This is a genomic window from Pseudomonas sp. MSSRFD41, from assembly GCF_014230245.1.
In the GTDB taxonomy this organism is placed as follows: domain Bacteria; phylum Pseudomonadota; class Gammaproteobacteria; order Pseudomonadales; family Pseudomonadaceae; genus Aquipseudomonas; species Aquipseudomonas piscis.
The window spans coordinates 1-54,865 of the sequence record NZ_JACKZK010000027.1 but is presented as its reverse complement, the minus strand read 5'-3'; the positions used below and the strand labels follow the sequence as shown (position 1 = coordinate 54,865).

Here is a 54,865-nt window from a genome sequence, read left to right as displayed (position 1 = left end):
CATCGAACTCTTGCTCGACCCACACGCACTTGACCTTCATCTGCTCGCACAGGGCATTGCCGATGTCGTAGTCGAAACCGACGATGCTGCCATCCGGAGCCTTGGAGGCGAATGGAGGGTAAGCCGCTTCGATACCAATTTTCAGGGGCTTTTCGTCGGCGACGGTTGGCAGGGACAGCACGGACAGTGCCAGGGCGCCAAGAAGCACGAGTTTCTTCATTCTTAGAACTCCATCGGTAAAGGGCGAAAACGGCAGAGTGAGCAACAGCCCAATATGCGAATGGGTGAACCCTCAATAGCGGCGCTGCGTCCTGGAAAGCCCGGAAAGGGACTCACATACAGGTAACGACGAGCGAGTGACCGGCATTCTAACGACAGGCCGGAAGCCGATATTTCCTCAATGCGACAACAAATTACAGAAGCACCGAGAACGCCGGGGCGGCATATTGACAGCTCTTCAGGATTATGCAAGAGCAAAAGACAGTGAACCGATCTACGTTGCAAATTGCGGGCCTATTATTCGCAAAGCCTTCTATTCCGGCAAGCGCAGCGTAATACCTTATTTTTAATATGGGTATAAAAGGCCCTGAAACGGGGCCAGACGTTTCCCATCGCCCCGAAATTGGGCGCAGGGTTACACCTTCGTCCAATCCGGTAACATTCAGATACGTCTACCGGGCAAACCGATATTTATTCGTCCCCGAGCCGACCGGGCAACTGCGCGGAAAGCGCCAGCACAGAGGCTTCGCCCTCCTCCAGAGGGTTTATCCGGGCCATGAAAAAGCCCCGCCCGGCATCGCCGGACGGGGCTCATCGAACCAGAAGGCGTCTCAGGCGACGTTCATGGTCTTGTGGGTGTCGATCAGGTGCTGCACCACGCTCGGGTCGGCCAGGGTGGAGATATCACCCAGGCCCTCGTACTCCGCCGTCGCAATCTTGCGCAGGATCCGCCGCATGATCTTGCCGGAGCGGGTCTTGGGCAGGCCTGGCGCCCACTGGATGACATCCGGCGAGGCGATCGGGCCGATCTCCTTGCGCACCCAGTTCTTCAGCTCGGCGCGCAGGGCTTCGCTCGGCTCCTCACCGCCATTGAGGGTCACATAGACATAAATGCCCTGGCCCTTGATGTCGTGAGGCACGCCCACCACCGCCGCTTCGGCGACTTTCGGATGAGCGACCATCGCGCTCTCGATCTCCGCGGTGCCCATGCGGTGCCCGGAGACGTTGAGCACATCGTCCACGCGCCCGGTGATCCAGTAGTAGCCGTCCTCGTCGCGACGCGCACCGTCACCAGTGAAATACATGCCACGGAAGGTCTTGAAGTAGGTATCGACGAACCGGTCATGGTCGCGGTACAGGGTCCGCGCCTGGCCCGGCCAGGAATCGAGGATCACCAGGTTGCCCTCGGCGGCGCCTTCGATGATGTTCCCCAGGTTGTCCACCAGGGCCGGCACCACGCCGAAGAATGGCCGCGCCGCGGAACCCGGCTTCAGCGCATGGGCGCCGGGCAGCGGGCTCATCAGGGTCGCACCGGTCTCGGTCTGCCACCAGGTGTCGACGATCGGGCAACGGGACTGGCCGACATTCTTGTAGTACCAGTCCCAGGCTTCCGGGTTGATCGGCTCGCCCACCGAACCCAGCAGGCGCAGGCTGCTGCCATCGGCGCCTTCGCAAGCCGCGGTGCCCGAGGCCATCATGGCGCGGATCGCGGTCGGAGCGGTGTAGAGGATGTTGACCTTGTGCTTGTCGACGATCTTCGCCACCCGGGTCACGTCCGGATAGTTGGGTACGCCTTCGAACAACACGGTGGTAGCGCCGTTGGCCAGCGGCCCGTAGACGATATAGGTGTGGCCAGTGACCCAGCCCACGTCAGCGGTGCACCAGTAGACTTCGCCCGGACGGTAGTCGAAGACCCGCTCATGGGTCAGCGATGCATACAGCAGGTAACCACCGGTGGTGTGCTGCACACCCTTGGGCTTGCCGGTGGAGCCTGAGGTATAGAGGATGAACAAGGCCTCTTCGGCCCCCATTTCCTTCGGCGCGCAAACACTGCCGGCAACCTTCATCAGGTCCTCGTACCAGATGTCGCGATGCTGGTTCCACTTGATGTCGCCACCGGTGCGCTTGCACACGATGACCTTCTGGATGCTGTTGGTTTCCGGGTTGGTCAGGGCGTCGTCGACATTGGCCTTGAGCGGGATCTTCTTGCCGGCACGGATGCCTTCGTCGGCGGTGATCACCACTTTCGAACGGCAGTCGATGATGCGACCGGCCAGGGCCTCCGGCGAGAAGCCGCCGAATACCACCGAGTGGATCGCGCCGATACGGGTACAGGCCAGCATGGCCACCACCGCCTCGGGGATCATCGGCATATAGATAGTCACCACGTCGCCACGGTGCACATCCTGGCCACGCAGGGCGTTGGCGAACTTGCAGACTTCTTCATGCAGTTCGCGGTAAGTGATATTGCGGCTCTCGGAAGGGTCGTCGCCCTCCCAGATGATCGCTACCTGATCGCCACGCTCGGCAAGGTGGCGGTCAAGGCAGTTGTAGGAGACGTTCAGGGTGCCATCGGCGAACCACTTGATATCGACATGATGATCGTCGAAGGAGGTCTGCTTCACCGTGGTAAAAGGCTTGATCCAGTCGAGACGCTTACCCTGCTCGCGCCAGAAACCGTCCGGGTTCACGACCGACTGCTGGTACATGGCCTTGTAGGTCGCCTCGTCAGTCAGCGTCTTGGCCAGAACCTCGGGACGAACGGGATACACAGAAGCCGCACTCATCTTTCTTACCTCGGTGACATAGTTGTTTTTGTATGACCCCGTTGTAGCCGGGGGACGCCTATAGAACCATTCGACGATGGTAGTAACAACCCCCTGCGAAGTACCCTGGGGTCTAGCGAAACCCTTCAAGAACAGGCCTTACAAGCACATCGAGGCGCTCTAAAAATATTCATGGAGCCCTTGGAAAGGGCTGTTTCGGCGATTGTTACAAAAACTGTCAAAAGTGTTTATCAAAAGTACGCCTATATGGCGCCCCGCCCCCCGCCTAAAATCTGCCTCGCCCAACAGGCAAACTGATTAACCAAGTTGCAGCCCCCACGAAGGCAGTTAATCAAACTTCTACTCAAGTTCCACACGCAGCCCCAAAAAGGCTGCGTGACCCCACACGACCTTAGAAAGGTAAAACGCAAATGAAAGCTTTATTAGTTCTGGCCCTCAGCAGTCTGTGCGCTACAGCGATGGCTGACGAGATCCCGACTGATGCCGCAAGCCAGCAAGTAGCAGTAGAGGAATACACTTACTCCACGGACCTGGATATCGCCAAAGTTATTTCCATGAGCGAAGTTCCAGAAGTATGTGAAGTTGTACCGGCACGCATGGAATATGAAGACTCCAAAGGTCTGCGACATATTCTCCAATACCGCGTAATGGGCAACGGTTGCTCCAACGGCTGATAGCCGCCCCGCCGCCCAGGCCTCGATGACCGCCGGCCGCAAGAAATCCCTCTTGCGGCAAAGATGTCCACCACGCCCTGGGGCTCCACCACAGGGATCGTTCCACGACGTGCGACCCCGGCAATCGCATACCTCTTTTTCCGGAAGGTACATCACCGTCCGCCACAACGATGACACCTGCTCGAAAGTCGCTACCAATGACGCGAATTGATGGCGACTTGCCCTTACCCGGGAGATCCGCAAGGCACTTCGACAGGACCAAGCACCACGTTTTGAGTTGTGTCAAAAACCTGGAAATTGCCTTTGAAAACACAACATCTAGTAAATCTGGTTGTTTTTTGACCGACTCACGGTTTTTTTTGCCCGCCTGAAAAAAAAACTTCTCCAGCCAAAGCCCTGTAAACCCGCGCTCTGCCTCAAATCCCTCGCCTTCCTCGGCTCACCTGCGCCCATCGGTCGCCCCACGCCCCTGAAAATATCCTTATAATGCGTCCTCAAAACGGGCCTGCAACATTCCCTTACCGGATGAAAACGACCTGCTGGAGCTCGCGCCGGAGCCGACACCCTCAGCCCTGCCCGACAGCAGCCTCAAGCACCCGCAGACGAATTTCTGTTTATTGCCTGCGTCACTGCTGCAACAAACGATTTCTTTGATTTAACGCGGCCGGTAGCGCCGTGTGAAAAGCCAACCCTTTTGTTTTCACACGGGCATCTGGCCCTCAAGCAGGAGACGACACGTCATGCTGAGCTGGGACGAATTCGATAAAGAAGAAAGCGAAGCCACGGCCAAGGGCACCAATGCCGGCCAGGCTTCCGACGCCACCATGGACCGCCTCGACAGCGCCGGTGGCGCCGCCGCCCTCGAAGCCCGCGCCGTGACGTCCGCCGACTCGGCCGCCGTGGTTCGCGCCAAGGCCGCCCTGGACGAGCTGGACATCGCCGAGGGCCTGGCCGAACTGGAAGGCTCCGCCGCCCGCGTCGCCGTTGACGAAAAGCGCATGATCAACTGCCGCGCCGACCTCAACCAGCTGGTGCCGTTCAAATACGACTGGGCCTGGCAGAAGTACCTGGACGGCTGCGCCAACCACTGGATGCCGCAAGAGGTCAACATGACCGCCGACATCGCCCTGTGGAAGAGCGCCGAAGGCCTGACCGACGATGAGCGCCGCATCGTGATGCGCAACCTGGGCTTCTTCTCCACCGCCGACTCCCTGGTCGCCAACAACCTGGCCCTGGCCGTGTACCGCCTGATCACCAACCCCGAGTGCCGCCAGTACATCCTGCGCCAGGCCTTCGAGGAAGCGATCCACACCCACGCCTACCAGTACTGCATCGAGTCGCTGGGCATGGATGAAGGCGAGATCTTCAACATGTACCACGAGATCCCTTCGGTCGCGAAGAAAGCCGCCTGGGGCCTGCGCTATACCCGCTCGATCTCCGATCCGGAATTCGATACCGGCACCGTAGAGACCGACAAGGAACTGCTGCGCAACCTGATCGCCTACTATTGCGTGCTGGAAGGCATCTTCTTCTACTGCGGCTTCACCCAGATCCTGTCCATGGGCCGGCGCAACAAAATGACCGGCGTCGCCGAGCAGTTCCAGTACATCCTGCGCGACGAATCCATGCACCTGAACTTCGGTATCGACGTGATCAACCAGATCAAGATCGAGAACCCGCACCTGTGGGATGCCGAGATGAAGGAAGAAGCTACCCAGATGATCCTGCAGGGCACCCAGCTGGAGATCGAATACGCTCGCGACACCATGCCGCGCGGCGTACTGGGGATGAACGCGGCAATGATGGAGGACTACCTCAAGTTCATCGCCAACCGTCGCCTGTCGCAGATCGGCCTGAAGGAAGAATACCCGGGCACCACCAACCCGTTCCCGTGGATGAGCGAGATCATGGACCTGAAGAAAGAGAAGAACTTCTTCGAGACCCGTGTGATCGAGTACCAGACCGGTGGCGCGCTGAGCTGGGACTGAGTTCCACGTTCACCCAACCGGCCCCACGAAAAGCCCTGACCTGGTCAGGGCTTTTTTATGGCCGCTTCTATATGGAGAGTTCCCACGCAAGGTGATTCGATGGATCCGGTAAGGCACGCCGAGCGCCTCGAGCATGATCAGGATCTTGTGCCCGTTGGCCGTCGGCGCGAAATAGAGTGAGTACATGGCAATGGCTCGCAACAGCCAGGCGCAGGCCAGAGCGCGGTCGGGCCAGGCCGCGCCCAGGGCTCAGGCGATCGGATAGCGCTTGAACAGTTCGGTCTGTTCCAGGCGCGCGGCATGGGCCTTGAGTGCCGGGAAGCCATCGGCCTTGACCACGTCGGGCAGCATCAGCTGCATGAACGACCAGGCCACGGCACTGGTGACGGCGGCCTGGTCCGGCCGTTCGCCTGATGCCGGATGGGCCGCCAGTTGCTTGTCCAGTTCGCCACAGGCCGCCAGCAATTGCCGGGTCACCCGCTCGACCCAGGGCTGGTGGAGTTTTTCCGCCGGGCGAAGATTGTGTTCATAGACGATCTGCACGGCTTTCTCGCAGGCCGCCAAGGCCAGCCCCAGGGTACGCAGGGCCTGGGCCAGCGCCTGGGGGTGCGCTGGCAGCAGCTTGCTGGCGGGAGCGCTCAGGGTCTCGAAATAATCGATGATCAGTGTCGAATCCAGCAGTACGGAACCGTCGTCGAGCACCAGGGTCGGCGCCTTGACCACCGGGTTGACCCGGGAAAACGCCTCGAAGGTGCTGAACACCGACAGCGGGTCATGTTCGAACTTGATCCCCAGCAGGTCCAGGGAAATGGCCACCCGGCGAACATAGGGGGAATCCAGCATGCCAATGAGTTTCATCCATCACTCTCCTTAGTTGATATCGATTTCCAGCGCCGCCGTGCGACGCTTGAACAACTGGGCCAGGCGCCAGGAGCGCGACTGCGGGGAACACTGCTCGGCTGGCGCCAGTTGCAAGACGCCTTCACCGTCGATCAGGGCCAGCCCGGCGGACAATTTCACCCGTTCACCGGGGCCGACCGCGAAGTCGACGCCGTCGGTGCAGATCCAGTGCTGGCCACTGACCGCCCGGGTGTAGCTGTCGTGGGCAAAACGTACCGAGAGCAGTTGCGCCCTGGCCAATGAAACTTGCAGGCCCTGGTGCTCAGCGCCATCGGGGCTGCCTGTGATCGTTTGCCGCTCCCTGTGTGCTGAGTCCATGGCATCCATCCTCTTGCCGGTCGAGACTTTACTAAGCCTTACACTAGTGACAACCTCGACAGTTATATATCGATATTTTTTAGCATAACCAGTAAGAATAACTTACATGTCGAGCATTCCTCCGATCACCTGCCTGCGCAGCTTCGAGGCGGTTGCCAGGCTCGGTAGCGTCACCGCCGCCGCCAAGGAACTGCATGTCACCCATTCGGCCATCAGCCAGCAGATCAAGGTGCTGGAGGAGATCATAGGCGTCACCTTGTTCGTGCGTGAGGGACGTGGCCTGCGGGTCAGCGAGGACGGCCGGCTATATGCCCTGCAGATCCGCGAATCGCTGAGTGGAATCGCCGAAGCCACGCGGCTGATCAAGACCCAGCCCAAATCCACGGAGCTGGTGGTGGCCGTCCTCCCTTCGTTCGGTTTCAGCTGGCTGTTGCCGCGCTTGCCGCGCTTCCAGCAATCGCAGCCGCACATCAGCATCCGCCTGCAGGCGAGCCTGGCGGTGTCGAACCTGACCCGGGAGTCGGTCGATGTCGGTATTCGCATGGGCAAGGGCGACTGGGACGGGCTGGAGCAGCACCTGCTGTTTCATGACGAGACGCTGGTGGTCGCCGCTCCGCACTTCAACGGCGGCGTGCTGCCACAGACCCCAGAGGAAATCATCAGCAGCACCATCATCTTCAACATGGAGTCCTGGCAGCCCTGGTGCCAGGCCGCCGGGCTGGACCTCGACGTGCCGCGCATCGGCCTGTGCAGCAACGACTCCAACCTGGTGCTGCAAGCCGTGCGCCTGGGCCAGGGCATCGCCCTGGAACGCCGCAGCCTGGTGGACGATGCGATCAAGCGTGGAGAACTGGTGCAGTTGTCCCCGATCACCGCCCCCTACCCTTATCCCTACTGGCTGGTGCTGCCCAACCGGGAACGCTCGGAGATCAAGCAACGGGTGTTTTCCAGCTGGCTGGCCAACGAAGTCGACGAATACCTGAACCAGCTGGCACACGACAAACAACCAACGGAGTGAGCGATGGACCTGCACCCGCATGGCAAGCGCGTGATCATCACGGGCGGCAGCAGGGGCATAGGCTGGCCTGCGGGCCTTCGCCGCGGAGGGTGCCCAAGCGGCGATCGTTTCCCGCGATCCGGCCAACCTCGAGGCGACCCGGGTCGAGTTCGCCCAGCGCGGCTGGCCGCTGCTCACGCATGCCAGGGACATGGCATCGGGCTTCGGTTGCGAGCAGGCCATGGCGAGCCTTGAAGAGCAGTTCGGCGCGCCGTTCCTGGCCAGCCCCCGGGCCAGCGACGCGACCGGCGCGGTCATCGACATGGATGGCGGGCTGCACCCTTCCCTTTAGCCACCGCTGGTTTGCCAGCGGTACGCAAAGAACAGGTGCAGGTCCTTGCCACTACCGCTATAAAGTCCCCTTTCCCGTCCAAGGACCCAGGCTCCATGAAATTCGCCACCGCCTACTGCATCGGCCTCGACGACAAGCTGTCGATTTATGACGTGCGGGACCTGAATTTCGACGAAACCATGGACTTCGACTCAGCAAGGGAAAGCTTCCAGTGCCCCAACGACGAATGCCGCCTGGCGTTCGAATCCAGCAACCAGCTGGGCACCTTCAACGCCAAGAACCTCAACTACATCCGTACCCCACACTTCAAGAACCTGCCCGGCACCCGCCATATAGCAGGTTGTCCCTACGGCGCCGGCAAGACGGCCGCCGATGGGGAAGGCGCGGCGAGCGCGCAGGACCGCGAGGAACACTTCCCCTCGGAACTGCTGCTGGTGCGGCGCGAGTACCTGCGCAAGCCTGCCACCTCGGCCATCGCGACGGCCCCTTCAGTGGCCACCCCGCCAACCGCTTCCGGCAAGACCGCCCAGCCCCACGCCGAGCATGACAACGTTCCGGACAAGACCAGCGTCTTCGCCCATCCGGTGGAGTGCTTCGTGTCGAACATCGACGACAAGGACCTGCTCAAGCGCATGCCGTTGAAGATCGGCGAACACACCGCGTCCTACGCCGCGTTCTTCAAGAAGATCGAGTACCTGCAAGACAACAAGGGCTTGATCTACTGGGGCAAGATCAAGCAGATCAAGGACTACACCCAGAGTTTTCGCATCGATTTCGCCCAGAAGGTCTGGTTCAAGGAAGACGGCCAGACCAGCAAGAAGCCCTATTCGGTCAACGTCTACCTGAGCAAGAAGCTGGTGGACAACTACCGCAAGCGCAAGGCCTTCCTCGAGGAGATCAAGCTCGCCATCGACAGCCAGCGTGAGTTGTATTGCTTCTTCTATGGTGTAACGCCCACCTTCAAGCAGGTACCGAGCAAGAAAAACCCCGAAGCGAGCTTCGGGGTTTTCAGCGCCGATATCCAGAACCTGGACCACTTGGTGATCCGCGAGGCTCCGGGGCTGGAAGCCCAGTGACCGGCCGGGCAGCGGCCATCAGCGCTTGGGCAGGTCCAGGGCCACGGCGCCAGGGTGCTTGCTCACCACCGAGTAGGGCAGCACGGCCCATTCCGGTCCATCGCAGGCCCGTTCCGCCCGGGGGAAATAGGCGCTGATGAACAGCCCCTTGGGGGTGAAATACCAACTGTTGTCGCCCCATACGCTGGCATCGCTGTAGTTGCAGCCATCGCCCTCGGTGGCCGGCTCGCGCATTTCACGCGGGTGCAGGGCCGTGAACTGCTTGACCAGCCAAGGCCCCAGCTGCTGGGTGTTGTAGTCGTACAAGGCACTGTATTGAGATGGCTTGGGCGGCTGGCCTTTGCCGACCCACAACACATCCGTCAGGGACAGGTCCCGGCCGCTGTCCACATCGATGTTCAAGGGCGAGTCGCCAAAATCCGGATGGGCACCGCCGCAGGTATAGCTGGTGGCGATGCTGACGCTGAGCACGGCCGAGTTGAAGAACCGCGGCTTGACGGTCTGCACGAACTCGCCGCCCTTGCCGGCCTCCAGCAAGCACTCGTGGTAAGCCGTCACCTCGCGCCACAGGCGCTCCATCAGCAATTGGTTGAGCCGCTCCTGGCGCTCGCCCGGATAACCGGCAACCACCTTGAACATCGCCAGTTTCGACGATGGTTCGCTCCACCACTGCAGGGTGTAGCCCATGAACTCCTGCTGCTTGCCTTGCTTGAGCGTCAGGCCCAGCAGGCGCAGGTACGCGTACAAGTCTTCCCGGTACAACTGCGTAAGGTAGGGCAGCGCGTCCGGCTTGGGTGCGTCGGCGCGGGCCGGTGCCAAGCGGACCTCCAGGGTCTTGCCCTTGGCTCCCTGCCACTGGCCCTGCCAGCCATCGGCGGAACCCTGCAACTGGAAAGCGGCCCGGGGCGGCGAATCCTTGGCATAGTCTTCACGACCTTCGCGCAGCTGCAATGACTGCCCGTCCAGCGCGCCCTCCAGGGCCAGGTCATGGTGGTACTTCTGGTAGAAATAACGCCCCGTGACCTTCTGTGGGTCGCTGATATCGATCTCCATCACGATCGGCATGTTGCCCAGGTTACCGACCAGGGTTTGGCGGGTAGACGAAGCCTGCGCGGTCGATCCCAGGATCGACAACAACAGGACAAGGAAAAGTCGGCGCATCAGTCCGTTGAACATGGAGGTTCCCTTGTAGTGGACACCGGGAGCCTTCCGCGGAAGCACCCGGCCAGGTTAGGCGGAAGTCGATTATGAACCGCGTCCCCAACACAATCGAGCCATCGAGCGTGACGTGCCCGTCACTTCAGGCACATGCTCAGCAGCACCAGGACCAGCAGCCCGATGTACACCCGTGCGTGTATGCGGTCCGGGATCCGGCCGATCCATGGCGTGGCCAGGCGAATGCCCAGCAGCGACCCCAGGGTCAGTACAAAAAATGCCAGCAGATCGACATAACCGACGAACCAGGGGCCCAGGTCGAAGCGGCTCAAGCCCGCCAACAGCATGTAGGTGGCGGTTCCCGCCAGGGCCACCGGCACGCTCAAGGGATTGGCCATGGAGGTGGCCTGGGTCATGCTCAAGCCGCAACGACGCAACAGCGGAACCGTCATCACGCTGCCACCGACCCCGAGAAAGGTGGCGATCACGCCGATTCCCATACCGCCAAACATGGTTTGCGCGGCCCCCAGGTTGCGCGCTTGCAGGCCCTGGGCCGGGTCGAGAAAGCCGCGCCGCAACAGGCAATCGGCGATGGTGATAGCCAGATAGGCGATGAAGGCATAGCGGATCACCTCGCCATCGACCCACATCGCCGCTGCCGCGCCGAGCGTCGCCCCCAGGCCGATATACCCGCCCAGCGGCCACAGGTAATGCCGGACCAGATTGCCTGCGCGCTGGTGCCGGCGACTTGCGACCAGGGCGTTGACGATCATCACGCAGGTGGAGGTGGCCACGGCAATATGCATCGCCGATTGCCCGGCCGCCGAGTCCGCCCCATGGCTGGCCAGCAGCATCCAGTACAGCAGCGGCACCACCACGAAGCCCCCGCCGAAGCCGAACAGCACGGCGCTGATGCCCGTCATGCAACCAAAAAGTGCCAGCAATAGATAGAACATCGAACAGCATCCGTCAGCCAGGGAAAGCCCGGACGATAGAACGCCAGCACTTGGCCGGCTTCAGCAAGTCAGCCAATAATGTTGGCGTTTACGCCAGGCACGGGACTCGTCGGCATGCGCAATATCCCCATCGACCAACTGGACCAGACGCCACGCCCGGTACTGGCCATCGGCACCGATTACGCCGACGGCCAGCGCCTGCCCCGCCACCGCCATCGACGAGCGCAGCTCTTGTACGGCGCCACCGGCGTCATGCAGGTGACTACCGAGCAAGGTAACTGGGTGGTTCCGCCCCAGCGTGCGGTGTGGATCCCGCCCCAGGTGGAACATGCTGTGCTGATGCTCGGGGTCAGTACCCGCAGCCTGTACATCGAGCCTGATGCCGCCCCGTTGGACAGTCGTGGTTGCCAGGTCATCGGCGTGTCGCCGCTGTTGCGCCAGTTGCTGTTGGAGGCGGTGCACATCCCCCTTGAATACGACCAGCAAGGGCGCGACGGCTTGCTGATCGAGTTGCTGCTGCGCGAACTGCAACGCTGCCCGCCATTGCCCCTGCACATTCCGCTGCCCACTGCAGGTCCGCTGCTGGAATTGTGCCAGGCCTTCCTCATGCACCCCGATATCCACCAGTCGCCCCAGGCCTGGGCCCAGCAGTTGCATGTCAGCCTGCGTACCTTCAATCGCGGGTTTCGCCAGCAGACGGGCATGAGTTTCATTCAATGGCGCCAGCAGGCCTGCGTGGTCCAGGCCCTGGCTCGCCTGGCAGCGGCGCAGAGCGTGACGCGAATCGCCCTGGACTTCGGCTACGACAGCCCCGGGGCATTCTCCACCATGTTCCGCCGGGTGCTGGGGCACTCCCCCACCACCTACCTGAATCACCTGGAATCCAAGCCGGGAAAGACCTTGTGACCAAAGGTCCGCGCAGCACCCGCAATCGGGTTTGATCCGCAAGCCGAATAACTGTACAAATATACAGTACAATTCACTGCATCGACCTTCCGGAGAAAACCCATGGCCTCTCTAGCGATGAAAATCACCCTGGAACGTATCGCTCTCTATCAGTTCACCCCAACGCACTGCACCCAAGCCCGCGACATGCTGGATTGGGACATGGAACGGCTGTCCCGCGAATCCACGGTGTCGGTACAGGCGATCCAGCGTTTCGAAGCCGGTTTCGACGTCCGTGACGTGACGCGCCTGGCCCTGGCATTCTGCCTGGAAAGTCAGGGGCTGGTGTTTTTCCCGGGCTTCGCCCCTGGCCGGGGCATGAACATCAAGGGGGCGACTCCCAACCCAATGGAGCGCCCGGACTACGCCATGATCGAATGACCCCGCGCCAGGGGCTGAAAACATCCGCCCGCGGAGGAAACAGCTCACCGCCGGAATCCGAGGTCAAGCAGACTGGAGGCCCACCTCTTCCTGCGCCCCTTCCACCTCCAGCCACCAGGCCATTCCCCGGTCGGGCTGGCCGAGGTTGAAGAGTTGTCCCATCTGTGGGGTAGCGATATTGATGCTGCGTTCCCAGGCCAAGGCCAGGATCCGGTCGAAGGGCTCATGCCAGGCATGCATGGCCAGGTCGAAGGTGCCGTTGTGGATCGGTAGCAGCCACCGGCCCTGCAGGTCGATATGGGCCTGCAGGGTCTGCTCTGGCTGCATGTGCACATGCGGCCATTCAACGTTGTAGGCGCCGGTCTCCATCAGTGTCAGGTCGAACGGGCCATATTGTTGGCCAATGCGCTTGAAGCCATCGAAGTAGCCGGTATCGCCGCTGAAGAAGATCCGGGTCAGTCCATCGATCATCACCCAGGAGGCCCACAAGGTGCGGTTGCCATCGAACAGGCCCCGCCCGGAGAAGTGCTGCGATGGTGTGGCGATAAAGCAGATGCCTTCGATTTCACATCCCTGCCACCAGTCCAGTTGCCGTACCTTGGCTGCGGGCACGCCCCACTTGATCAGGGTATCGCCCACGCCCAGGGGGGTGAGGAAGTGCCGGGTCTTGCTGGCCAGCGCCAGTACCGTCTGGTGGTCCAGGTGATCGTAATGGTCGTGGGAGAGGATGACCGCCTCGATCTCCGGCAATGCCGCGAGGCTGATGGGCGGCTGATGGAAACGCTTGGGTCCGGCCCATTGCACTGGCGAAGCCCGTTCGGCGAACACGGGGTCGGTGATCCAGAACTTGCCACGCAGCTTCAGCAACACCGTGGAATGTCCAAGCCTGAAGACACTCTGGTCCGGCGCAGCCAGCAGTTGTTCGCGGGTCAGGGGCTGCACCGGGATGACGCCGGACGGGCGGGTATTGCGCGGCTTGTGGAACAGCATGTTCCAGAAGATCTGCAAGGTCTTGCCGAAGCCTGCGCGACGCACCGGGGCGTGGTTGCGAAAGGCTCCCTGTTCCTGGCGCGAGGTTTCCTGGCGAGGAACAGGGGTGACGCTGGAAGAGACAATGGTCATGACTTGAATGACTCCACGGAACGCCGCGAAGGGCCGGCGTTGCGCTGCAGGATGATCTTTCGGCCTTGCACCCAGGCACCGACCGCGGATCATCGTTTCGAAGGAAAATACACTACACAGTGTAGTTTCTACATTGCAACAGGATTAAGACAAAGTAGACTGCCGGATGCTTTTCCCGACCACCCGGAACGAACCCGATCCATGACAGCTCCGACGCGCCGCACCGACCTCAAGCGCAACGCCATCGTCCAGGCGGCGATCAGCGAGTTCCGCGCCTGTGGTTTCGACATCACCAGCATGGACAAGATCGCTGCCACGGCGGGAGTTTCCAAACGCACGGTGTACAACCATTTCCCCAGCAAGGAAGAGCTGTTCGCCGAAATCCTCAACCAACTCTGGGCCAGCATCAGCGCACAAGCGGAGATCACCTACCGCCGCGACCAGCCCCTGCGTGAACAACTGGCCAGCCTGCTGCGGGCCAAGCTGCAATTGCTCGCCGACGATAATTTCCTCGATCTCGCACGGGTGGCCATCGCCGCGGCCATCCACTCGCCGGAACGCGCGCAGGACATGGTGGCGCGCATGGGGGAGCGGGAAGAATCCCTGAGCCGCTGGATCCGCGCAGCCCAGGCTGATGGCCGGATCAAGCCGATGGATGCAGAGTTCGCGGCCCAACAGCTGCACGGCCTGCTCAAGAGCTTCGCCCTGTGGCCCCAGGTCAGCCTCGGCCACCCGCCCCTGACCCCGGACATGCAATCGCAGGTCGTCGAATCGGCCCTCGACATGTTCCTCGGCCACTACCAGGCCTGAATACCCCCGTCCTGTCTCCCTGGCCCGCTACAACCTGCATCCAGCACGCAGAAATGGCTTGGAAGGACACTGATTATTGTCCCTGGAATGACTGACAATATTCGCCGGACTGATCCGACAAGCGGCCAAGCCGCGGGAGCACCGGCACGGTGCTCCACCACAGAACCTGGTGCAGGAATACATGGAAAATCAACGCGGCAAAGGGCTGTCATTTGCCCGGCGCATCTATCGACCAAGGATCATAGGTCTAGGCATCGGCGGCATCAGTGTCTTCGCCGCAATCCAGCCCCTGGCACCAGCGGACTGGGTCTGGGCCCTGCTGCTGTTCCATGGCCTGCTCTGGCCCCACCTGGCTTGCCAGCTTTCCACCCGGTCGGCCTTTCCCTACCAGGCGGAGCGCCGCAACATGCTGTACGACTCGCTGCTCGGCGGTTTCTGGGCGGCCACCATGCAATTCAACCCGCTGCCGACGGTGACCATCCTGTCGATGATGGCCATGAACAACGTGGCTGCTGGAGGACTGCGCCTGTTCATTCGCGGCAGCCTGGCCCAGTGCGGCGGAATACTGCTGTCCTGGGCCCTGTTCGGCGCCAGCTTCACGGCCCGGATCAGCGACCTGCAGGTCTACGCCTGCCTGCCCATGCTGACCCTCTATCCATTGGCGGTAGGCACCGTCTGCTACCGCCTGGCGATCAAGCTGTCCGATCACAAGCGGGCCCTGAGCGCCCTGAGCCGTACCGATAGCCTGACCGGCCTGCTCAACCACGGCTCCTGGAAGGACCTGCTGCACATCAAGTTCCACAAGTGCCAGCAACGACAGATCGAGGCCAGCATCGCCTTGATCGACATCGACCATTTCAAGACGATCAACGACACCTATGGCCACATCGTCGGCGATGCAGTGCTGCGCCACCTGAGCAACCAACTGCGGTGCAACCTGCGCCATGACGACCTCGCGGGGCGCTATGGCGGCGACGAGTTCTGCGTGATCCTGCCGCGCATGGGCCTCCCGCAGGCGGTGGAGGTCATGGATCGCCTGCGCCGGGTCTTCAATCAGTACCGGCATCCGCACATCGAAGACTTGAAGGTCAGCCTGAGCATCGGCCTGGCGGCGTTCGACGCCGGCTTCAAGGATCCGTCGGCCTGGCTGCATGCCGCGGACCAGGCGCTGTACCAAGCCAAGAACAACGGCCGCAACCGGACCGCCAGCAACGATGACGGGGATCGCCTATCCCAGGCGCAAATGGCATAAGAGCTTGAAAAACCTATACAAAAAGGAAGTAAAAAATATTTTTGTACAGGTTTATTTGGATTTTTCAGCGCCAATGCCATCATAATGCCGCCACTTCGCGACAGCGCCCGCCTTTCCTGTGCAGCGCTGCGGCTACAACCGTTAGCCAGGCCAAGCCAACTAAATCGACTCACAGCCAATACGTATCTACCTGATGCGACCACCGGCGCTCACCCGATGCGCCGCCCCGCATCAGCACTGTGAGTTTTTCTGTCAGCCATGGAACGCTGGCATTGAGCAGATAATGTCGGATGTCAGGGAGCATTCGGCGTACCGGCGCACTCATAGGGACCGACGCAACGTTTTTCCCACAGAGCACCAGCCCACATGCTATTCAACCGCCACAACAAGACCATCGATTCCCTGAACCGGACCATCGCCGAACAAACCCGCATGCTGGACGCCATCGACCGTTCCATGGCGGTGATCGAGTTCGACCTCAACGGCAGCGTGCTGCGGGCCAACGACAATTTCCTCAAGACCTTGGGTTATCGCCAAGACCAGGTCCTGGGCCAATCCCACAGGCTGTTCTGTACGGCCGAATATGCCCGCAGCAGCGACTACCAGAAGCTATGGAGCCGACTGCGCGATGGCCATTTCGAATCCGGCACCTTCGAGCGCCTGGACAGCGATGGCCGCAGCCTGTGGCTGGAAGCCAGCTACAACCCTATCCGCGATGAAGCCGGCAAGGTCTACAAGGTGGTCAAGTACGCCCTGGATGTCACCGCCAGGATCCAGGAGCAAGTCGAGGCCCGGAACAAGCTGGACGCTATCGACCGGGCCATGGCGGTGATCGAATTCAACCTCGACGGCACCATCCTCGACGCCAACGCCAATTTTCTCGGGCGCCTGGGCTACAGCCTCGGCGAGATCAAGGGCAAGCATCACCGGATGTTCTGCAAGCCGGAACTGGCCAACAGCAGCAGCTACCAGGACTTCTGGAACCGCCTGAACCAGGGCCAGTTCATCAATGGCCGCTTCGAACGCACCGACAAACACGGCCGCACCCTGTGGCTTGAGGCCAACTACAACCCGGTGTACGACGCCGCCGGGCGCCTGTGCAAGGTGGTCAAGTACGCCGCCGACGTCACCGAGCAGGTGGAAAAACACGAGCGCGATGCACAGAGCGCGGCCCAGGCTTACCACATCTCGGTGCAGACCCGTAAAGTCGCCGAGCAAGGCACCGGGGTGATCCAGCAGGCCGCCAGCGAAATGCGCCAGATCGCCAGCAACATCGAGGATTCTTCCTCGCAGATCGCCCGGCTCGGCGAGCGCTCGGAGCAGATCACCGCCATCGTCAACACCATCCGCGGCATCGCCGACCAGACCAACCTGCTGGCGCTCAACGCCGCCATCGAGGCCGCCCGGGCCGGCGAGCAAGGGCGCGGCTTCGCCGTAGTCGCCGATGAAGTTCGCCAACTGGCGGCCCGCACCAGCGGCTCGACGGCGGAAATCTCCAACATGATCGACATGATCCAGAACGAAACCCAGCAAGCCATCAAGAGCATGGATGGGACCCGGGAGCGGGCGACCAAGGGTGTGCAACTGGCCGACCAGGCGGGCTCCGCGATCCTGCAGATTCGCGACGGCGCCAGCGAAGCAGTGGACGCCGTGAGCGTGTTCGCCGGGGAACGCGGCGCGCTCTGAGAGAAACCGTTCCCGGCGTCGATAATGACGCCGGGAACGCCCCGCAAAGCTATAGTGGCCCGACGTTCCAACGCCTGGCGGAGGCCACCATGAGTTCCAGCGACACCCCGGAAAATACCAGCTCGAGCACCGATCACCTGCGCTTTCATCGCGCCCATGCCCACTTGGCGCCGACCTTCGGCACCGACAGTTTCGCCCTGAAGGCCGAGGCCTTCGCGCGCTTCTTCGGCACCCCGGCCTTCCTCGGCGCGCAGACCCTGGTGGTGGTGATCTGGGTGGCCCTGAACCTCAGCGGACTGACCCACTTCGATGTCTACCCCTTCATCCTCCTGAACCTGGCCTTCAGCCTGCAATCGGCCTATGCCGCGCCGCTGATCCTCCTGGCGCAGACGCGCCAGGCCGCCCGGGACAAAGCCCAGTCCGACGCCGACGCGCAACACCGCGAAGCCCTGGCCATCGCCAATAGCGAGCGCCAGGCCCAAGCCGCCCAGACCACCGCGCAACTGCTGGAATTGCTGGAGCAGAACACCCGCCTGACGGAGATGACCAAGCAGTTGACCGAGCGCATCGAGAACCTGACCAGCGAAATGCACGAGCACTTCGTGCGCAAGGCACAGCCCGGCGCCTGAGCGCCTCAGTTCCAGCGCAGGTGGCGCGCCAGCTCGTCGAACAGCGTCACCACCGAACGCAGGGCCCGACAGTCCGGCCGGGTCAGCAACCACAGGGCCGTTTCATGGCCCAGGGGTTCGCTCAAGGGCACCAGCGTCCCGTCGGCGACGAGAAAGTCCGGCAGCGCCGCGACCCCAAGCCCTGCACGCACCAGTTCCACCACCGACTGCATGCTGTTGCAGCGATAGGCCGGTTGCACCCCAGGCCACTGCTGGCGCCGCCAGGCCACCGTCGGATGGTCGGGCAGGAAGTCGTCCGGGGCGATCCACGCCAACTGCGAAAGCTCGCTGCAATCCACCCGCTGGCAGTACGCGGCACTGGCATACAAGCGATACGCCACCGCCCCCAGGCAGCGCCCCACCAGATGCTCGGGCGGCGTCGCGGTCAGCCGCACGGCGATATCCGCATCGCGCCGGCTGAGGTTGGCAAAGTCGTTGGAAGTGCACAGCTCGATGACCAGAGCCGGATAGTCCGGCATGAACTGCGCCAGGGCTGGCAGCAACAAGCTGTGCAACACCGAGTCGGTGCAGGTCAGGCGCACCGTGCCGCTGATGACCTCGCCACCCCTGGCCACACCGATCCGCGCCGCCTCCAGCGCCTGTTCCGCCTGCTCGGCTTGCAGGGCCAGGGCCTGGGCCAGGCCGGTGGGCAGATAGCCGGCGCGGCTCTTGTCGAACAGTTGCTGGCCAAGCCCGGCCTCGAGCCGGCGCACGGCGCGAAACACCGTCGAGACATCGACCTTGAGCAGGGCGGCCGCGCGGGCCAGGGAGCCGCCACGGACCAGGGCCAGGATCAGCGCCAGGTCGGGATAGTCCAGTTGATAGTGCGCTGTTGCATTGATCATTTGTCAAAACGCCAATATTGATTGCGCCAGCGCCAATCTATAGTGGCCACCAACCGACCACAAGCCAGCATGAGCAGAGGAGCGCCCCATGCCCGCACACCCAGCGACACCACCGATCCGCATCGCCCTGGTGGGTGATCACGATCCCCGGATCACCGCACACCAGGCCCTGCCTTTGGCCCTGGAACGAGCCGCCATCGAGACAGGCGTGCAACTGCAATACCAGTGGCTGGCTACCGAGCAGTTGCACGATGCCGGGCAACTGGAAGGTTTCGATGGCATCTGGTGCGTACCCGGCAGCCCCTATCGCAACATGGCCGGGGCGCTGCTGGCGATCCGCGTGGCCCGGGAGAAACAGCGGCCCTTTCTCGGTACTTGCGGCGGCTTCCAGCACGCGGTGCTGGAATACGCTCGCAACGTACTGGGCTGGACCGACGCCGAGCACGGGGAAACCGCTCCCGAGGCCGAGCGGGCGGTCCTGAGCCTGCTGAGCTGCGCCCTGGTGGAAACCCGCGATCTTATCCAGTTGCGCCCCGATAGCCGGATCGCCAGGGCCTATGGCAGCCAGAGCATCGAGGAAGGCTACCGCTGCCGCTATGGGGTCAATCCGGACTTCGCCGGCCCCCTGCTTGCCGGCGCCCTGCGTGCCAGCGGCCACGACCAGGCCGCCGAGCTGCGCGCCGTGGAGCTGGACGGCCATCCGTTCTTCGTCGCGACCTTGTTCCAACCCGAACGCGCGGCCCTCGCCGGCCACACCCCGCCCCTGGCGCGGGCCCTGCTCCAGGCCTGCCGGGAGGTTCAGCGATGATCGGCCAGACACCCGCACCGCCCTACTACGCAGTGATCTTCAGCTCCCAGCGCAATGCAGCCGATCCGGACTATGACCAGGCGGCCACACGCATGCTCGAATTGGCCCGCCAGCAGCCGGGATTTCTCGGGGTCGAATCGGCACGGGGCGCCGATGGCTTCGGAATCACCGTGTCCTACTGGACCTGCGAGGAGGCGATCCTGGCCTGGAAGCGACACGCCGAGCACAGCGCAGCCCGCGAGCGCGGTCGCAACCAGTGGTATCGCAGCTTCAGTACGCGGGTGAGCAGGGTCGAGCGAGCCTACGGCGGCGCTGAATGAACGGTCTCCCGGGGCGCCTGTCCAGGCGCTCCGGGCAGTCGCGGCGGGTCAGCCCCGGTCGCTGGAGAGCAAGCTGCGCACGGCCTGGATTTCCGGCAGGTCGCTGCGGCGCATGTACACCCGCAGGGGCTCGCTGATGTTGATCCGGTCGTCGATGTTCTGGTCCAGCAACAGCTGGATCTGCTCGCGACGCAGGCTCATGGCCTCGCCGTCGGCCCGGGTCCAGACGAACTCGCTGGCCGGGACTATGGCGTCGTCGGCCACGTCCATGCCGAAGGAGTCTTCGCTGAAACGCACGATGTAGCGGCCAGTCTTGTGATTGAAACCGACAAAACCCTTGAGCTGGTCGGCGGCCTGGCAAATGAGTTCGGAGGTGATGCTCATGGTAAACCTCGCTATGGGTCCCGCAGGACGGGGGATCGATGGTCTACACGCGAGGCAAGGAACAGCAGTGTTTTCTGGCTTCCCTCTGCTGGGGAAACTGCGGCGTCCAAGAGTACTGCAAAGCGCCGGAAAAAACCCGGGACCTGCGCAACTGCTCGCTCGATGTCGCTCTGGCGATAGCACAAGCGTCATCGAGTTGTTAAAAGATAGCGACTCGTCCCCGCCCCCACGAAAGGATTTCGAGCATGCCCACCCCCTTCCACTCCAGAACGCTGATGCTGGGCCTGATGCTCGCCTGCGGCCTGGCCCAGGCCGCGGAACCGGCCGATCCCGAGGCCCTGGCCGCGCGCCTGGGTATTGCACGGCCAGCGGTCATCGCCCACCGCGGGGCTTCTTTCGATGCCCCCGAATCCACCGCCGCCGCCTACATAGTGGCTCGCGACCTGGGGGCCGATTACCTGGAGATGGATCTGCAGCGCAGCAAGGATGGCGTGCTGTTCGCCCTGCATGACAACAACCTGCAACGCACCACCGACGTCGCGCAGAAATTCCCCGAGCGCAAGGACCGCCCGGCCAACGCCTTCACCATGGCCGAGCTGAAGACCCTGGACGCCGGCAGCTGGTTCAACCAGGCCCATCCTGATCGCGCCCGGCCGGGCTTCGCCGGCCTGCAGATCCTCACCCTGGATGAAATCATCGATATCGCCCAGGGCAGTTCGGTGCACAAGCCCGGCCTCTACATCGAGACCAAGGAACCCCAGTTGTTCCCGGGCATCGAGCACGACCTCAAGGAAAAACTCCAGGCTCGCGGCTGGCTGGGCCCGGCCGGCTCGACCCTGGCCAAGAGCGACCTGGCAGCAGGCCAGGGCAAGGGCCAGGTGGTGCTGCAAACCTTCGACAAGCACAGCCTGGAACTGCTGCACCAGGAAATGCCCCAGGTGCCCAAGGTGCTGTTGCTGTGGCTCGCGCCTGGCAGCATCGAGCCGGCTTCCGGACAGAGCTTTGCCAGCAGCGGTGAAACCGACAAGGCGGCCTTCTATGCCCGCCAGCAACCCCGGGACCAGGCCGAGTTCAAGCGCTGGGTCGACTTCGCCAAGGCCCGGGGCGCCATCGGCACCGGCCCTTCGGCAGCCCTCACCGGCGGTGGCGAACAGAGCTACGCCGACCTGGTGCAGCCGTGGATGAACCAGTACACCCACGATCAGGGGCTGCTGGTGCATGTCTACACGGTGGACGAGCCAGTGGACTTCCAGAAGGTGATGCATGCCGGCGTCGACGGCATCTTCACCAACCGCAGCGACCAGTTGCTCAAGTACTTCCAGCGCCCGGCCGGCACCAGTGTCGTCCGCCTGCTGGAAGCCAGCGGCTACTGAATGGACGACTCCCGCTGGCAGGGCGAACTCTGGCTGGGTCATGACTTCGGCCTGGTCCACGGGTTCATGGGGCGTACCGCGCCCCATGCCCACTACGCCCATCAACTGATCATCGCCCCCGGGCAGCCGGTCACCGTGGAGCTCGATGGTGTTCGCCACAGCGGTCACTACCTGATGATCCAGGCCCTGTGCCGCCACGCCATCGTCGAAGCTCCCGAAGCGGCGTTCACGGTCTATGCCGAACCGCTGTCGATCGATGCGCGGGACCTGCACCAGAGCGTCAGCGAGGTGACACCCGGCTTGCCCGAACTGGAGGCCGCGCTACGCGCCTGCCCGCGCCAGCCCATGGTCGACCGGCGCATAGAGCGGGCGTTACAGGCCCTGGACGCGGCCCTGGACGGCAAGGTGGCGGCCGCGCAATTGGCGGCCCAGGCCAACCTGTCCCTGAGCCAGCTGGAGCGCTTGTTCGCTCGCGACGTGGGCCTGCCGGTACGCCGCCTGGTGCTGTGGCGACGCCTGCGCCTGGCCATGGCCCTGATGCTTGAGGGCCAGGCCATGACCCAGGCGGCCCACGGCGCCGGGTTCGCCGACGCCGCGCACTTCTCCCGGACCTTGAAAGCACTGTTCGGCGTCACCGCCGGCCAGGCCCTCAAGCCTCTCAGGCCCCGCCTGTTGGCTTGACCTGCCGGCGCAGGGCTTGCGGCACCTTGGGCTCGGCGCTGTAGCGCTGGACCTTGAAGGGTTCCAGCAGTTGCCGCCAGTACCCCGCCGGGTAGTCCGGATGGCTGCCGATGCCCAGGTCTCCCGGACGCATCGGGTAATCATGCCGGTAGAACGTGGTACCCAGCAGCCAATCCCACAGGTTGAAGAACAGGCCGAAGTTCACATCCCCGGCACGTCCGTACTTCATATGGTGGAAGCGGTGCACCGGGGCCCAGGCGAACACCAGGCGCAGGACGCCAAGACGCATGTCGACATTGGAATGCTGCAACAACAGCTGGATCGCGATGGCCAGGGCCAGCAACTGGGCCACCGGCAGCGGGATGCCCAGCATCAGCAACGGCAACAGCCCTGCCGAGGCTTCGAGCAACTGGTGCAAGGGGTGCTTGAGCAGGCCGTTGAAGCCATACATGCGCTGTACGCTGTGGTGCACCGCATGCAGGCGCCACAGCCAGGCCCAACGGTGACTGGCATAGTGCGCCAGGGTGATCCCGCAATCGGCCACGGTAACCGCCAGCAACAGCTGTCCCCAGAGCGGCCAGTCCCGAGGCCACAAGCCATCGTGAGCCAGCAGCGCCGCTAGCCCCGGCAGCGCCAGCAGGCCGATGGCATTCAAGCCTTCGTTGACCACGGCGTGCAGGCAGTCGCGCAACCGGTCCCCATGGGAGCGGTTCCAGGCGGGCTCGTAAGGCAAGCCCCACTCCGCCAGGAACGACACGCCAAGAGCCCCCAGGAACAACCAGGGCAGGCCCGCCGCCGAGCCACCCGCGCTGCCCATCCACCAGATACCGGCGCCGATGAAGCCACCGAAGAACAGCGGTCCATACAACCACGCAAGCATTCGTTTCATCCGTCTTGTCTCCATCGATAAGGAGACAGCAGCTTGCCGGCCAGCCAGGCCGCAGGCTTGAACAAACGGCGCAATCGGTGGCGGGAATTAAGGGTGAATTAAGTTGCGCTGGCTAACCTGTGCCTATCCAAACCCATCACCCCCGAGGAATCATCCATGAGCAAATTCTCCGTGCTGCTGGCCGCCACCGCCCTGACCTTGAGCGCCGGCCTGGCCCAGGCCGATGTCCGTCCGGACCTGATCCCGGGCCTGCTCAAGTCGGGCGCCGTCATGGACCTGGAGAAACTCAACCAGGCCGCCCTGGCCCAGCATCCCGGCACCAGCGCCGCCAATATCACCGACACCGAGCTGGAACAGACCGCCAGCGGCGCCTACGTCTACCAGGTGGAATTGCGTGACAGCAAAGGCATCGAGTGGGATGTGGACCTGGATGCCAAGACCGGCAAGATCCTGGCCAACCAGCAAGACCAGTAACCGGCAGATAGCACCAGGCCGCGCCTCTACAAGGGGCGCGGCCTTGTATTTTGCGGGCCCCGGGATCAGGCGCTCAGGCGCGCCGTGACCTCGTTCAGCTGGCCCGACAGGGCATGCAGGTTGCGGCTCGCCGCCTCGGTACGCTGAACGTTGTCCAGGTTGGTGCTGGCGATGGCGGTGATCTCGGTCAGGTTGCGCGAGATGTCCTCGGCCACCGAGGTCTGCTCCTCGGCGGCGGTGGCGATCTGCCGGTTCATGTCGCGAATCGCTTCCACCGCCTGGGTGATGCGCTCGAGCATGGCCCCGGCCTCGGTCACCTGTTGCACGCTCTGTTCGCTGCGCGACTGACCGCTCTCGATGGCATGGGCGGCATCCACCGCGCCGGTCTGCACGGTCTGGATGATCTGGTTGATCTCCGTAATCGAAGCCGCGGTACGCTGGGCCAGGCTGCGTACTTCATCGGCGACCACGGCGAAACCGCGTCCCGCCTCGCCGGCCCGGGCCGCTTCGATAGCGGCGTTGAGGGCCAGCAGGTTGGTCTGCTCGGCGATGCCCTGGATCACTTCCAGCACCTTGCCGATCCTGCCGCTGTCGGCTTCCAGGCGACGGATCACGGTCGCGGTGTTGGCGATCTCGCCACGCATCTGGGTGATGCTGTCGATGGTGCTCTGCATCACCTGCTCGCCCTGCTGCGCCGACTGGTCGGCATCGTCCGCGGCCCGGGCGGCATCGGCGGCATGGCGCGCGACTTCCTGGGCGGTGGCGGACATCTCGTTCATCGCCGTGGCCACCTGGTCGGTGCGGCTGAACTGGTCGTTGGTGCCCTGGGACATCAAGGTCGCAATGGAGTTGAGCTCGCCACTGGAAGTATCCAGGTCCGAGGCACTGCGCTGCAGGCTGGTGAAGGTCTGGGCGAGGAAGTCGCGCAGGGTATTGGCGGCGGCCGCCAGCTTGCCCAGCTCGTCCTGGCGAGTGTTGTCCACCCGCTGGGAGAACTGGCCACGGCTGAGCTGGGCCACGTAGTCGATCAACTGGCGGATCGGCTCCACCAGGCTACGGTTGACCAGCCACAGGCTGAGCAGGCCGATCAGCAAGCCGGAAATGAGCATCACCAGGATACCCAGCCACACCGTGCGATCGGCGGCCAAGCTGATCTGTTGCGACTGCTGCTGGCCCTGCTTGCGCAGCTCGACCACCAGCTCGCTCATCTGCTCGCTGGCGGCACGGTCGAAGCCCTTCACCGCAGCATCGCCGGCACTCGGATCGGCACCGCCGGCCACATAGGCATCACGGGCCTTCTGGTAGGCTTGGCCAAGGGCCAGATGCTCCTGGGCCAAACGCTGGACCCGGCTCTTGAGCGAGGCATCCAGGCCGGGGATCTGTACCAACTCGCCAAGGATGTTCTGCACGTCGCGCTGGCGATCCTCGAACTGTTGCCAGTACTTGTTCATTTCCTGGGGCTGCTTGCCTCGCAGCAGCACGTTCTTCCACTCCTGCACCTGGATCTTGAACTGCAGGTTGGCCTCGTCGATCAGTTGCGAACTGTGCAGCGGGCCTTCGATCAGCTCGCGGTAGTTCTGCACGCCATTGGACAGCAATTGAAAGCACGCCAGGGCGATCAACAGCATCGCCAACAGGCTGCCACTCAGCAGGGCAAGAATTTGCCCCCTCAGGGATTTTTGCAAAAACATCGAGAAGATCTCATGGCAGGGATGGAACAGGCCCGGTAAGGCATGCGTAAGTCCGAACGTCCCTGTCGGGCGCATTCGAGACGGCTCGAATGCGTGTGGCATGTGAGCATGATCGGCATCGACGGCACATTCTTGAGAGCCGCCGACCATCGGTATGACGCGGCGCATCATGGACTTTCAATTGTCACAAAATCGTCAAGAAGCATTGCCATGATGTGGCTCAAGTGAACCTGTGAAACCTGCGCGGGCACAGCCCCTCCTGCGAGCCCCCATGAACCACAGCATCGACCAGAGTCACCGCGATTCCGATCTGTTTGGCCTGCTCTACGGCTACCGCTTCCGCCCCGGCGAACGGGGTCGCGAACTGGATTCGGCCAAGGCCCTGCAAGCCCTGCAATCGGCCGAACACCCGGATGAATTTCTCTGGCTGCACCTGAACCTGGCCCATGCCGCTTGCGAGCGCTGGATGCAGGCCCACCTGCAACTGCCCGATGAATTCTTCGAAGCACTGCATGAAGGCTCGCGCTCGACCCGCATCGAGCATGTGGACTCGGCCCTGCTGGCGGTGGTCAACGACGTGGTGTTCAACTTCAGCAGCATGCTGTCCTCGTACATCTCCACCCTGTGGGTCTGCGTGCGCAGCAACCTGATCATCAGCGCCCGCCTGCAACCCCTGCATTCGGTGGACAAGCTGCGTTCCTCGGTCAAGGCCGGAGAGCACTTCCGCTCGCCCCTGGAACTGCTGGTGCACCTGCTACGGGACCAGGGCGAGGTGCTGACCCAGATCGTGCGCAAGACCAGCCTCAGCGTCGACCAGATCGAAGACCAGTTGCTGGCGGCCAGGGTCTCGGCCAACCGCGCCGAGCTGGGAGCCATGCGCCGGGTTCTGGTACGCCTGCAACGGCTGCTGGCCCTGGAGCCGGGCTCGCTGCTACGGCTGCTCAACCGGCCGCCGCAGTGGTTGCAGAAGGACGACGTCAAGGAGCTGCGCAAGTCCACCGAGGAATTCGCCCTGATCATCAGCGACCTCACGGCCCTGGGAGAGCGGATCAAGCTGCTGCAGGAGGAAATCGCCGCCAACCTCAACGAGCAGAGCAACCGCACCCTGTTCACCCTGACCGTGGTCACGGTGCTGGCCCTGCCGATCAACATCATCGCCGGCTTCTTCGGCATGAACGTCGGCGGCATTCCCTTCTCCGGCGATCCGGAAGGCTTCTGGATCCTGGTGGCGCTGGTGGCCACCTTCACCCTGATCGCCGGACGCTGGGCCTTCCGCAAACGCCAGGACTACTGAGCCTGCGGTCACAGCCTCGCTGGCGCTCGACAGCGGCTACAGGCGCCATGGATCGGTGATGCACGCAGACCTCGCCTCGTGTAGCCGCTGCCGCAGGCTGCGTACGGCTCGGCACGAGTCGCCAGGGTGGGCAAACGGATCAACGGGCCAGGGCCAGTCAATTGCACAAACCATGACCTGGGGCAGTCTGCCTGTAACATTCGGCAACGATCATGGAAGCCATTCCTTCCAGCCACAGGATTGTCCAGCAATGGCCACCCCTTCCCTGACCGTCGCCTCCCCCAGCGTCGACGCCAAACCACAACTGGATAAGAAACCCGGTCCCTTCACCCTGGTGGTGTTCTTCGCCGTATTGGCCCTGGGCCTGTTGTTCACCGCCTACAGCCTGATGCACGACATGCACGAACTGGGCACCACGGTCACCACCTGGACCCCGTTCCTGCTGCTCGGCGTCGCGCTGCTGATCGCCCTGGGCTTCGAATTCGTCAACGGCTTCCACGACACCGCCAACGCGGTGGCCACGGTGATCTACACCCATTCATTGCCGCCGCAGTTCGCGGTGGTCTGGTCCGGCCTGTTCAACTTCCTCGGGGTGCTGCTGTCCAGCGGCGCGGTGGCCTTCGGCATCATCGCCCTGCTGCCGGTGGAGCTGATCCTGCAGGTGGGATCTTCCGCCGGCTTCGCCATGATCTTCGCCCTGCTGATCGCCGCCATCCTGTGGAATCTCGGCACCTGGTGGCTGGGCCTGCCGGCCTCGTCGTCCCATACGCTGATCGGCTCGATCATCGGCGTCGGCGTGGCCAACGCCCTGATGCATGGCCGCGACGGCACCAGCGGCGTGGACTGGAGCCAGGCCACCAAGGTCGGCTACGCCTTGCTGTTCTCGCCACTGATCGGCTTCGTGTTCGCCGCCCTGCTATTGCTGGCCCTGCGCCTGTTCGTCAAGAACCGCGCGCTGTACAAGGCGCCCAAGGGTGACACCCCGCCACCGTGGTGGATTCGCGGGCTGCTGATCCTGACCTGCACCGGGGTGTCGTTCGCCCACGGTTCCAACGACGGCCAGAAAGGCATGGGCCTGATCATGCTGATCCTGGTGGGCACCCTGCCCATGGCCTACGCCCTGAACCGCACCATGCCCGCCGACCAGGCCCTGCAATTCGCCGCCGTGGCCGAAGTCACCCAGCAAGCCCTGGCCAAGAGCTCCCCACAGGCGGCACCGACCGATCCTCGCGCGGTACTCGCGCAATACATGCGCAGCAAGGAGGCCACGCCCGAGCTGGTTCCGGCCCTGGCCGCCCTGGCCGGTACCATTGGCAATGAAGTGAAGGGTTACGGCTCGCTGTCCAAGGTTCCGGCCGAAGCCATGGGCAACGTGCGCAATGACATGTACCTGACCAGTGAAACCATCCGCCTGATGGACAAGAACCAGATCGGCCATTTCGACCAGGACACCCGCGACAAGCTGCAACTGTTCAAGCAGCAGATCGACAACGCCACGCGCTTCATCCCGTTGTGGGTGAAGATCGCGGTGGCCATCGCCCTCGGCCTGGGCACCATGGTCGGCTGGAAACGCATCGTGGTGACCGTTGGCGAGAAGATCGGCAAGACCCACCTGACCTACGCCCAGGGCGCCTCGGCGGAGACCGTGGCGATGCTGACCATTGGCGCGGCGGACATGTTCGGCCTGCCGGTGTCCACCACCCACGTGCTGTCCTCGGGGGTGGCCGGGACCATGGTGGCCAACGGCGGCGGCTTGCAGATGCGCACCATCCGCAACCTGGCCATGGCCTGGGTGCTGACCCTGCCGGCGGCGATCCTGCTCTCCGGCAGCCTGTATTGGCTGTTCACCCGGCTGTTCTAGCCAGCAGTCCCCCACGGCTCGTGCCGAGCCGTGCGCAGCCTGCGGCAGCGGCTACACGATGCGTGAGCCGCCACGGACGGAGATCAGGACGCAAACAGCTTGCTCAGGCAGGCCAGTTTCTTCTTGTAGGAACGCCGGGCCTCCAGCGCCTCTTCCAGGGTCACCGGAATAAAGCGCGCCTTCTGGTTGGGCTGCATCTGCCCCACCAGGTCCAGGTCGGCGCTGATCACCGTGCCGATCATCGCGTAGCCACCACCGGACACCGCATCCCGATGCAGGACGATGGGCTCCAGCCCCGCCGGCACCTGGATCGAACCGATGGGATAACAACTGTCGACGATGTTCGACGGATCGGAGCCGGCACCGAACGGTTGCTCCCGGGGCTGGAAGCCCAGGGCACTGCCACCCTTGAAGCGATAGCCGATGCGATCCGCCTCCGAGCCCACGGTCCAGGGCTCGGCGAAGAAGCTCGCCTTGGCCCCCTCGTTCAGGCGTTCGTAATAGAGCCCCGGCACCACCCGCAGGCTGACCTCGCCCCCCAGGGACTGGCGCAGCGCCATGGGCAGGCTGGCCCCCGCTCGACTCTTGCCACTGGCGGCACCCACCGGCAACTCGTCGCCGGCCGCCAAGCGCCGCCCCTGGAAACCGCCCAGGGCGCCCAGGGCATAGGTGGAACGGCTGCCGAGCACCAGCGGCACGTCGATGCCACCGGCCACCGCCAGGTAGGCGCGGGCCCCGGCCTTGGGGAAGTCGAAACGCAGCACTTGCCCGGCCTTGACCGCGAACGCGGTATCCAGGTGCCGGTCCACGCCATCGAGCTTGGGCGTCATGTGTGCACCACAGACCGCCACCAGGGCATCGGCAGTGAACTCAAGCTCCGGCCCGAGCAAGGTGCACTCCAGGCCCGCGGCGCCAGCCGGGTTGCCCACCAGTTGGTTGGCGGCGCTCAGGGCGTACTGGTCCAGGGCCCCGGACGGCGGGATGCCCAGGTGATAGAAGCCCTCGCGGCCCAGGTCCTGTACCGACGTGGCCAGGCCCGGTTTGATGACCTTGATCATGCCAACACCTCCTGCAGCGACTTGGGATAACCGACCGGGTCGGCGAGAAAGGCATCCAGGGAGAACTCCACCTCACGGATGCGCAGGTCGAAGCGCCCGGCCTCCACCTCGGCCACCGCGTGGTCATAGGCCTCGCGGTCGATGGGCTTGAACTGCACGATGTCCCCCGGGCGGAAGAACACCATGTGCTGCTTGAGGTAGGCCAGTTGCTGCTGCGGGTCGTAGATCGGTGCCGGGGTCACGCCGAACATCTGGTAGCCACCGGCGCCGCGCACCGAGTAGATGCAGCCGAAGCAGCCGCCATGGCCCAGGGTCAGCTTCGGCGTGTCGGTGCGCGGCCGCAGGTACTTGGGCACCTGTAACTGGCGCTCGCGCTCGACCATCTGGAACATGAACGGCAGGCCGGCGACGAAACCCACCATGGAGACGAACCAGGGGGCGCCACTGTGGGCGGCGATAAAGGCGTCGACATCCGCCAGGCCATTGATCCGCGCCGCGTACTCCAGGTCGGTGGCGTCCGGGTCCTGGTGCCGGTCGCGAAAGCACATCAGGGTTTCATGGGTCCAGGGGTCGTTGTACAGCACCGGGATCTCGATGATCCGCGTGTGCAGGCTGCGCTCGGCCACGGCGCCGGCCTCGGCCTCGCGCACGGCCTCCAGCAGGGCCTGGGGCGCGATGCGATCCGGATCGAAACGAATCTGGAACGAGGCATTGGCCAGGCATACGTCCAGCACCCCATCCAGGGCCAGGCGCTCCACCGCGCGGGTGACCGCCATGCCCTTGAAGAAAGCCTCCAGGGACATGCTGTCGCTGACTTCGGCGAACAGGTGCTCGTCGGCACCAAAGCTGTAGCGAATCGGTTGGTTCATGCGACACCTCCGGCACGGCGCCCGGCCAGCCAGGTTTCCAGGGTTGCGGTATGGAAGTCCGCGCCCGCCAGCCAAGGCTCGGCCAGCAGCTCGCGATGCAGGGTCAAGGTACTGGCCATGCCAGTCAAGGTCGTTTGCTCCACGGCCGCCCGCGCCCGAGCCAGGGCCTGCTCGCGGTCGGCGCCATGGACGATCAGCTTGGCCAGCAGCGAGTCGTAGTAAGGCGGCACGGCATACCCCGGATACAGGTGGCTATCGACCCGCAGCCCCGGCCCTTGCGGCCAGGACAACTCCTGGACCTGGCCCGGGCTGGGGAAGAAGTCCCGCGCCGGGTCCTCGGCGTTCAGGCGCATCTGCAGGGCGGCGCCATTGAGGTGGATATCTTCCTGGCGCAGATCCAGCGGTTCGCCACCGGCGATGCGCAACATGGCCTGGACCAGGTCGACACCGGTGATCAGCTCGCTGATGGGATGTTCCACCTGGATGCGAGTGTTCATCTCGATGAAGAAGAACTCGCCGGTGCTGTCGTCATACAGGTACTCCAGGGTGCCGGCGCCCTGGTAGCCCAGGGCCTCGGTGAGGCGCACCGCACTGCTGCACAACCGCTCGCGCTGGGCGGCATCGAGCACCGGCGACGGCGCCTCCTCGAAGATCTTCTGCCGCCGCCGTTGCAACGAGCATTCACGTTCGAACAGGTGCACCGCACGCTTGCCGTCGCCCAGCACCTGGACCTCGATATGCCGGGCCCGGCCAATGAACCGCTCCAGGTACAGGGCGCCATTGCCGAACGCCGCCTGCGCCTCGCGCTGTGCCCGGGGAAACTCCTCGGCCAGTTGCGCCGCATCCTCGGCCAGGCGAATACCCCGCCCGCCGCCACCGGCCGATGCCTTGATCAGCAATGGAAAACCCACCGCCTGCGCCGCTTGCAACGCAGCTGGCAGGTCGAACAGTTCGCCGGGCGAACCGGGCACCACCGGCACCCCGGCGGCCTGGGCGGTACGCCGGGCCTCGGCCTTGTCGCCCATACGGCGGATGGTCCGCGCATCGGGGCCGACGAAGATCGCCCCGGCCTGGACCACCGCCTCGGCGAACTCGGCATTTTCCGAAAGAAAGCCATAGCCCGGGTGCACGGCATTGGCGCCGCTGGCCTTGAGGGCTGCCAGCAGGGCCTGGATGTTCAGGTAACTCTTGTCGGCCCGGGCCGGGCCGATGATCTGCACTTCGTCGGCCAGGCGCGCGGCCATGGAATCGGCGTCCGCCTCGCTGCAGGCAGCGACGGTGGGAATGCCCAGGGCCTTGGCCGCTCGAATGATGCGCACGGCGATCTCGCCACGGTTGGCGACCAGCAGCTTGCGAATGGATTCAGTCATGGGACGGCCCTCACTCGACCAGGGTCGCGACGACCTGGCCCGGTTCCACCGGGTCACCGTCCTCGACCAGGAAAGCGCCGACCTGGCCAGCGCTGCCGGCGGTGAGCTCGGAAAACTGCTTCATGACTTCGATCAGGCCGATCACGGTATCGGCGCTGACACTGTCGCCGACCTCGACGAAAGGCGCCGAGTCGGGCGTGGCCTTGCGGTAGAAAGTGCCCGGCAAGGGGGTGATGACGTTGTATTCGGCCATGTCTGTTTCTCTTGGAATAGTTGTCGAAAGGCAGGCAAAAAAAGCAAAACCGCTTGCAGTCGCATCGATGCGCGAGCTTTGGCGGGCAACGCCTCAGCGCGGTGCTCGCACCTGGATGCCGGCCAGGTCCAGCGCTGCGCGGGTGGCTTCCACCAGGTCCAGGGCACCCGGGGTGTCGCTGTGCAGGCAGATGGAATCGAACTCGATGGCCAGGTCCTCGCCCTCCACGGTGCGGACCAGCCCCTGCTGGCAAGCGCGCAGGACCTTGGCGGCCACCTCATGGGGATCCAGGACCCGCACCCGGCGGGTAAAGACGATGGAGCCGCTGAGGTCGTAATCGCGATCGGCGTAGAACTCGCGGATCACCGGTTGCCCCAGCTCCTGGGCGATCCGGCAGATCACCGAGCCGGGCATGCAATACAGCAGCAGTTCGGGCTCGAGTGTCTGCAGGTTCTGCACCAGCAGCCGCGCCGCCTCCTCGTCCCGGGCCAGGTGCATGTACAGCGCGCCATGGGGCTTGATGTGCTGCAACTTAAGGCCCTGGACCCGGGCCAGCTCACGCAGGGCGCCCAGTTGGTAGAGCATGTCGTCCACCAGCTCCTGGGCCGGGGCGTTGATGTGGCGCCGGCCGAACCCCACCAGGTCGCGAAAGCCCGGGTGGGCCCCGATGGCCACGCCCCGCAGCCGGGCCTGCTCGATGGTACGGCGCATGGTGCCGGGGTCGCCGGCATGAAAGCCGGTGGCGATGTTGGCCGAGCTGATGAAGCCCATCAGCTCGTGGTCGACGCCATCGCCGATGGTCCACGGGCCAAAGCTCTCGCCCATGTCCGAATTGAAATCCACTGCCTGCATCACTGTTGCTCCAACGTTCGTGACTTCGTGCGCTGGACGTTAGAGCGGCCTTGACCCCTTGGGAAGATCTATTATCAGATAGAGCTTGTTCTGAAAATCAGATACATGGACGGATAGAAATGTCGTTGACCCTGCGCCAGGTGCGTTACTTCGTGGCCACTGCCGAGATCGGCCAGATCTCCCAGGCGGCGATCCACCTGAACATTTCCCAATCGGCGGTGACCACGGCAATCAAGGAACTGGAAGCGCTGCTCGCCGTGCAGCTGTTCGTGCGTTCGGCCCAGGGCATGAGCCTGACCGATGCCGGCCGGCACTTCCTCAACCGCGCCTACGTGATCCTGCGCAGCGTCGACGACGCGCTCAACAGCCCGCTACCCGACTACCGTGCCAGCGGCACCCTGCACCTGGCCGCCAGCTACACGGTGATCGGCTACTTCCTGCCGCACCATCTGCAGCGCCTGGGGCACTGGCACCCGGACGTCACCATCGAACTGCATGAGCAGGAACGCCAGGCCATCGAACAGGGGTTGCTGGCCGGGCGCTTCGACATGGCGGTGGTGCTCACCGCCAACCTGACCCACCCGGACATCGTCTCCGAGACGCTGTTCAACTCCGAGCGCCGGCTGTGGCTACCGGCCCATCACCGGCTGTGCGAACGGACCAGCGTCAGCCTGGCGGACGTGGCCCAGGAGCCGTTCATCCTGCTCACCGTCGACGAAGCGGAACAGAGCGCCATGCGTTATTGGGAACAGGCCGGCCAACAGCCCAGGGTGCGGGTGCGCACCAGCTCGGTAGAGGCGGTGCGCAGCATGGTGGCCAACGGCAGCGGCGTGGCGATCCTCTCGGACCTGGTGCACCGGCCCTGGTCGCTGGAGGGCAAGCGCATCGAAACCCTGAGCCTGAGCGATGCGGTCACGCCCATGAGCGTCGGCCTGGCCTGGCGTCGCGACCGCGCCTTCACCCCGGCGATGCAAGCACTGCGGGACTACTTTCGCGATGCGTTCCTCGCCCCCCAGCAACTCTCCGCCCGGCGCTGAAGCCACCCAGGCGACCTTCAGCGATCAAACGTCGATACGAAGCGGCTTGGGTCGCTGCATTGGATCAGGGGCAGGACCAGCGCTGGGCGGCGCCGGCGATTTGCCCGGCCAACTGGGCGATGGCCTGCTGGTGGGCCTGCACCAGGCTGCCGAGCTCGACGCCCGCCGGCTGGCGGATCTGGCTGCTGCAGGTCAGGCTGCGGGCCGGGGTGCCTTCACTACGCTGGCGCAGGCTCCAGACCACATCGATCAAGGCATAGCGCCCGGGCAGGGACTCGAAGCGCCGCACATCGGTCTGCAACGACAGCACCGGGCGCCCGGGCTGCTTCGGCAGGCCTTCGAGGTTGCGGGTCCCCAGCTTCGCCTCCATCTGGCTGGCCAGCGCGTCGTGGAACTCATCCACCAAGGGCGCGCTCCAGCGCTGGGTCTCGAGGATCGCCAGGGTGCCGCTGTCCTGGCGCACCACCAACTGCGGCTGGTCCACCTGGACCGGGATGCGCACCGTGGACATCTCGAACTGCAATCCCGAGTTCCTGGCCGTGGCGCCTTCGGTCACCGGCGGCATCAGGGTGTAGTAATGGGTGGGCGCGGAGCTGCACGCGGCAAGTCCCAGGGTCAGGCTCAACAACAGGGCACGGGTTTTCATGGCTGGGCTTCCGGTACGGATTCGCGAACGGAGGAGGATGGCGACTGGTAGGCATCCGGTTGATTGTCCTTGAGGCGTCCGCGAATCAGCGCCTCAGGATGACGACCGAGGAAATCGGTGAGCACCCGCACCGAACGGGCCGTGCGCTGCACCTCCTCCATGGCCTGGCCAAGTCTCTGGCGCTGTGGCGAGTCCTCGGAGAAGCTCTCGTTGGCGCTGGCCAGGGTCTTCTTCGATTGCTCCAGGGTTTCGCGCATCTGCGGCAGGACCTGGCCGTTGACCTGCTTGAGGGTCTTGTTCATTTCCGCCAGGCTGGAATCCAGGTTGGCGGCGATGGAATCGATCGGCAGCTTGCTGATCTTGTCCATGGTCGCTTGCAGTTGTTCCTGCAGCTTGTCCAGGCTGCCCGGTACGGTAGGAATCTCCAGTGGCCGGGCGCTGGGGTTGTAGGCCACGGGCTTGGCGTTGGGCACGAAGTCCAGGGAGATGAACAGCTGCCCGGTCAACAGGTTGCCGCTGCGCGCCTGGGCCCGCAGGCCATTCTTGACGAAGGCGCCGATCAGTTGCGCGGAGCGGGCGTCGTCTTCGCCGCCGGTCTGCTTCAGCAGTTTTTCATGGGCCTTGCCCAGGCGCTCGGGGTAGATCACCGCCCCCACCAGGGTCGGGAAGTACTTGCGCTCCTGGTCGTAGTCCAGGTCCATGGACACCACCTTGCCGATGTTCACCCCGAGGAACTCCACCGGGGCGTTGATGGCCAGGCCACGCAGCGCCTGGTCGAAGCGCATGCGAATGTAGTACGGGGCACCGTCTGGGGGCGCCAGGGCGGTGTCCTGGTCGCCGAACAGGTTGTATTCGGCGTTCTCCTCGGCCGGCTTGGCATTGGGGCTGTACTTGGGTTCGACGAAGGCGATGCCACCGGCGAGGATCGACGACACCGACTCGGTGTTGACCTTCAGCCCGTTGGCGCCAAGGGTCACGTCCACCCCGCTGGCATTCCAGAAACGGCTGTCGGTGGTCACGTACTTGTCGTTGGGCGCGTTGACGAAGATCTTCACGTCCACGCCCTTGCCGCTGTTGGCCAACTGGTAGGACACCACCTGGCCGACCTGGATGCGCCGGTAGTAGACCGGCGAACCGATATCCAGGGAACCCAGGTCGTCGGTATGCAGGGTGAAGCGCTTGCCCTTCTGGCCGTAGGTGATGGGCGGCGGAGTCTCCAGGCCCTTGAAGCTGTCCTTGCGCTTGTCCGAGCGGCCGGCGTCGGCGCCGATGAAGGCTCCGGACAGCAGGGTGTCGATACCGGAAACGCCGCTGGCGCCGATGCGCGGGCGCACCACCCAGAACATCGAGTCCTCGGCGGTGAAGGGCTCGGCGGACTGGTCCAGCTCGACCTTGGCCACCACCTTGCGCCGGTCATCGCTCAAGGCGATGGAGGTCACCTTGCCGATCACCACGTTCTTGTACTTGACCTGGGTCTTGTTGGCCTCCAGGCCCTCGGCGGTCTGGAAGCTGATGCTGATCTCCGGCCCGGCCGACATCGACTTGTGGACCACCATCGACAACCCCACCAGGGCCGCGACGATGGGCACCAGCCATACCAGCGAGATATTGAAGCGTCGCGTGCGCAGCGCCGGGGCGCCCGGGGCTGACGGGGAACTTGCTGCGTTGGAACCTGGATGATCAGACATCTTCAACCTCTACATCCCAGATGAGCCGGGGATCGAAACTCATGGCGGCGAACATCGTCAGCACCACCACCAAACCGAAAAACAGGATACCCATGCGCGGGTCGATGGAGCTCAAGGCACGAAACTGCACCAGGGCCGCCACCAGGGCCACCACCAGCACATCGAGCATCGACCAGTAGCCGATCACCTCGACGAAGCGATACAACCTGGCCCGCTCGCGCTGGGCCCAGCGCGAGCGGCGCTGGCAGGTCACCAGGAGGATGCCGAGGACGAAGAACTTGATGCCCGGCACCACCACGCTGGCGATGAAGATCAGCAGGGCGATGTCCCAGGAACCGGCCTTCCAGAACTCCACCACGCCACTCATGATGGTGTTCTCGCTGGCATTGCCGAAGATGTTGGTGTGCATCACCGGCAACAGGTTGGCCGGGATATAGAAGATCAGGCTGGCCAGGAGCAAGGCCCAGGTGCGCGACAGGCTGTTGGTCTTGCGCGCATGCACCACCGAATCGCAGCGCGGGCAATAGTGCTCGGACTGCTGGCAGACCTGGCCGCAGGTGTGGCACAGCTTGAGCTGATGGTCCCGGGCATAGGGCGGCGCGCTCATCAGTAGCGGCCCTCCAGGTCATCCCACAGGTAGCGGATATCCTTGCCGGAAATCAGGATGATCAGCACCGTCAGCATCGCCAGGGCCCACAGCCCCAGCCCGGGATGCACGTCGAGCATGCCCGCCAGCTTGACGATGGCCACCAGGATTCCCAGCAGGCAGACCTCGAGCATGCTCCAGGGCCGCAGGTGCTCCAGGGCGCGCATGCTGGCCTTGAACCCTGGCGCGGCGCGGCCGAAGTTGGCAAAACCCAGCACCCAGCACAAGAGGACGATCTGCAGGCCCGGGGCGAGGATGATGGTCAGGCCGGTGACCGCGGCGATCAGGCTGATCCGGCCCTGGGCCAGGGCCTCCACCGATTGCCAGAGCGTCGCTTCGTTGCTCAGGCCTTCGAGGCTGATCTTGATCACCGGGAAGCAATTGGCGAAGACGAACAGCAACCCGGCGGTGATCGACAAGGCGAACAACTGCTGCACGTTCAGGTGCCGGGCGCGGGCCAGCAGTGCACCGCAGCGCGAACACTGCGCCGCCTGACCTTTACCGAGCGGCACGGACTCGTACAGGGAGTCGCAGTGTTCGCAGATGATCCAGTTGCGAGAATTAGTCATGTTTTTCAGAAAGCCGGAAGGATGGCGAGTACAGAGGAGGGCTCCCGCCGCCGGGTATTTTCAGCAAAAGTAGAAGGTCGTGTCTAGTTTTTCCAAGGACTGGACACAACCTTCTACGCCATAATAGGCGCCCCCGAAAAACTTCGCCGACCATGACCGACACAGCGCCCTCCTCCTCCAAGCTCCAGCGCACGCCCAAGCAGACCCGTGGCCACCAGCGGGTCACGGCCATTCTCCAGGCCTGCGCGCGCCTGCTGATCCAGCTGGGGGTAGCGAACCTGACCATGCACGGCATCGCCCGCGAGGCCGGCACCTCCATCGGCTCGCTCTACCACTTCTTCAGCGACAAGCAGCAGGTGCTGGAGGCCCTGGGCCAGGGCCATATCGCTGCCATGAGCGCGATCGCCGAACCCTTGCATGGCGTCGATGAGAGTCACTGGCGAGGCTTGAGTTCCCGACAGGTGATAGAACAGACCACCCTGCCGCTCCTGCAGTACATCGAGCAGCACCCCGACCTGTTGCAGATGCTCACTCCGGGCTATGCCCTGGGCCAATTGCAGGCCCCGGACCTGCACATACAAATGCAAAAGCTCTATGACCGGGTGCTGACCGTGCACCTGCCACTGGCCAGCGCCCGGCAGCGGGAAACCCATGTACAGGCATTGCTCGGACTGCCCCTGGGCCTGTTCCAGCGCGCCCAGGAACATCAGGAACTCAAGCGCGAGTTGTTGCTGGAGGAAGTGCCCCGGGCCCTGGAGGCCTACCTGGCGGTCATCGAGGGGCTGTACCGCCAGGCCTGAAACCGGGTTTTTAGTGAACCAGGCGCGTTTGCAGCCACTTGTCCCGCAGTACGTCGTAGGCCCAGTGGTAGAGGTAGGTATAGGGCAGGAAGAACAGCAGCACGCCGATGTCGAGGATCAGCGCCTGCAACAGGCTGATCCCCAGCCACCAGGCGATCAATGGCACCGCGACCGCCACCAGTCCGCCCTCGAACAACAGCGCATGCGCCACCCGCGTCCAGCCTCCATGAGCGATCCGCAGGCGCTTGAGCGCCCGATCGAACAGACTGTTGAACAGCACGTTCCAGGCCAGCGCCAGCAGTCCGATACCCAGGGTGACCACGCCCATGTCGACCATGGGCCGATCCATGATCCAGGACAGCAGCGGAGTACAGATCAGCAACGCCAGCAATTCGAAGGCGACGGCCTGGGCAATGCGTTCGGTGAGGGATTTATGAAGGCTCATGGCCTGCTCCTGAAGTGAAGACGCTGGCGATCTTCCAGGATGCGATCGATACTTCCTAATCAATAACCATCGACCAAGGCGATACTTCATGGCATCCAACGAAGTACTGCTGGCATTCGTCCAGGCCGCGACCCAGGGTTCGTTCTCCGCCGCCGCGCGCAAGCTCGGCAAGAGCCAGTCGACCATCAGCGCCGCGGTGGCCAGCCTGGAGATCGACCTCGATGTGCAACTGTTCGACCGCTCCAGCCGCAAGCCCGGCCTGACCCCGGCCGGGCAGGTGCTGCTGCGTCGCGCCGAGGAGATCCTCGCCGCCACCAGCCGCCTGGAACTGGCCGCCAGCCAGTTGTCCCAAGGCATCGAGGCGAGGCTCACCGTGGCCCTGTCCGATACTTACCAGTCCGACCGGTTCGAGCGCTGCCTGAACGCCTTCGAGCAACGCTATCCGGAGCTGGAACTGGAGTGCCTGATCGCCGAGTGCGATGACCTGGTCGACCTGGTGCAAAGCGGCCGCGCGCAACTGGCCTTCGCCGACAAGCAACCCGATTACCCGGCCGACCTGGAGCACCAGACCATGGCCGAGCGCGGCGAAATCTCACTGTTCGTGTCGAAGCAGCATCCTCTGGCCAGGCTCGAGCAGGTGGATCAGCAGGCCCTGGGCCAGCACCGCGAACTGCGCCTGGCCACGGTGCTCAACCCCTATGACAGCCGCCCCCAGGGCCGGGTCTGGTCGGCCCCCAGTTACCTGATGCTGATGGAAATGGCCCAGGGCGGTTTTGGCTGGGCGCCGCTGCCGCGCTGGCTGGTGGACAACTTCGGCGCCGGCAGGCTGCAGGAGCTCAAGGTCCGCGGCTGGCCACGCCCGGTGCTGGTGGATGCGCTCTGGTCGCGCCTGCACCCTCCGGGACCGGCCGGCAGCTGGTTCCTGCAACGAATGCTCGGCTGATCTTGGCTACAACTCACCCAGGCGGCGTTCGAGAAAACGCCGCTCCGGCGCCTGCCGCACCAGTTCCAGGGCCCGCCGGTAGGACGCGCGCGCCGCCTCGATCTGCCCCAGTTGACGACAGAAATCGGCACGGGCGGCATGGGCCAGGTGATAGTCCTCCAGGTCGCCGCGCCGCAGGATCCGTTCGACCTGGGCCAGGCCGGCCGCCGGGCCGTCGCGCTGGGCCAAGGCCACCGCACGGTTGAGTTCGATCACCGGCGAGGGCTGCAACCGCAGCAGCACATCGTACAAACCGACGATCTGCGGCCAGTCGGTCTGGCTGGCCATGGGCGCCTCGGCATGCACCGCGGCAATCGCCGCCTGCAGGCAGTAAGGCCCGCCCCCACCGCTGCGCAAGCCCTGCTCCACCAGCGCGCAGCCTTCGTCCATCAGCTCACGCGACCACAAGCGCCGGTCCTGTTCTTCCAACAGGATCAACTCGCCATCGGCGCCAAGGCGCGCCGCCCGCCGCGATTCGTGCAACAACATCAGGGCCAGCAGGCCCATCACCTCGGCCTGCGGCAGCAGCTCCAGCAACAGGCGCCCCAGGCGAATCGCCTCGCGAGTCAGGTCGGCGCAGGTCAGCTCGGCCCCCAGGGACGCCGAGTAGCCTTCGTTGAACACCAGGTAGATCACCCGCAGGACACTGTCCAGGCGCTCGGGCAACTCGTTCAGTGCCGGTACCTGGTAGGGAATCGCCGCATCGCGGATCTTCGCCTTGGCGCGCACGATGCGCTGGGCGATGGTGGCCGGGGTCGCCAGGAAGGCGCGGGCGATCTGCTCGGTGCTCAGGTCGCAGATTTCCCGCAAGGTCAACGGCACCTGGGCATCCGCCGCCAAGGCCGGGTGGCAGCAGGTGAAGATCAGCCGCAGGCGGTCGTCTTGCACGTCTTCACCGCTCCAGTCCTCCTGCTCCAGTTGCTCCAGCTGGCTGGCCAGGGCGGCCTGGGAAGCGGCGAAACGTGCCCGCCGGCGCAGGCCATCGATGGCCTTGAAGCGCCCGACGGACACCAGCCACGCCCGGGGGTTGGCCGGAATGCCGTCGTCCTGCCAGCGCTCCACCGCCACGAAGAAAGCCTCATGCAAGGCTTCCTCGGCCAGGTCGAAATCCCCCAGCAGGCGGATCAGGGTAGCGAGGATGCGCCGCGACTGCTCGCGATAGACCTGCTCCACCAGCGCCGTCACCGCCGCTCCGGCCTGGCCCGGCATCAGTCGGGCATGCCCTGGGTGACCAGGGTCACCAGGCGCTCCAGGCTCTGTCCCCAGCCCTCATGGAAGCCCATGGCTTCATGGGCCTGGCGATCGGCCTCGCTCCAGTGCATGGCGCGAGCGGTGTAGAGGGTCTGGTCGCCCCGCTCCTCGAAGGTCACCTCGGCGGTCATGAACGCCTTGCCCGAGGGAATCCAGCCCGGCAGGAACGCATCGGTGAACACCAGCCGCGACGGTGCGTCGATCTCCAGGAACACCCCCATGGTCGGATACTCGCTGCCATCGGGAGCGCGCATCAGGGTCCGAAACTGACCGCCGACCCACAGGTCCATCTCGCATTCGGGAGTGGTCATGCCGTGGGGCCCCCACCATTGCGCCAGCAACGCCGGTTCGGTCCAGGCACGGAACAGCTTGCTGCGCGGGGCATCGATCAAGCGGCTGATCGACAGTTCATGTTCGGCGGGCACGCGGCCCGCAGTCTGCAAAGTCATCGCGACGCTCCTCTGGCTGGTTGCCATCAGGGATTGAGTTCACGTACCGGGCGCACTTCCACGCTGCCGACCCGGGCCGCCGGAATCTGCCCGGCGACCTGGATCGCTTCGTTGAGATCCCGGGCCTCCACCAGGTAGAACCCGGCCAACTGCTCCTTGGTTTCGGCGAACGGGCCATCGGTAATCGACAGCTTGCCACCGCGCATGCGCACCGTGGTGGCGGTCTGCACCGATTGCAGGGCCTCGGCGGCGAGCATCCGCCCGCTGTCGCGCACCGCCTCGGCATAGGCCAGGCATTCGGCATCCTGCGGGCTATCGGGCAGGCTGTGCAGCAGTCGTTCGTCGCTGTACACCAGGCATAGGTATTTCATGGGCACCTCCATGATCGGGCTGATCAACTATGGTCGCTGTTCGTGGCTTTGGCGAACCCGCCGACGCTCAGGGCTCGAGGTCGAACAAGGTGGTGCCGGTCTGCATATCGAAGGGCGCCGACCAATGCTCGTGCACCACCTGCCACTGGCCGCCCAGGCACTGGTAGGCCGCGCTGACCCGCATCCAGCAGGCCTTGCTCACACCGTCGGCATCGGTGCCGCCACAATGGGCCAGCCAGTGGGCGAACGCCAGTTTGTCGCTGGCCCGCACCTGCAATTGATGGAACTCGAAGATCCCGGGGCCGGGGCACATCTGCATGCAAGCCTGCCAGTGCGCACGGTAGGCCTCCTTGCCTTTGAATTGCAGGGCGCCGACCGCATCGAAGGAGACGATGTCATCGGCGTAGAAGCTGACGATCTGCTCGATATCCCTGGCCATTACCGCCTGCCGCCAATGGTCGATCAGGCTGCGTACGCGGGCTTCACTGGATGGATTGGACATGGCGAAATTCCTCGGAAGGTGAATGGGTATCACCGAGCTAACTGCTCGATTCATCCCTAGTCGCCTGGGCTTTCGCACAATCGACAATGCAGGTGAAAAAAAACCGCGACATAGCGTAATGCCGATCAGTCAAGGAAATGGCAGGAGCGAGCCGGGTCCGCGATGGACGCCAGAACGTTGCGTTTATCCAGTCAATACGCGCTACCGTTGACGAGCATCGCGAGCAAGCTTCGCTCCTACAGAGCCCGCACCATCTCATGCCAGGCCATGCCGCCGTGGTCCGAAGCCGATGCCTTGAGGTAGACGAAACCGAAGCGCTCGTAGAGCGGCACATGGCGCTCCTTGCACATCAGGTGGATACGCGCCTTGCCAGCGCCAGCCATGCGCGCGATGAACGCCTCCAGCAACTGCCGGGACAGGCCCAGGCCCTGGAAGTCCGGATGCACCACCACCGACATGATCACCACCTCGGGGCCCGCCGGGTCGTGTCCGACCAGTTCCTTGAAGGCCTCGTCGGCCATCTGCACCTGGTAAGTGGCGCCGGAGTTGATGAAACCGGCCACCACACCCTCGACCTCGGCGACGATGAAACCCTCGGGCCAGGTGGCGATACGCGTGGCGATCTTGTCCCGGGTCGCGGCTTCGTCGCCTTCGTAGGCCAGGGTCTCGATGGCGAAGCAGCGGTCCAGGTCGGCAGGCAGGACGGTGCGGATCAAGGGGGTCGGAGCGGTCATGGGACATCAGCCTGAAGTCAGTTGAGGGGGGCCGATTCTAGCAAGGACCCGGCGTTGTGTATGACCGGCATAGCGTTCGCTGGCCGCCCCGTAAAGCTTTCATATAAGCCCTGGCCAGGCTCGCGCCGAGGGACTATCTATCAGCTCCCCGACGCTTCGCGAACGGCCCCGGGTCGCCTCGCCGCGTCTTGCCAAGGACCTAGACCATGAGCTCTGCCCAGATCGGTTTTTTCATCTTGCTCGCCATTGCCATCTTCGGCGGTATCACCTTCTACCTCGACTTCTTGCATGAACGCCGTCGCGACAAGCGCGGATCAGACGCTAGCCATGCCCGGGCTCAGAGCCCCACCAGGCGATAACCCACCTGCAACTCGGTGAGCAGATGCTGGGGCTGGGCCGGATCGGCCTCCAGCTTCTGCCGCAGATGGGCCATGTGCACCCGCAGGTAATGGGCCCGGTCCACATAGTCCAGGCCCCAGACCTCCAGCAGCAGCTGGCGATGGGTGAGGACCCGGCTCTGGCCACGGATCAAGGCGCAGAGCAAGCGGTACTCGATCGGCGTCAGGTGCACCGGCTGCCCTTCGCGGCGCACTTCATGGGTCGCCAGGTCCACCTCGATGGCGCCGAAGTTCACCTTGCTGGTGGCCGCGGCCGCCCCGCTCTGGCCATGGCGGCGCAGCTGCGCGCGAATCCGCGCCAGCAACTCCGGTACGCCGAACGGCTTGACCAGGTAGTCGTCGGCCCCGGCGTCCAGGGCGGCGACCTTCTCCGCCTCCCGATCCCGCGCCGAAAGCACCAGGATCGGCACCGCCAGCCAGCCCCGCAGCTCGCTGATCAGTTGCTTGCCATCGCCATCGGGCAGGCCCAGGTCGACGATCACCAGGTCCGGCTGGCGGCTGGCCGCATGGATCAGCGCGCGCTTGACACTGTCGGCCTCGAACACCTGGAAACCTTCGTCCTCCAGGGCGATGCCGATGAATCGGCGGATATTGGCTTCGTCCTCGACGATCAGGATGCGTGGGCTGCTGTTCATAGGGTTTCCATCGAAGGCGGGTGCCCCGCCGGCAAGGTGATGACAAAACTCAGCCCGGCGTCGGCGTGAGGCTGGGCCTCGATCCGTCCGCCATGGGCCTCGACGATACGCTTGGCCAGGGCCAGGCCCAGGCCGATCCCGGCCACGGCCGATTCCTGCTGGCCACGGCTGAAGGCTTCGAACAGGCTGGCCGGGGAACTGCCCTTGGGGCAACCGGGGCCGCTGTCGCTGACCTGCAGGACGATCTGCTGGTCGACCTGGCGCGCGCTGACCTGCACCAGGGTCCCGGCCGGGGTGTACTTGGCGGCGTTGTCCAGCAGGTTGACCAGCACCCGCTCCAGCAACAGCGCGTCCACCTCCACCAGCGGCAGCTGCGGCGCCATGGCGACCCGCACCTGATGCCCGGCCAGGGGCTCGCGCAACTGGCGCAGGGCACTGCCGACGATCTCTTCCAGGGAGTTCCACTGGCGGTTCAGGCGCACCCCACGCTCCTGCATGCGGGCCATGTCCAGCAGGTTCTCGATCAGCCGCTGCATGGAGCCGGCCTGGTCATGGATACCCCGCAGCAACTGCGCCAGGACGCCGTCGGGGGCATGGGGCAAGGCGGCATCGGCGGCGCCGATGATGGTGGTCAGGGGGGTGCGCAAGTCATGGGAGATCGCCGCCAGCAGGGTGTTGCGCATGCGCTCGCCCTCCATCTGCACCACGGTGCTCTGGGCCACCTCGACGTAATGCACTCGTTCCAGGGCGATCGCCAGCTGGCTCATGCAGGCTTGCAACAAGCGTTGTTCTTCCGGCTCACGCAGGCGCTCGGGGTCCGCCAGTTCCAGCACCAGCACGCCACGCACGCGCATCGGCGCCTTGAGCGGCAGGTAGCGCCCGCGGGCCGCCGCCAGGGTAGCGGTGCCGCTACCGGCCGGCTGGCCATGATCGTAGGCCCACTGGGCAATGCTTTCGTCCAGTTCCAGGCCATTGGCGCTCAAGGCCCGCATGCGATCGCCGGCATCCGGCAGCGCCAGCCCGACCCGGGCCGCGAACACCCCGCTAAAGGTGCGCAGGGCCACGGCGCAGATCTGCTCCTCGGTGAGCGCCGCCGACAGCTCCCGGGCCAACCCGGCCAGGGAGGTGGCCCGGCGCTCGCCCTCGGCGGCGGTACGCGCCTGGTGGCGCAGGCGCGCGGTGAGCTGGCCGGTGATCAGGGCGATGCCGAGCATCAGGGCGAAGGTGAAGAAGTATTGGGTGTCGTTGACCGTGAACGACCACACCGGCTGGACGAAGAAGAAGTCGAAGCACAACACCGCCAGCATCGCCGCCCAGACCCCGGGCCCGCGCCCCAGGCGCAGGGCCACCAGGACCACGGTAAGCAGGAACAGCATCACCACGTTGGCCGGGTCGAAGACCTTCAACAACAGCGCCGCCACTGCCGTGGCGGCAAAGCACGCCAGGCTGGCCCACAGGTAGGCCGGTGCACGACTGGGCGCCAGGCCGGCCTCGGGCTTGGGCACCACGCTGCGCTGGCGGTCCGCTGGCCCGTTGGCAATCACGATCTGGTCGATTTCCGGATGCTGGCGACTGATGCGATCGCTCACCGACTGGTGCCAGACCTGCCACACCCGGCGCGGGTAATGGCCCAGCACCAGGCGATTGGCGTTGTGCTCGCGGGCACAGGCCACCAGGGCCTCGGCCACGTCCATGCCGGGCAGGGTCGCGGTCTCGGCACCGAACTCGGCGGCCAGCGCCAGGGTCTTCATGGCAGCCGCATACCGACTGGCGCCGATGCCCCGGCGCTGGGCCGGCGCCACGTGCACCACCATCCAGTCGGCCTCGAGTTTCTGCGCCAGGCGCGCCGCCTCGCGCACCAGGCGCTCGTCCGCCGGGTCCCCGGCGATCCCTACCAGCAACCGCTCCCGGGCTGGCCACAGGGCGTTGATCGAGCGCTCGCGGCGGTAGTCGCGCATCTGCGCGTCGACCCGGTCGGCGGTGCGCCGCAGCGTCAGTTCGCGCAGGGCCAGCAGGTTGCCCTTGCGAAAGAAATTGCGCGAGGCCCGTTCGGCCTGGGGCGCCAGGTACACCTTGCCGTCCTTGAGCCGGCGCAGCAGATCGTCCGGCGGCAGGTCGATCACCAGCACTTCGTGGGCTTCGTCGAACAGATGGTCGGGCACCGTCTCGCGCACGCGGATGCCGATGATCCCGCTGACGATGTCGTTGAGGCTTTCCAGGTGCTGGACATTGAGGGTGGTCCAGACGTCGATGCCGGCCCGCAGCAGTTCTTCGACGTCTTGCCAGCGCTTGGGATGCCGGGAACCCTGGACATTGCTGTGAGCCAGCTCGTCCACCAGCAGTACCGCCGGCTGGCGGGCCAGGGCAGCGTCCAGGTCGAATTCGGACAAGGCATGTTCACGGTGCATCAACTGGTGCCGGGGCAGCACCTCGATGCCTTGCAGCAGCTCGGCGGTGTCGCGCCGGCCATGGGTCTCGACGATCCCGGCCACCACGTCGCGGCCCTGGGCCAGTTCCTGGCGCGCCGCGGTGAGCATGGCGCAAGTCTTGCCGACCCCGGCATTGGAGCCGAAGTAGATCCGCAGCTTGCCGCACCGGGCGGCCTGCTCGTCCTGCTGCAGTTTTTCCAGCAACGCATCGGGATCGGGGCGCCCGTCGCGGGGGGTGCTACCAGTGTCGAGAACAGCCATGTGCATCCTTGAATGAACAAGGCGGCGCTCCGTAGAGCGCCGCCTTGCAAGTCCTGTCAGACCAGGCCGAGCCCGGCCAGTAGCATGTCGATCAGCTTGATCCCGGCAAAGGGTACCAGCACCCCGCCCAGGCCGTAGATCAGCAGGTTGCGGTTGAGCAACGCCGCCGCCCCGATGGAGCGGTACTTCACGCCCTTGAGTGCCAGGGGGATGAGGAACACGATGATCAGGGCATTGAAGATCACCGCGCTCAAGATCGCCGAGTTCGGGCTGTTCAAGTGCATCACGTTCAACGCGGCCAACTGCGGGTAAGTGGCGACGAACGCGGCCGGTACGATAGCAAAATACTTGGCCACATCGTTGGCCACGCTGAAGGTGGTCAGCGCGCCACGGGTCATGAGCATCTGCTTGCCCACCTCCACCACCTCGATCAGCTTGGTCGGGTTGCTGTCCAGATCGACCATGTTGCCGGCTTCCTTCGCCGCCTGGGTGCCGCTGTTCATCGCCACGGCGACATCGGCCTGGGCCAGGGCCGGGGCGTCGTTGGTGCCGTCGCCGGTCATGGCCACCAGCTTGCCCTTGGCCTGGTAGTCGCGGATCAGTTGCAGCTTGTCCTCGGGCCGGGCCTCGGCGAGAAAATCGTCGACCCCGGCCTCCACGGCAATGGCGGCGGCGGTCAGGCGGTTGTCGCCGGTGATCATCACGGTCTTGATGCCCATGCGCCGCAGCTCGGCGAAGCGTTCCTTGATCCCGCCCTTGACCACGTCCTTGAGCTCCACCACGCCCAGGGCCTGGGCTCCGTCGCTGACCACCAGCGGCGTGCTGCCACGGCGCGAGACTTCATCGACCTTGGCTTGCAGGGCCGGCGCAAAGCTGCCGCCCAGGGCCTCGATGTGGCGGCGGATGGCATCGGCGGCACCCTTGCGGATGCAGCGGCCCTGGGGCAGGTCGACGCCGCTCATGCGGGTCTGGGCGGTAAAGGGCACGGCACTCGCGCCCAGGGCCGCCAGGTCGCGTCCCCCGATGTCGAACTGTTGCCGGGCCAGGACCACGATGCTCCGCCCTTCGGGGGTTTCATCGGCCAGGGACGCCAGTTGCGCGGCGTCCGCCAGTTCGCTGTCGCGGATCCCCGGGGCCGGCAGGAAGGCGCTGGCCTGGCGATTGCCCAGGGTGATGGTGCCGGTCTTGTCCAGCAGCAGCACGTCCACGTCACCCGCCGCTTCCACCGCGCGGCCGGAGGTGGCGATGACGTTGGCCGACATCATCCGGCTCATGCCCGCCACGCCGATGGCCGACAGCAGGCCGCCAATGGTGGTGGGAATCAGGCAGACCAGCAGCGCCACCAGCACCGTGGCGCTGACCACGCTGCCGGTGCCGCTCATGGCCACGGCGAACAGCGAGTACGGGCTCAGGGTGACGATCACCAACAGGAACAGCAGGGTCAGGCCCACCAGGAGGATGGTCAGGGCCACCTCGTTGGGGGTCTTCTGCCGCCGCGCCGATTCCACCATGGAGATCATGCGGTCCAGGAAGGATTCGCCGGGGTTGACGCTGATGCGCACCACCAACCAGTCGGACAGCACCTTGGTGCCGCCGGTGACCGAGGAGAAGTCGCCGCCGGCCTCGCGGATCACCGGCGCCGATTCACCGGTGATGGCGCTCTCGTCCACCGTGGCCACGCCTTCGATGACCTCGCCGTCCAGGGGCACCAGGTCGCCGGCCTCGATCAGCACCACCATGTCCTTGCGCAATTCGCTGGCGGCCATGGGCAGCCAGGCCGCGCCGTGCCGTGGCTGTTGCAGCAACTTGGCCAGGGTCTGGCGCTTCATGCCCTTGAGGCTCGCCGCCTGGGCCCGGCTGCGGCCCTCGGCCAGGGCCTCGGCGAAGTTGGCGAACAACACGGTGAACCACAACCACAGGGCGATGCTCAGGATGAAGCCGCTGGGGGCCTCGCCCTGCCCGCCCAGGGACTGCAGCCACAGCAAGGTGGTGAGCAGGCTGCCCAGGTAGACCACGAACATCACCGGGTTCTTCCACTGCGCCTGGGGCAGCAACTTCTTCACGGCATCCTGGCACGCCGTGAGCAGCAACCCACGGTCGAACAAAGCAATACGAGCGTTCTTACTCATGGTCTCTTACTCACTGGCCGCGAGGGGCGAGGCAGGCATGGGCGCCAGGGCGTCCAGCGCGAGGTTCAGTTGCAGCACATTGACCCGGGGCTCGCCCAGCAGGCCGAAGGTGCGGCCTTCGCTGTGTGCTTGCAGCAGGGCTTGCAGCTCGCCCGGCGGCAGGTGCCGCGCGCGCGCCACCCGCTCCAGCTGCAGCCGGGCGTTGGCCAGGGAAATGTGCGGGTCCAGGCCGGACGCCGAAGCCGTCACCGCGTCCACCGGCACCAGGCTGTCGGCGCCCAGGCCATTGAGCTGGCGGTAGAGGCGGGCCCGCTCGGCGACGCTGTCCAGCAGCTTCTGGCTGGTGGGGCCCAGGTTGCTGGCACCACTGGCCCCGGCGTTGTAGGGCTGCGGCACGCTCTTGCCCGGGTCCAGCGGGTCGCTGCCCAGGGTCATGCTCGGCCGGCCCTGGAAATACTCCGGCCGCTGGAAGGCCTGGCCGATCAGGCTGGAGCCCACCACCATGCCGTTGCGCTGCAGCAGGCTGCCCTGGGCCTGGAACGGGAACACCAGGTTGGCCAGCAGCGTGGTCGCCAGCGGATAGGCCAGGCCGGTCAGCGCCAGGCACAGCAACGCCGCCACCAGCACCGGGCGCAGCAGGCCCTTGAACAGCACCACAGTGGTGCCCTGGGTTTGCATTTGCGTAGTCATCACAACCCCTTACTTGTAAGTCTGGCCGGCCAGCAACTGCAGTTGCTCCACCAGCGGGCCGAGCGCGAGCGCCGGCAGGAAGGTCAGGCCACCGACCACCAGCACCACGAACACCACCAGGAACATGAACAACGGGGTCGCGGTGGGAATGGTGCCGGCGCCGGCCGGGATGTTCTTTTTCGCCGCCAGGGAGCCGGCCACGGCCAGCATCGGCAGCATGGTGAAGAAGCGCCCCATGAGCATCGCCAGGCCGATGGTGGTGTTGAAGAACGGCGTGTTGGCATTCAGCCCGGCGAACGCCGAACCGTTGTTCGCGGTGCCCGAGGCGTAGGCGTAGAGCACCTCGCTGAAACCATGGGGCCCCAGGTTGTTGAGGCTGTTGAGGGTGTCTGGCCAGAGCGCCGCCAGGGCGGTGAACCCGAGGATGCAGATGGGGTGCGCCAGCACCGAGAGCATCACCAGCTTGATCTCCCGGGCCTCGATCTTCTTGCCGAGGAACTCCGGGCTGCGGCCGATCATCATGCCCACCAGGAATACCGTCAGCAGGGCGTACTGGATCAGGTTGATGAAGCCCACGCCGTCGCCACCGAACACGCAGTTGAGCATCATCTGCGCCAGGGGCACGAAACCGCCCATGGGGGTCAGCGAGTCATGCATGGCGTTCACCGAGCCGGTAGTAGCACCGGTGGTGGTGGTGACGAACAGCGCAGTGTCGGCGATGCCGAAGCGCAGCTCCTTGCCTTCCATGTTGCCGCCGCTCTGGGTCGCCGACAGTTGCTGGTCGGCGCCGGCCAGGGTCAGCAGCGGGTTGCCGCTCTGTTCGGCTGTGAACACGATGGCCAAAAAGCCCGCGAACATCACCAGGAAGGTGCCGAAGAACACCCAGCCTTGGCGCCGGCGCAGCAGCATGCTGCCGAAGGTGTAGGTCAGCGCCGAGGGAATCAGCAGCATGCTGAGGATATGCAGGACGTTGGTCAGCGGCGTCGGGTTCTCGAACGGGTGCGCGGCGTTCATGCTGAAGAAACCGCCGCCGTTGGTGCCGATGTGCTTGATCGACTCGAAGCTGGCCACGGCGCCGACGATCAACTGCTGGCGGCCGCCTTCCAGGGTGGTGGCCAGGGCCTCGGAATCCAGGGTCTGGGGCATGCCCTGCCAGACGTAGACCAGGGCCATCAGCAGGCACAGGGGCAGCATCACCCGGTACAGCACGCGGATGAAATCCACCCAGTAGTTGCCGATGTCCGCCGAGCTGGAGCGGCTCAAGCCGCGGATGAAGCCGGCGGCGGCCACCACTCCGGCGGTGGCGCCGACGAACATCAGGAAGGTGATGGCCGCCATCTGGCTGAAGTTCGACAGGCTGCTCTCGCCGGAGTACGCCTGCCAGTTGGTATTGGTGATGAACGAGGCGGCGGTGTTGAACGCCAGGTCCGGACTCTGCGCCGCCAGCCCCAGCGGGTTCAGGGGCGTCAGCCCTTGCAGGCGCAGCACCAGGTAGCCCAGCAGCATCATCGCCGCGTTGGACAGCAGCAAGGCCGAACCGTAGCGGGCCCAGCCCATGGCCTCGCCAGGATCGATCCCCAGCAGGCGGTAAGTGGCGCGCTCCGGCAAGGCATGGCCACGGCCACTGAAGACCCGGGCCAGCCACTTGCCCATGAGCACGGCGAGCCCGGTCATCAGACCGAGGATCACCGCGTATTCCAGCACAGTACTCAACATGTCGATGCTCCGCTCAAATCTTGCCCATGGCGACGATGCCCAGGGCCGTCAGTACAAAGAACCCCAGGGACAGGCCCACGAAGATCAGGTCGTACATGGCTGGTTTCCTTTCTCGAAAGCGCCCGGCCGGGCGCATGCCAATGCATGGCGAATGCTGGGAACGTGCATCAGAACTTCTCGGCGCGGATCAGCGCGTACCCCAGGTAGGCAAACAGCAGCACAGCGCAAAAGCCGCTGGCGCCGTAGATCAATGGCAGTGTCAGCAAGACAGTTCCCCTCGATGGCGTGTGGGACAGCGCCCGGCCTCATCAGCGGCTCGCGGCGCTACCGTTGGCGGTGCCCGGTCATGGGCGCCGGCAGGGAGGCGGGAACAGCTGGTCGACCGCCCTCTTCTGCGCCACGCAGGTTAGGCGAGGGCGTATCAAGGTCAGGCACTGATTGCGGGGGGCGGTATCAAGACCGCATAAAGATTGCCGCCCCGTGCAGGCGAGGCAGGGGCGCCGACGCGCCCCCGAGAGTTCAGGCGGTCTTCAGGGGCAGCCAGATTTCCAGGCTGCCATGCCCGGTATTGGGGTTGAAATCGGCGCTATAGCGTTCGAAACAGGGGGCATCGGCGGCTTGCTGGCCCGATTGCGGTAGCCAGGTCTGCCAGATGTAGTCGAAGGTGCAGGGCAACTGCTGCAATGATCCGTGGTGCTCGAACACTGCGTACTGCTGGGGTTGCAACTCGATCCAGCGATAGTGCTCGGGCAAGTCGTCGAGCTTGCTGATCTCGACCCCGGCGATGTACTCGAAGCCGCCCTGTGCATCAGGGTTGCAGCACACGCCGTAGGTGACGTCATCCACCTGCCCCGGCACCTTGCCGATATGGGGAATGAAACGCTGCCACAGCTGGCCGATCACTTGAGTATCGGCGGGGGTGAAGTGCTGGCTGAAACCGGCGACCAGCAGGAAATGCCATCTTTCGAAGCGCGGTTGCGGGCCGCTGCCCTGGTTTTGCTCATCCATGAATGCCACTCCTGCCACTGAAAAAAAGGGTTCGCAGGCAAGTATAGAAGCCTGTGGCCAAGGCCTGGATCAGAGCGCCGGAAGGTCGAGAGGGCGGGCATCGACGATGAACTCCTGGTAACCGGATAGGATCACGTAAACCGCGAAATAGCAGAAGATCGCCGCAGATGCCAGGTAGGAATAGCGCAACAGCTTGTCGCCCAGCAATTTGCCACCCTGGGTCGCCGCCAGGCACAGGCCCATTGTCCAGGCCAGCCCGGCGCAGAAGAAACCGGCCAGGAACAGCGCCGAATCAGCGGTGCTGCCACCCCCGGAGCGAGCGATAAAAGTGCCTCCCACGGCGGCGAACCAGAGGATCGCGCTGGGCGAGGACATGGCCAGGAAGATCCCCCGCAGGAACTCCTTGCGCGGCGAGCCCCGCTCCACCTCGCCACGGGTGTCGAGCAGCGCGTCGTGATGGATCGCGGCGTAGATCATCTTCGCCGCGAAGTACACCAGCAGCGCCGAACCGCCAAGCCACAGCACCCAGCGCACCGTCTCGTACTGCAGCAAGACGGTCATTCCGGCCAGGGCCAGCAGCGCATAGGCCAGGTCACCGACACAGGTACCCAGGCCCAGGCAAAAGCCCTGGAAGTAACCACGCTGCATGGCCAGGGTGATCATCGCGATATTGGCCACGCCGATATCCAGGCACAACGAAAGGCTGAGCAAGAAGCCGCTGGTGAATTCCATCATCCATCCCATGTACTGCTGTTGTTCGAAGGCTCGCCGGGGAGCTCGTGCCCGGGAAAACCGGCCTGGCCCGCCCCTTTCCCGGCCAGGGGCCAGCAAGAAGCGTGCACGTTATAGCGGCAAAGCCTGCGCCCTCGCAAATGCCCGCCAGCCCGAAAAAATAGTTTTCCGCGCCTCTGGACAAGCCGCCGCCAGCGCCCTTATCGTCTGCCCCGCAGGCCACCGCAGTGGCCAACGTCGCTCGGACGGTTCCGGGCGCTTACGTCTTCTCGAGGCAACCATGGCCGAACAAGTTTCGCCGCGCCGCTTTGCGCGTATCGATCGACTCCCCCCCTACGTTTTCAATATCACTGCCGAGCTGAAGATGGCTGCGCGTCGGCGCGGCGAAGACATCATCGACTTGAGCATGGGTAACCCCGACGGCGCGACTCCGCCGCATATCGTCGAGAAGCTGGTGCAGGTCGCCCAGCGCGAAGACACCCATGGCTATTCCACCTCCAAGGGCATCCCACGGCTGCGCCGGGCGATTTCCCGCTGGTACCAGGAGCGCTACCAGGTCGACATCGACCCGGAAAGCGAAGCCATCGTCACCATCGGCTCCAAGGAAGGCCTGGCGCACCTGATGCTCGCCACCCTGGACCACGGCGACACGGTGCTGGTGCCCAACCCCAGCTATCCGATCCATATCTACGGCGCGGTGATCGCCGGCGCCCAGGTGCGCTCGGTGCCGCTGGTGCCCGGCGTGGACTTCTTCGCCGAGCTGGAACAGGCCATCCGCGGCTCGATCCCCAAGCCGAAGATGATGATCCTCGGCTTCCCGTCCAACCCCACCTCGCAGTGCGTGGAGCTGGACTTCTTCGAGCGGGTGATCGCCCTGGCCAAGCAGTACGACGTGCTGGTGATCCACGACCTGGCCTACGCCGATATCGTCTACGACGGCTGGAAGGCCCCGTCGATCATGCAGGTACCAGGAGCCAAGGACATCGCGGTGGAGTTCTTCACCCTGTCCAAGAGCTACAACATGGCCGGCTGGCGCATCGGCTTCATGGTCGGCAACCCGGAGCTGGTCAGTGCCCTGGCGCGGATCAAGAGCTACCACGACTACGGCACCTTCACCCCGCTGCAGGTGGCCGCCATCGCCGCCCTGGAAGGCGACCAGCAGTGCGTGCGCGATATCGCCGAGCAGTACCGGCAGCGGCGCAACGTGCTGGTCAAGGGCCTGCATGAACTGGGCTGGATGGTGGAGAACCCCAAGGCCTCGATGTACGTCTGGGCCAAGATCCCCGAAGCCTATGCCCACCTGGGCTCGCTGGAGTTCGCCAAGAAGCTGCTGGCCGAGGCCAAGGTCTGCGTCTCGCCGGGCGTAGGGTTCGGCGAGTACGGTGACGATCACGTGCGCTTTGCCCTGATCGAGAACCAGGACCGTATCCGCCAGGCCGTGCGTGGCATCCGCGGCATGTTCCGCGCCGACGGCCTGGTGCACAAAGGCGCGTGATCCGGCCGCAGTGGCGCGGCTTCCGTAGGAGCGAAGCTTGCTCGCGATGAACACGCGGTGAGCCAGCCGGACCGCGGCGTCTCTATCGCGGGCAATCGAGCGTCGACCGGCCGCTCCCACAATCGAACAAGCACAAAAAAACCGCAGCGCTGCGGTTTTTTTGT

56 protein-coding genes (1 of these 56 cut by a window edge) are annotated in these 54,865 nt (G+C 64.5%); 21 read left to right on the top strand and 35 right to left on the bottom strand.

Annotation, left to right across the window (positions count from 1 at the left end; all coding sequences use genetic code 11):
- Nucleotides 1–220 carry the beginning of an ABC transporter substrate-binding protein gene (locus H7A76_RS27720; protein WP_185701477.1) on the bottom strand. Its footprint begins 557 nt before the window's first position, so 220 of the gene's 777 nt are visible here — the first part of the coding sequence; it begins with the start codon at nt 218–220; the stop codon falls past the left edge of the window.
- Between the two features lie 610 nt (nt 221–830).
- The gene (gene acs, locus H7A76_RS27715) at nt 831–2,786 is read right to left on the bottom strand and encodes an acetate--CoA ligase (protein WP_185701476.1); all 1,956 of its coding nucleotides are present in this window, start codon (nt 2,784–2,786) and stop codon (nt 831–833) included.
- A gap of 410 nt (nt 2,787–3,196) precedes the next feature.
- Between acs and H7A76_RS27710 the strand changes: the two genes are divergently transcribed.
- Both H7A76_RS27710 and H7A76_RS27705 read left to right on the top strand, forming a co-directional pair.
- Nucleotides 3,197–3,460, top strand: a complete 264-nt coding sequence (locus H7A76_RS27710) for a DUF2790 domain-containing protein (protein WP_083456990.1) — start codon at nt 3,197–3,199, stop codon at nt 3,458–3,460.
- A gap of 740 nt (nt 3,461–4,200) precedes the next feature.
- A complete protein-coding gene (locus H7A76_RS27705) occupies nt 4,201–5,448 on the top strand; it encodes a ribonucleotide-diphosphate reductase subunit beta (RefSeq protein ID WP_085597275.1) in 1,248 nt (415 codons plus the stop codon).
- Between the two features lie 249 nt (nt 5,449–5,697).
- On the opposite strand, the gene H7A76_RS27700 is transcribed toward H7A76_RS27705, so the two are convergent.
- Together H7A76_RS27700 and H7A76_RS27695 are read right to left on the bottom strand one after the other, a co-directional pair.
- Nucleotides 5,698–6,306 (bottom strand): glutathione S-transferase, encoded by a 609-nt coding sequence (locus H7A76_RS27700; protein ID WP_185701475.1) that lies wholly within the window; start codon nt 6,304–6,306, stop codon nt 5,698–5,700.
- 12 nt (nt 6,307–6,318) lie between these two features.
- Nucleotides 6,319–6,666 carry a hypothetical protein gene (locus H7A76_RS27695; protein ID WP_185701474.1) on the bottom strand — a complete coding sequence of 116 codons (348 nt, stop codon included), beginning with the start codon at nt 6,664–6,666 and terminating at the stop codon, nt 6,319–6,321.
- A gap of 106 nt (nt 6,667–6,772) precedes the next feature.
- Here H7A76_RS27695 and H7A76_RS27690 point away from each other — a divergent pair, with 106 nt between their 5' ends.
- Together H7A76_RS27690 and H7A76_RS27685 are read left to right on the top strand one after the other, a co-directional pair.
- Nucleotides 6,773–7,684 carry a LysR substrate-binding domain-containing protein gene (locus H7A76_RS27690; RefSeq protein WP_185701473.1) on the top strand — a complete coding sequence of 304 codons (912 nt, stop codon included), beginning with the start codon at nt 6,773–6,775 and terminating at the stop codon, nt 7,682–7,684.
- Between the two features lie 426 nt (nt 7,685–8,110).
- On the top strand, nt 8,111–9,091 hold the full coding sequence (locus H7A76_RS27685; protein ID WP_185701472.1) for a hypothetical protein: 981 nt from the start codon (nt 8,111–8,113) through the stop codon (nt 9,089–9,091).
- A gap of 18 nt (nt 9,092–9,109) precedes the next feature.
- Here H7A76_RS27685 and H7A76_RS27680 read toward each other — a convergent pair whose 3' ends face one another.
- On the bottom strand, nt 9,110–10,267 hold the full coding sequence (locus H7A76_RS27680) for a hypothetical protein (protein ID WP_185701471.1): 1,158 nt from the start codon (nt 10,265–10,267) through the stop codon (nt 9,110–9,112).
- Nucleotides 10,268–10,386: 119 nt separating this feature from the next.
- Complete coding sequence (locus H7A76_RS27675) at nt 10,387–11,202, bottom strand: sulfite exporter TauE/SafE family protein (RefSeq protein WP_185701470.1); 816 nt, start codon at nt 11,200–11,202, stop codon at nt 10,387–10,389.
- Between the two features lie 114 nt (nt 11,203–11,316).
- Here H7A76_RS27675 and H7A76_RS27670 point away from each other — a divergent pair, with 114 nt between their 5' ends.
- Together H7A76_RS27670 and H7A76_RS27665 are read left to right on the top strand one after the other, a co-directional pair.
- Nucleotides 11,317–12,108 carry a helix-turn-helix transcriptional regulator gene (locus tag H7A76_RS27670; RefSeq protein ID WP_185701469.1) on the top strand — a complete coding sequence of 264 codons (792 nt, stop codon included), beginning with the start codon at nt 11,317–11,319 and terminating at the stop codon, nt 12,106–12,108.
- A 102-nt stretch (nt 12,109–12,210) separates the two neighbouring features.
- Nucleotides 12,211–12,528: an XRE family transcriptional regulator gene (locus H7A76_RS27665; protein WP_185701468.1), complete on the top strand. Its 318-nt coding sequence runs from the start codon at nt 12,211–12,213 to the stop codon at nt 12,526–12,528.
- A 63-nt stretch (nt 12,529–12,591) separates the two neighbouring features.
- On the opposite strand, the gene H7A76_RS27660 is transcribed toward H7A76_RS27665, so the two are convergent.
- Nucleotides 12,592–13,650, bottom strand: a complete 1,059-nt coding sequence (locus H7A76_RS27660; protein WP_185701467.1) for an MBL fold metallo-hydrolase — start codon at nt 13,648–13,650, stop codon at nt 12,592–12,594.
- A gap of 201 nt (nt 13,651–13,851) precedes the next feature.
- Here H7A76_RS27660 and H7A76_RS27655 point away from each other — a divergent pair, with 201 nt between their 5' ends.
- The 4 genes from H7A76_RS27655 (at nt 13,852) to H7A76_RS27640 (ending at nt 18,027) form a co-directional block, all read left to right on the top strand.
- The gene (locus H7A76_RS27655; protein WP_185701466.1) at nt 13,852–14,460 is read left to right on the top strand and encodes a TetR/AcrR family transcriptional regulator; all 609 of its coding nucleotides are present in this window, start codon (nt 13,852–13,854) and stop codon (nt 14,458–14,460) included.
- 181 nt (nt 14,461–14,641) lie between these two features.
- Nucleotides 14,642–15,712: a diguanylate cyclase gene (locus H7A76_RS27650; RefSeq protein ID WP_185701465.1), complete on the top strand. Its 1,071-nt coding sequence runs from the start codon at nt 14,642–14,644 to the stop codon at nt 15,710–15,712.
- Between the two features lie 366 nt (nt 15,713–16,078).
- Nucleotides 16,079–17,398: a methyl-accepting chemotaxis protein gene (locus tag H7A76_RS27645; protein WP_185701464.1), complete on the top strand. Its 1,320-nt coding sequence runs from the start codon at nt 16,079–16,081 to the stop codon at nt 17,396–17,398.
- A gap of 89 nt (nt 17,399–17,487) precedes the next feature.
- Nucleotides 17,488–18,027 (top strand): DUF1003 domain-containing protein, encoded by a 540-nt coding sequence (locus H7A76_RS27640; protein ID WP_185701463.1) that lies wholly within the window; start codon nt 17,488–17,490, stop codon nt 18,025–18,027.
- Nucleotides 18,028–18,032: 5 nt separating this feature from the next.
- Here H7A76_RS27640 and H7A76_RS27635 read toward each other — a convergent pair whose 3' ends face one another.
- Nucleotides 18,033–18,911: a LysR family transcriptional regulator gene (locus H7A76_RS27635; RefSeq protein ID WP_185701462.1), complete on the bottom strand. Its 879-nt coding sequence runs from the start codon at nt 18,909–18,911 to the stop codon at nt 18,033–18,035.
- Nucleotides 18,912–18,999: 88 nt separating this feature from the next.
- On the opposite strand from H7A76_RS27635, the gene H7A76_RS27630 reads away from it, so the two are divergent.
- Nucleotides 19,000–19,719: a CTP synthase gene (locus H7A76_RS27630; protein WP_185701461.1), complete on the top strand. Its 720-nt coding sequence runs from the start codon at nt 19,000–19,002 to the stop codon at nt 19,717–19,719.
- Nucleotides 19,716–20,039, top strand: a complete 324-nt coding sequence (locus H7A76_RS27625; protein ID WP_185701460.1) for an antibiotic biosynthesis monooxygenase — start codon at nt 19,716–19,718, stop codon at nt 20,037–20,039. Before H7A76_RS27630 ends, H7A76_RS27625 begins: the two co-directional genes overlap by 4 nt.
- Nucleotides 20,040–20,087: 48 nt before the next feature.
- Here H7A76_RS27625 and H7A76_RS27620 read toward each other — a convergent pair whose 3' ends face one another.
- Nucleotides 20,088–20,423 (bottom strand): DUF2025 family protein, encoded by a 336-nt coding sequence (locus H7A76_RS27620; protein ID WP_022640366.1) that lies wholly within the window; start codon nt 20,421–20,423, stop codon nt 20,088–20,090.
- Between the two features lie 245 nt (nt 20,424–20,668).
- Here H7A76_RS27620 and H7A76_RS27615 point away from each other — a divergent pair, with 245 nt between their 5' ends.
- Together H7A76_RS27615 and H7A76_RS27610 are read left to right on the top strand one after the other, a co-directional pair.
- Nucleotides 20,669–21,796, top strand: a complete 1,128-nt coding sequence (locus tag H7A76_RS27615) for a glycerophosphodiester phosphodiesterase (protein ID WP_185701459.1) — start codon at nt 20,669–20,671, stop codon at nt 21,794–21,796.
- Nucleotides 21,797–22,477, top strand: coding sequence for an AraC family transcriptional regulator (locus H7A76_RS27610; RefSeq protein ID WP_185701458.1), 681 nt, complete (start codon nt 21,797–21,799; stop codon nt 22,475–22,477).
- Here the strand turns inward: H7A76_RS27610 and H7A76_RS27605 are convergent.
- Nucleotides 22,455–23,366 (bottom strand): sterol desaturase family protein, encoded by a 912-nt coding sequence (locus tag H7A76_RS27605; protein WP_185701457.1) that lies wholly within the window; start codon nt 23,364–23,366, stop codon nt 22,455–22,457. The two genes, H7A76_RS27610 and H7A76_RS27605, sit on opposite strands and share 23 nt — an antisense overlap.
- A gap of 156 nt (nt 23,367–23,522) precedes the next feature.
- Between H7A76_RS27605 and H7A76_RS27600 the strand changes: the two genes are divergently transcribed.
- On the top strand, nt 23,523–23,840 hold the full coding sequence (locus tag H7A76_RS27600; RefSeq protein ID WP_185701456.1) for a PepSY domain-containing protein: 318 nt from the start codon (nt 23,523–23,525) through the stop codon (nt 23,838–23,840).
- A 65-nt stretch (nt 23,841–23,905) separates the two neighbouring features.
- On the opposite strand, the gene H7A76_RS27595 is transcribed toward H7A76_RS27600, so the two are convergent.
- Nucleotides 23,906–25,531 (bottom strand): methyl-accepting chemotaxis protein, encoded by a 1,626-nt coding sequence (locus tag H7A76_RS27595; RefSeq protein ID WP_185701455.1) that lies wholly within the window; start codon nt 25,529–25,531, stop codon nt 23,906–23,908.
- A 271-nt stretch (nt 25,532–25,802) separates the two neighbouring features.
- Between H7A76_RS27595 and H7A76_RS27590 the strand changes: the two genes are divergently transcribed.
- Nucleotides 25,803–26,825: a transporter gene (locus H7A76_RS27590; RefSeq protein WP_185701454.1), complete on the top strand. Its 1,023-nt coding sequence runs from the start codon at nt 25,803–25,805 to the stop codon at nt 26,823–26,825.
- A 250-nt stretch (nt 26,826–27,075) separates the two neighbouring features.
- Nucleotides 27,076–28,686: an inorganic phosphate transporter gene (locus H7A76_RS27585; RefSeq protein WP_185701453.1), complete on the top strand. Its 1,611-nt coding sequence runs from the start codon at nt 27,076–27,078 to the stop codon at nt 28,684–28,686.
- 83 nt (nt 28,687–28,769) lie between these two features.
- Here the strand turns inward: H7A76_RS27585 and H7A76_RS27580 are convergent, their stop codons facing one another.
- The 5 genes from H7A76_RS27580 to H7A76_RS27560 all read right to left on the bottom strand — a co-directional run bounded on the left by H7A76_RS27580 (nt 28,770) and on the right by H7A76_RS27560 (nt 33,088).
- Nucleotides 28,770–29,744: a biotin-dependent carboxyltransferase family protein gene (locus H7A76_RS27580; protein WP_185701452.1), complete on the bottom strand. Its 975-nt coding sequence runs from the start codon at nt 29,742–29,744 to the stop codon at nt 28,770–28,772.
- Nucleotides 29,741–30,613, bottom strand: coding sequence for an allophanate hydrolase subunit 1 (locus tag H7A76_RS27575; protein WP_185701451.1), 873 nt, complete (start codon nt 30,611–30,613; stop codon nt 29,741–29,743). Before H7A76_RS27575 ends, H7A76_RS27580 begins: the two co-directional genes overlap by 4 nt.
- The gene (locus H7A76_RS27570; protein WP_185701450.1) at nt 30,610–31,983 is read right to left on the bottom strand and encodes an acetyl-CoA carboxylase biotin carboxylase subunit; all 1,374 of its coding nucleotides are present in this window, start codon (nt 31,981–31,983) and stop codon (nt 30,610–30,612) included. Before H7A76_RS27570 ends, H7A76_RS27575 begins: the two co-directional genes overlap by 4 nt.
- 10 nt (nt 31,984–31,993) lie before the next feature.
- Nucleotides 31,994–32,236 carry an acetyl-CoA carboxylase gene (locus tag H7A76_RS27565; protein WP_022640376.1) on the bottom strand — a complete coding sequence of 81 codons (243 nt, stop codon included), beginning with the start codon at nt 32,234–32,236 and terminating at the stop codon, nt 31,994–31,996.
- A gap of 93 nt (nt 32,237–32,329) precedes the next feature.
- Complete coding sequence (locus H7A76_RS27560; protein ID WP_185701449.1) at nt 32,330–33,088, bottom strand: 5-oxoprolinase subunit PxpA; 759 nt, start codon at nt 33,086–33,088, stop codon at nt 32,330–32,332.
- A 119-nt stretch (nt 33,089–33,207) separates the two neighbouring features.
- Between H7A76_RS27560 and H7A76_RS27555 the strand changes: the two genes are divergently transcribed.
- Nucleotides 33,208–34,125 (top strand): LysR family transcriptional regulator, encoded by a 918-nt coding sequence (locus H7A76_RS27555; protein ID WP_185701448.1) that lies wholly within the window; start codon nt 33,208–33,210, stop codon nt 34,123–34,125.
- A 64-nt stretch (nt 34,126–34,189) separates the two neighbouring features.
- On the opposite strand, the gene H7A76_RS27550 is transcribed toward H7A76_RS27555, so the two are convergent.
- The 4 genes from H7A76_RS27550 to H7A76_RS27535 are packed head-to-tail and all read right to left on the bottom strand — an operon-like array spanning nt 34,190 to nt 37,674.
- Nucleotides 34,190–34,771 carry a membrane integrity-associated transporter subunit PqiC gene (locus H7A76_RS27550; RefSeq protein ID WP_022640379.1) on the bottom strand — a complete coding sequence of 194 codons (582 nt, stop codon included), beginning with the start codon at nt 34,769–34,771 and terminating at the stop codon, nt 34,190–34,192.
- Nucleotides 34,768–36,459: an intermembrane transport protein PqiB gene (locus H7A76_RS27545; RefSeq protein WP_185701447.1), complete on the bottom strand. Its 1,692-nt coding sequence runs from the start codon at nt 36,457–36,459 to the stop codon at nt 34,768–34,770. The genes H7A76_RS27550 and H7A76_RS27545 overlap by 4 nt, the downstream gene beginning before the upstream one ends.
- Nucleotides 36,452–37,066 carry a paraquat-inducible protein A gene (locus H7A76_RS27540; RefSeq protein WP_185701446.1) on the bottom strand — a complete coding sequence of 205 codons (615 nt, stop codon included), beginning with the start codon at nt 37,064–37,066 and terminating at the stop codon, nt 36,452–36,454. The genes H7A76_RS27545 and H7A76_RS27540 overlap by 8 nt, the downstream gene beginning before the upstream one ends.
- On the bottom strand, nt 37,066–37,674 hold the full coding sequence (locus H7A76_RS27535; RefSeq protein WP_185701445.1) for a paraquat-inducible protein A: 609 nt from the start codon (nt 37,672–37,674) through the stop codon (nt 37,066–37,068). Before H7A76_RS27535 ends, H7A76_RS27540 begins: the two co-directional genes overlap by 1 nt.
- 152 nt (nt 37,675–37,826) lie before the next feature.
- On the opposite strand from H7A76_RS27535, the gene H7A76_RS27530 reads away from it, so the two are divergent.
- Complete coding sequence (locus H7A76_RS27530) at nt 37,827–38,474, top strand: TetR/AcrR family transcriptional regulator (RefSeq protein ID WP_185701444.1); 648 nt, start codon at nt 37,827–37,829, stop codon at nt 38,472–38,474.
- Nucleotides 38,475–38,484: 10 nt separating this feature from the next.
- Here H7A76_RS27530 and H7A76_RS27525 read toward each other — a convergent pair whose 3' ends face one another.
- Nucleotides 38,485–38,919, bottom strand: coding sequence for a multidrug/biocide efflux PACE transporter (locus H7A76_RS27525; RefSeq protein ID WP_185701443.1), 435 nt, complete (start codon nt 38,917–38,919; stop codon nt 38,485–38,487).
- An 88-nt stretch (nt 38,920–39,007) separates the two neighbouring features.
- Between H7A76_RS27525 and H7A76_RS27520 the strand changes: the two genes are divergently transcribed.
- Entirely contained in the window at nt 39,008–39,862 is an 855-nt protein-coding gene (locus H7A76_RS27520) for a LysR family transcriptional regulator (RefSeq protein ID WP_185701442.1), read from the top strand.
- Between the two features lie 6 nt (nt 39,863–39,868).
- Here H7A76_RS27520 and H7A76_RS27515 read toward each other — a convergent pair whose 3' ends face one another.
- The 14 genes from H7A76_RS27515 to H7A76_RS27455 all read right to left on the bottom strand — a co-directional run bounded on the left by H7A76_RS27515 (nt 39,869) and on the right by H7A76_RS27455 (nt 53,206).
- Nucleotides 39,869–41,110, bottom strand: a complete 1,242-nt coding sequence (locus H7A76_RS27515; protein ID WP_185701441.1) for an RNA polymerase sigma factor — start codon at nt 41,108–41,110, stop codon at nt 39,869–39,871.
- Nucleotides 41,110–41,601, bottom strand: coding sequence for an SRPBCC family protein (locus H7A76_RS27510; RefSeq protein ID WP_185701440.1), 492 nt, complete (start codon nt 41,599–41,601; stop codon nt 41,110–41,112). Before H7A76_RS27510 ends, H7A76_RS27515 begins: the two co-directional genes overlap by 1 nt.
- A 26-nt stretch (nt 41,602–41,627) precedes the next feature.
- Complete coding sequence (locus H7A76_RS27505) at nt 41,628–41,972, bottom strand: YciI family protein (protein WP_185701439.1); 345 nt, start codon at nt 41,970–41,972, stop codon at nt 41,628–41,630.
- A gap of 67 nt (nt 41,973–42,039) precedes the next feature.
- Complete coding sequence (locus tag H7A76_RS27500; protein WP_185701438.1) at nt 42,040–42,474, bottom strand: YybH family protein; 435 nt, start codon at nt 42,472–42,474, stop codon at nt 42,040–42,042.
- A gap of 236 nt (nt 42,475–42,710) precedes the next feature.
- Nucleotides 42,711–43,208 carry a GNAT family N-acetyltransferase gene (locus H7A76_RS27495; RefSeq protein ID WP_185701437.1) on the bottom strand — a complete coding sequence of 166 codons (498 nt, stop codon included), beginning with the start codon at nt 43,206–43,208 and terminating at the stop codon, nt 42,711–42,713.
- A 337-nt stretch (nt 43,209–43,545) separates the two neighbouring features.
- Complete coding sequence (locus tag H7A76_RS27490) at nt 43,546–44,241, bottom strand: response regulator (RefSeq protein ID WP_185701436.1); 696 nt, start codon at nt 44,239–44,241, stop codon at nt 43,546–43,548.
- On the bottom strand, nt 44,238–46,931 hold the full coding sequence (locus H7A76_RS27485) for a sensor histidine kinase (RefSeq protein ID WP_185701435.1): 2,694 nt from the start codon (nt 46,929–46,931) through the stop codon (nt 44,238–44,240). Before H7A76_RS27485 ends, H7A76_RS27490 begins: the two co-directional genes overlap by 4 nt.
- Before the next feature lie 56 nt (nt 46,932–46,987).
- Nucleotides 46,988–49,060, bottom strand: a complete 2,073-nt coding sequence (gene kdpB / locus H7A76_RS27480) for a potassium-transporting ATPase subunit KdpB (RefSeq protein ID WP_185701434.1) — start codon at nt 49,058–49,060, stop codon at nt 46,988–46,990.
- A 6-nt stretch (nt 49,061–49,066) separates the two neighbouring features.
- Nucleotides 49,067–49,750, bottom strand: a complete 684-nt coding sequence (gene kdpC, locus H7A76_RS27475) for a potassium-transporting ATPase subunit KdpC (RefSeq protein ID WP_185701433.1) — start codon at nt 49,748–49,750, stop codon at nt 49,067–49,069.
- A gap of 9 nt (nt 49,751–49,759) precedes the next feature.
- Nucleotides 49,760–51,466, bottom strand: a complete 1,707-nt coding sequence (gene kdpA / locus H7A76_RS27470; protein WP_185701432.1) for a potassium-transporting ATPase subunit KdpA — start codon at nt 51,464–51,466, stop codon at nt 49,760–49,762.
- A gap of 13 nt (nt 51,467–51,479) precedes the next feature.
- Nucleotides 51,480–51,602, bottom strand: coding sequence for a hypothetical protein (locus H7A76_RS32505; protein WP_256224242.1), 123 nt, complete (start codon nt 51,600–51,602; stop codon nt 51,480–51,482).
- A gap of 31 nt (nt 51,603–51,633) precedes the next feature.
- Entirely contained in the window at nt 51,634–51,732 is a 99-nt protein-coding gene (gene kdpF, locus H7A76_RS27465; protein ID WP_022640401.1) for a K(+)-transporting ATPase subunit F, read from the bottom strand.
- A 253-nt stretch (nt 51,733–51,985) separates the two neighbouring features.
- Complete coding sequence (locus H7A76_RS27460) at nt 51,986–52,474, bottom strand: GyrI-like domain-containing protein (RefSeq protein ID WP_185701431.1); 489 nt, start codon at nt 52,472–52,474, stop codon at nt 51,986–51,988.
- A gap of 69 nt (nt 52,475–52,543) precedes the next feature.
- A complete protein-coding gene (locus H7A76_RS27455; RefSeq protein ID WP_185701430.1) occupies nt 52,544–53,206 on the bottom strand; it encodes a LysE family translocator in 663 nt (220 codons plus the stop codon).
- 280 nt (nt 53,207–53,486) lie between these two features.
- On the opposite strand from H7A76_RS27455, the gene alaC reads away from it, so the two are divergent.
- Nucleotides 53,487–54,701, top strand: a complete 1,215-nt coding sequence (gene alaC, locus H7A76_RS27450) for an alanine transaminase (protein WP_185701429.1) — start codon at nt 53,487–53,489, stop codon at nt 54,699–54,701.
- The last annotated feature ends 164 nt before the right edge of the window (nt 54,702–54,865 follow it).

Bases quoted from the DNA above. Each gene is read 5' to 3' on its own strand.
- H7A76_RS27605 (WP_185701457.1), bottom strand. From the start codon at position 23,366: ATGAAACGAATGCTTGCGTGGTTGTATGGACCGCTGTTCTTCGGTGGC.
- H7A76_RS27460 (WP_185701431.1), bottom strand. From the start codon at position 52,474: ATGGATGAGCAAAACCAGGGCAGCGGCCCGCAACCGCGCTTCGAAAGA.
- H7A76_RS27630 (WP_185701461.1), top strand. From the start codon at position 19,000: ATGCCCGCACACCCAGCGACACCACCGATCCGCATCGCCCTGGTGGGT.
- H7A76_RS27615 (WP_185701459.1), top strand. From the start codon at position 20,669: ATGCCCACCCCCTTCCACTCCAGAACGCTGATGCTGGGCCTGATGCTC.
- H7A76_RS27680 (WP_185701471.1), bottom strand. From the start codon at position 10,267: ATGTTCAACGGACTGATGCGCCGACTTTTCCTTGTCCTGTTGTTGTCG.
- H7A76_RS27610 (WP_185701458.1), top strand. From the start codon at position 21,797: ATGGACGACTCCCGCTGGCAGGGCGAACTCTGGCTGGGTCATGACTTC.
- H7A76_RS27580 (WP_185701452.1), bottom strand. From the start codon at position 29,744: ATGATCAAGGTCATCAAACCGGGCCTGGCCACGTCGGTACAGGACCTG.
- H7A76_RS32505 (WP_256224242.1), bottom strand. From the start codon at position 51,602: ATGCGCCCGGCCGGGCGCTTTCGAGAAAGGAAACCAGCCATGTACGAC.
- H7A76_RS27690 (WP_185701473.1), top strand. From the start codon at position 6,773: ATGTCGAGCATTCCTCCGATCACCTGCCTGCGCAGCTTCGAGGCGGTT.
- H7A76_RS27545 (WP_185701447.1), bottom strand. From the start codon at position 36,459: ATGTCTGATCATCCAGGTTCCAACGCAGCAAGTTCCCCGTCAGCCCCG.
- H7A76_RS27625 (WP_185701460.1), top strand. From the start codon at position 19,716: ATGATCGGCCAGACACCCGCACCGCCCTACTACGCAGTGATCTTCAGC.
- H7A76_RS27550 (WP_022640379.1), bottom strand. From the start codon at position 34,771: ATGAAAACCCGTGCCCTGTTGTTGAGCCTGACCCTGGGACTTGCCGCG.
- H7A76_RS27500 (WP_185701438.1), bottom strand. From the start codon at position 42,474: ATGTCCAATCCATCCAGTGAAGCCCGCGTACGCAGCCTGATCGACCAT.
- H7A76_RS27540 (WP_185701446.1), bottom strand. From the start codon at position 37,066: ATGAGCGCGCCGCCCTATGCCCGGGACCATCAGCTCAAGCTGTGCCAC.
- H7A76_RS27700 (WP_185701475.1), bottom strand. From the start codon at position 6,306: ATGAAACTCATTGGCATGCTGGATTCCCCCTATGTTCGCCGGGTGGCC.
- H7A76_RS27705 (WP_085597275.1), top strand. From the start codon at position 4,201: ATGCTGAGCTGGGACGAATTCGATAAAGAAGAAAGCGAAGCCACGGCC.
- H7A76_RS27590 (WP_185701454.1), top strand. From the start codon at position 25,803: ATGAACCACAGCATCGACCAGAGTCACCGCGATTCCGATCTGTTTGGC.
- H7A76_RS27685 (WP_185701472.1), top strand. From the start codon at position 8,111: ATGAAATTCGCCACCGCCTACTGCATCGGCCTCGACGACAAGCTGTCG.
- H7A76_RS27650 (WP_185701465.1), top strand. From the start codon at position 14,642: ATGGAAAATCAACGCGGCAAAGGGCTGTCATTTGCCCGGCGCATCTAT.
- H7A76_RS27555 (WP_185701448.1), top strand. From the start codon at position 33,208: ATGTCGTTGACCCTGCGCCAGGTGCGTTACTTCGTGGCCACTGCCGAG.
- kdpB (WP_185701434.1), bottom strand. From the start codon at position 49,060: ATGAGTAAGAACGCTCGTATTGCTTTGTTCGACCGTGGGTTGCTGCTC.
- H7A76_RS27660 (WP_185701467.1), bottom strand. From the start codon at position 13,650: ATGACCATTGTCTCTTCCAGCGTCACCCCTGTTCCTCGCCAGGAAACC.
- H7A76_RS27560 (WP_185701449.1), bottom strand. From the start codon at position 33,088: ATGCAGGCAGTGGATTTCAATTCGGACATGGGCGAGAGCTTTGGCCCG.
- H7A76_RS27600 (WP_185701456.1), top strand. From the start codon at position 23,523: ATGAGCAAATTCTCCGTGCTGCTGGCCGCCACCGCCCTGACCTTGAGC.
- H7A76_RS27675 (WP_185701470.1), bottom strand. From the start codon at position 11,202: ATGTTCTATCTATTGCTGGCACTTTTTGGTTGCATGACGGGCATCAGC.
- H7A76_RS27495 (WP_185701437.1), bottom strand. From the start codon at position 43,208: ATGACCGCTCCGACCCCCTTGATCCGCACCGTCCTGCCTGCCGACCTG.
- H7A76_RS27645 (WP_185701464.1), top strand. From the start codon at position 16,079: ATGCTATTCAACCGCCACAACAAGACCATCGATTCCCTGAACCGGACC.
- H7A76_RS27485 (WP_185701435.1), bottom strand. From the start codon at position 46,931: ATGGCTGTTCTCGACACTGGTAGCACCCCCCGCGACGGGCGCCCCGAT.
- H7A76_RS27585 (WP_185701453.1), top strand. From the start codon at position 27,076: ATGGCCACCCCTTCCCTGACCGTCGCCTCCCCCAGCGTCGACGCCAAA.
- H7A76_RS27520 (WP_185701442.1), top strand. From the start codon at position 39,008: ATGGCATCCAACGAAGTACTGCTGGCATTCGTCCAGGCCGCGACCCAG.
- H7A76_RS27710 (WP_083456990.1), top strand. From the start codon at position 3,197: ATGAAAGCTTTATTAGTTCTGGCCCTCAGCAGTCTGTGCGCTACAGCG.
- H7A76_RS27620 (WP_022640366.1), bottom strand. From the start codon at position 20,423: ATGAGCATCACCTCCGAACTCATTTGCCAGGCCGCCGACCAGCTCAAG.
- H7A76_RS27695 (WP_185701474.1), bottom strand. From the start codon at position 6,666: ATGGACTCAGCACACAGGGAGCGGCAAACGATCACAGGCAGCCCCGAT.
- kdpC (WP_185701433.1), bottom strand. From the start codon at position 49,750: ATGACTACGCAAATGCAAACCCAGGGCACCACTGTGGTGCTGTTCAAG.
- H7A76_RS27640 (WP_185701463.1), top strand. From the start codon at position 17,488: ATGAGTTCCAGCGACACCCCGGAAAATACCAGCTCGAGCACCGATCAC.
- H7A76_RS27670 (WP_185701469.1), top strand. From the start codon at position 11,317: ATGCGCAATATCCCCATCGACCAACTGGACCAGACGCCACGCCCGGTA.
- H7A76_RS27490 (WP_185701436.1), bottom strand. From the start codon at position 44,241: ATGAACAGCAGCCCACGCATCCTGATCGTCGAGGACGAAGCCAATATC.
- H7A76_RS27525 (WP_185701443.1), bottom strand. From the start codon at position 38,919: ATGAGCCTTCATAAATCCCTCACCGAACGCATTGCCCAGGCCGTCGCC.
- H7A76_RS27635 (WP_185701462.1), bottom strand. From the start codon at position 18,911: ATGATCAATGCAACAGCGCACTATCAACTGGACTATCCCGACCTGGCG.
- acs (WP_185701476.1), bottom strand. From the start codon at position 2,786: ATGAGTGCGGCTTCTGTGTATCCCGTTCGTCCCGAGGTTCTGGCCAAG.
- H7A76_RS27515 (WP_185701441.1), bottom strand. From the start codon at position 41,110: ATGCCGGGCCAGGCCGGAGCGGCGGTGACGGCGCTGGTGGAGCAGGTC.
- H7A76_RS27570 (WP_185701450.1), bottom strand. From the start codon at position 31,983: ATGACTGAATCCATTCGCAAGCTGCTGGTCGCCAACCGTGGCGAGATC.
- H7A76_RS27655 (WP_185701466.1), top strand. From the start codon at position 13,852: ATGACAGCTCCGACGCGCCGCACCGACCTCAAGCGCAACGCCATCGTC.
- alaC (WP_185701429.1), top strand. From the start codon at position 53,487: ATGGCCGAACAAGTTTCGCCGCGCCGCTTTGCGCGTATCGATCGACTC.
- H7A76_RS27595 (WP_185701455.1), bottom strand. From the start codon at position 25,531: ATGTTTTTGCAAAAATCCCTGAGGGGGCAAATTCTTGCCCTGCTGAGT.
- kdpA (WP_185701432.1), bottom strand. From the start codon at position 51,466: ATGTTGAGTACTGTGCTGGAATACGCGGTGATCCTCGGTCTGATGACC.
- H7A76_RS27575 (WP_185701451.1), bottom strand. From the start codon at position 30,613: ATGAACCAACCGATTCGCTACAGCTTTGGTGCCGACGAGCACCTGTTC.
- H7A76_RS27665 (WP_185701468.1), top strand. From the start codon at position 12,211: ATGGCCTCTCTAGCGATGAAAATCACCCTGGAACGTATCGCTCTCTAT.
- H7A76_RS27510 (WP_185701440.1), bottom strand. From the start codon at position 41,601: ATGACTTTGCAGACTGCGGGCCGCGTGCCCGCCGAACATGAACTGTCG.
- H7A76_RS27565 (WP_022640376.1), bottom strand. From the start codon at position 32,236: ATGGCCGAATACAACGTCATCACCCCCTTGCCGGGCACTTTCTACCGC.
- H7A76_RS27535 (WP_185701445.1), bottom strand. From the start codon at position 37,674: ATGACTAATTCTCGCAACTGGATCATCTGCGAACACTGCGACTCCCTG.
- H7A76_RS27505 (WP_185701439.1), bottom strand. From the start codon at position 41,972: ATGAAATACCTATGCCTGGTGTACAGCGACGAACGACTGCTGCACAGC.
- H7A76_RS27530 (WP_185701444.1), top strand. From the start codon at position 37,827: ATGACCGACACAGCGCCCTCCTCCTCCAAGCTCCAGCGCACGCCCAAG.
- H7A76_RS27455 (WP_185701430.1), bottom strand. From the start codon at position 53,206: ATGGAATTCACCAGCGGCTTCTTGCTCAGCCTTTCGTTGTGCCTGGAT.